At 42.0% G+C, this 56,853-nt stretch carries 46 protein-coding genes; 31 read left to right on the top strand and 15 right to left on the bottom strand.

Annotated features, from left to right (window positions below):
- Window positions 1-161: 161 nt before the first annotated feature.
- Window positions 162-1,208, bottom strand: coding sequence for a polysaccharide deacetylase family protein (locus AB4153_RS15525; protein WP_229370808.1), 1,047 nt, complete (start codon window positions 1,206-1,208; stop codon window positions 162-164).
- 9 nt (window positions 1,209-1,217) lie between these two features.
- On the opposite strand from AB4153_RS15525, the gene AB4153_RS15520 reads away from it, so the two are divergent.
- From AB4153_RS15520 to AB4153_RS15510, 3 genes are all read left to right on the top strand, one after another.
- Window positions 1,218-2,555, top strand: coding sequence for an MATE family efflux transporter (locus AB4153_RS15520; RefSeq protein WP_371998073.1), 1,338 nt, complete (start codon window positions 1,218-1,220; stop codon window positions 2,553-2,555).
- 96 nt (window positions 2,556-2,651) lie between these two features.
- Entirely contained in the window at window positions 2,652-4,586 is a 1,935-nt protein-coding gene (locus AB4153_RS15515) for an alpha/beta hydrolase family protein (protein WP_371998072.1), read from the top strand.
- Between the two features lie 140 nt (window positions 4,587-4,726).
- Complete coding sequence (locus tag AB4153_RS15510; RefSeq protein ID WP_371998071.1) at window positions 4,727-6,667, top strand: alpha/beta hydrolase family protein; 1,941 nt, start codon at window positions 4,727-4,729, stop codon at window positions 6,665-6,667.
- A gap of 113 nt (window positions 6,668-6,780) precedes the next feature.
- Here AB4153_RS15510 and AB4153_RS15505 read toward each other — a convergent pair whose 3' ends face one another.
- Window positions 6,781-8,919, bottom strand: a complete 2,139-nt coding sequence (locus tag AB4153_RS15505) for a TonB-dependent siderophore receptor (protein ID WP_371998070.1) — start codon at window positions 8,917-8,919, stop codon at window positions 6,781-6,783.
- Window positions 8,920-9,499: 580 nt separating this feature from the next.
- Here AB4153_RS15505 and AB4153_RS15500 point away from each other — a divergent pair.
- Window positions 9,500-10,573 carry a PepSY-associated TM helix domain-containing protein gene (locus AB4153_RS15500; protein WP_371998069.1) on the top strand — a complete coding sequence of 358 codons (1,074 nt, stop codon included), beginning with the start codon at window positions 9,500-9,502 and terminating at the stop codon, window positions 10,571-10,573.
- Window positions 10,574-10,712: 139 nt separating this feature from the next.
- Here the strand turns inward: AB4153_RS15500 and AB4153_RS15495 are convergent, their stop codons facing one another.
- A complete protein-coding gene (locus AB4153_RS15495) occupies window positions 10,713-11,306 on the bottom strand; it encodes a prepilin-type N-terminal cleavage/methylation domain-containing protein (RefSeq protein ID WP_248956595.1) in 594 nt (197 codons plus the stop codon).
- Between the two features lie 207 nt (window positions 11,307-11,513).
- Window positions 11,514-12,092: a Fe-S biogenesis protein NfuA gene (nfuA, locus tag AB4153_RS15490; RefSeq protein ID WP_102526169.1), complete on the bottom strand. Its 579-nt coding sequence runs from the start codon at window positions 12,090-12,092 to the stop codon at window positions 11,514-11,516.
- Between the two features lie 294 nt (window positions 12,093-12,386).
- Here nfuA and AB4153_RS15485 point away from each other — a divergent pair, with 294 nt between their 5' ends.
- Window positions 12,387-14,966, top strand: a complete 2,580-nt coding sequence (locus tag AB4153_RS15485) for a M14 family metallopeptidase (RefSeq protein ID WP_371998068.1) — start codon at window positions 12,387-12,389, stop codon at window positions 14,964-14,966.
- An 8-nt stretch (window positions 14,967-14,974) separates the two neighbouring features.
- On the opposite strand, the gene AB4153_RS15480 is transcribed toward AB4153_RS15485, so the two are convergent.
- Window positions 14,975-15,832 (bottom strand): ComF family protein, encoded by an 858-nt coding sequence (locus tag AB4153_RS15480; protein WP_371998067.1) that lies wholly within the window; start codon window positions 15,830-15,832, stop codon window positions 14,975-14,977.
- Window positions 15,833-15,887: 55 nt separating this feature from the next.
- Between AB4153_RS15480 and AB4153_RS15475 the strand changes: the two genes are divergently transcribed.
- Together AB4153_RS15475 and AB4153_RS15470 are read left to right on the top strand one after the other, a co-directional pair.
- A complete protein-coding gene (locus AB4153_RS15475) occupies window positions 15,888-16,754 on the top strand; it encodes an alpha/beta fold hydrolase (RefSeq protein WP_303516450.1) in 867 nt (288 codons plus the stop codon).
- Between the two features lie 66 nt (window positions 16,755-16,820).
- Window positions 16,821-17,354, top strand: coding sequence for a hypothetical protein (locus AB4153_RS15470; RefSeq protein ID WP_371998066.1), 534 nt, complete (start codon window positions 16,821-16,823; stop codon window positions 17,352-17,354).
- 317 nt (window positions 17,355-17,671) lie between these two features.
- Here the strand turns inward: AB4153_RS15470 and AB4153_RS15465 are convergent, their stop codons facing one another.
- The gene (locus AB4153_RS15465) at window positions 17,672-18,622 is read right to left on the bottom strand and encodes a LysR family transcriptional regulator (protein ID WP_102526174.1); all 951 of its coding nucleotides are present in this window, start codon (window positions 18,620-18,622) and stop codon (window positions 17,672-17,674) included.
- Between the two features lie 140 nt (window positions 18,623-18,762).
- Here AB4153_RS15465 and AB4153_RS15460 point away from each other — a divergent pair, with 140 nt between their 5' ends.
- Both AB4153_RS15460 and AB4153_RS15455 read left to right on the top strand, forming a co-directional pair.
- Entirely contained in the window at window positions 18,763-19,053 is a 291-nt protein-coding gene (locus tag AB4153_RS15460) for a putative quinol monooxygenase (protein ID WP_371998065.1), read from the top strand.
- 266 nt (window positions 19,054-19,319) lie between these two features.
- The gene (locus AB4153_RS15455) at window positions 19,320-20,264 is read left to right on the top strand and encodes a hypothetical protein (protein ID WP_371998064.1); all 945 of its coding nucleotides are present in this window, start codon (window positions 19,320-19,322) and stop codon (window positions 20,262-20,264) included.
- 122 nt (window positions 20,265-20,386) lie between these two features.
- On the opposite strand, the gene AB4153_RS15450 is transcribed toward AB4153_RS15455, so the two are convergent.
- Window positions 20,387-22,744, bottom strand: a complete 2,358-nt coding sequence (locus AB4153_RS15450) for a Tex family protein (RefSeq protein ID WP_102526177.1) — start codon at window positions 22,742-22,744, stop codon at window positions 20,387-20,389.
- Window positions 22,745-23,066: 322 nt separating this feature from the next.
- On the bottom strand, window positions 23,067-23,999 hold the full coding sequence (locus AB4153_RS15445; protein WP_371998063.1) for a helix-turn-helix domain-containing protein: 933 nt from the start codon (window positions 23,997-23,999) through the stop codon (window positions 23,067-23,069).
- Between the two features lie 195 nt (window positions 24,000-24,194).
- Between AB4153_RS15445 and AB4153_RS15440 the strand changes: the two genes are divergently transcribed.
- From AB4153_RS15440 to envZ, 10 genes are all read left to right on the top strand, one after another.
- Window positions 24,195-25,145: a DmsE family decaheme c-type cytochrome gene (locus AB4153_RS15440; RefSeq protein ID WP_371998062.1), complete on the top strand. Its 951-nt coding sequence runs from the start codon at window positions 24,195-24,197 to the stop codon at window positions 25,143-25,145.
- Between the two features lie 14 nt (window positions 25,146-25,159).
- The gene (locus AB4153_RS15435) at window positions 25,160-27,148 is read left to right on the top strand and encodes an MtrB/PioB family decaheme-associated outer membrane protein (RefSeq protein ID WP_371998061.1); all 1,989 of its coding nucleotides are present in this window, start codon (window positions 25,160-25,162) and stop codon (window positions 27,146-27,148) included.
- 46 nt (window positions 27,149-27,194) lie between these two features.
- A complete protein-coding gene (locus AB4153_RS15430; protein WP_102529583.1) occupies window positions 27,195-29,708 on the top strand; it encodes a DMSO/selenate family reductase complex A subunit in 2,514 nt (837 codons plus the stop codon).
- A gap of 12 nt (window positions 29,709-29,720) precedes the next feature.
- Window positions 29,721-30,401: a DMSO/selenate family reductase complex B subunit gene (locus AB4153_RS15425; protein WP_102529584.1), complete on the top strand. Its 681-nt coding sequence runs from the start codon at window positions 29,721-29,723 to the stop codon at window positions 30,399-30,401.
- A gap of 50 nt (window positions 30,402-30,451) precedes the next feature.
- Window positions 30,452-31,138: a molecular chaperone gene (locus AB4153_RS15420; RefSeq protein WP_248956586.1), complete on the top strand. Its 687-nt coding sequence runs from the start codon at window positions 30,452-30,454 to the stop codon at window positions 31,136-31,138.
- 52 nt (window positions 31,139-31,190) lie between these two features.
- Window positions 31,191-31,673 (top strand): hypothetical protein, encoded by a 483-nt coding sequence (locus tag AB4153_RS15415; RefSeq protein ID WP_371998060.1) that lies wholly within the window; start codon window positions 31,191-31,193, stop codon window positions 31,671-31,673.
- A 94-nt stretch (window positions 31,674-31,767) separates the two neighbouring features.
- Entirely contained in the window at window positions 31,768-32,253 is a 486-nt protein-coding gene (greB, locus tag AB4153_RS15410; protein WP_102529587.1) for a transcription elongation factor GreB, read from the top strand.
- Between the two features lie 161 nt (window positions 32,254-32,414).
- Window positions 32,415-33,200 (top strand): hypothetical protein, encoded by a 786-nt coding sequence (locus AB4153_RS15405; RefSeq protein WP_248956583.1) that lies wholly within the window; start codon window positions 32,415-32,417, stop codon window positions 33,198-33,200.
- A 196-nt stretch (window positions 33,201-33,396) separates the two neighbouring features.
- Window positions 33,397-34,122, top strand: coding sequence for a two-component system response regulator OmpR (gene ompR / locus AB4153_RS15400; protein WP_102529589.1), 726 nt, complete (start codon window positions 33,397-33,399; stop codon window positions 34,120-34,122).
- A gap of 41 nt (window positions 34,123-34,163) precedes the next feature.
- Window positions 34,164-35,486 (top strand): two-component system sensor histidine kinase EnvZ, encoded by a 1,323-nt coding sequence (envZ, locus tag AB4153_RS15395; RefSeq protein WP_102529590.1) that lies wholly within the window; start codon window positions 34,164-34,166, stop codon window positions 35,484-35,486.
- A 97-nt stretch (window positions 35,487-35,583) separates the two neighbouring features.
- Here envZ and hmpA read toward each other — a convergent pair whose 3' ends face one another.
- On the bottom strand, window positions 35,584-36,777 hold the full coding sequence (gene hmpA, locus AB4153_RS15390; protein WP_371998059.1) for an NO-inducible flavohemoprotein: 1,194 nt from the start codon (window positions 36,775-36,777) through the stop codon (window positions 35,584-35,586).
- A gap of 365 nt (window positions 36,778-37,142) precedes the next feature.
- Here hmpA and AB4153_RS15385 point away from each other — a divergent pair, with 365 nt between their 5' ends.
- Window positions 37,143-39,131 carry a methyl-accepting chemotaxis protein gene (locus AB4153_RS15385; RefSeq protein WP_371998058.1) on the top strand — a complete coding sequence of 663 codons (1,989 nt, stop codon included), beginning with the start codon at window positions 37,143-37,145 and terminating at the stop codon, window positions 39,129-39,131.
- 481 nt (window positions 39,132-39,612) lie between these two features.
- On the opposite strand, the gene AB4153_RS15380 is transcribed toward AB4153_RS15385, so the two are convergent.
- Together AB4153_RS15380 and AB4153_RS15375 are read right to left on the bottom strand one after the other, a co-directional pair.
- Window positions 39,613-40,086 carry a peroxiredoxin gene (locus AB4153_RS15380; protein ID WP_371998057.1) on the bottom strand — a complete coding sequence of 158 codons (474 nt, stop codon included), beginning with the start codon at window positions 40,084-40,086 and terminating at the stop codon, window positions 39,613-39,615.
- A 187-nt stretch (window positions 40,087-40,273) separates the two neighbouring features.
- Window positions 40,274-40,822: a DUF2937 family protein gene (locus AB4153_RS15375; RefSeq protein WP_371998056.1), complete on the bottom strand. Its 549-nt coding sequence runs from the start codon at window positions 40,820-40,822 to the stop codon at window positions 40,274-40,276.
- A 216-nt stretch (window positions 40,823-41,038) separates the two neighbouring features.
- On the opposite strand from AB4153_RS15375, the gene AB4153_RS15370 reads away from it, so the two are divergent.
- Window positions 41,039-41,377, top strand: coding sequence for a hypothetical protein (locus AB4153_RS15370; RefSeq protein ID WP_102528635.1), 339 nt, complete (start codon window positions 41,039-41,041; stop codon window positions 41,375-41,377).
- 73 nt (window positions 41,378-41,450) lie between these two features.
- On the opposite strand, the gene AB4153_RS15365 is transcribed toward AB4153_RS15370, so the two are convergent.
- Window positions 41,451-42,377 carry a permease gene (locus AB4153_RS15365; protein WP_229372691.1) on the bottom strand — a complete coding sequence of 309 codons (927 nt, stop codon included), beginning with the start codon at window positions 42,375-42,377 and terminating at the stop codon, window positions 41,451-41,453.
- A gap of 112 nt (window positions 42,378-42,489) precedes the next feature.
- Between AB4153_RS15365 and AB4153_RS15360 the strand changes: the two genes are divergently transcribed.
- Entirely contained in the window at window positions 42,490-42,801 is a 312-nt protein-coding gene (locus tag AB4153_RS15360) for a helix-turn-helix transcriptional regulator (protein ID WP_102528633.1), read from the top strand.
- Window positions 42,759-43,640 (top strand): helix-turn-helix domain-containing protein, encoded by an 882-nt coding sequence (locus AB4153_RS15355; RefSeq protein ID WP_371998055.1) that lies wholly within the window; start codon window positions 42,759-42,761, stop codon window positions 43,638-43,640. The genes AB4153_RS15360 and AB4153_RS15355 overlap by 43 nt, the downstream gene beginning before the upstream one ends.
- A 118-nt stretch (window positions 43,641-43,758) precedes the next feature.
- Here the strand turns inward: AB4153_RS15355 and hutZ are convergent, their stop codons facing one another.
- The 3 genes from hutZ to AB4153_RS15340 all read right to left on the bottom strand — a co-directional run bounded on the left by hutZ (window position 43,759) and on the right by AB4153_RS15340 (window position 47,035).
- A complete protein-coding gene (gene hutZ, locus AB4153_RS15350; RefSeq protein WP_102528631.1) occupies window positions 43,759-44,301 on the bottom strand; it encodes a heme utilization protein HutZ in 543 nt (180 codons plus the stop codon).
- A 30-nt stretch (window positions 44,302-44,331) separates the two neighbouring features.
- Window positions 44,332-44,841, bottom strand: coding sequence for a heme utilization cystosolic carrier protein HutX (hutX, locus tag AB4153_RS15345; protein ID WP_371998054.1), 510 nt, complete (start codon window positions 44,839-44,841; stop codon window positions 44,332-44,334).
- Between the two features lie 157 nt (window positions 44,842-44,998).
- Window positions 44,999-47,035 (bottom strand): TonB-dependent hemoglobin/transferrin/lactoferrin family receptor, encoded by a 2,037-nt coding sequence (locus AB4153_RS15340; protein ID WP_371998053.1) that lies wholly within the window; start codon window positions 47,033-47,035, stop codon window positions 44,999-45,001.
- 364 nt (window positions 47,036-47,399) lie between these two features.
- On the opposite strand from AB4153_RS15340, the gene AB4153_RS15335 reads away from it, so the two are divergent.
- The 8 genes from AB4153_RS15335 (at window position 47,400) to AB4153_RS15300 (ending at window position 56,660) form a co-directional block, all read left to right on the top strand.
- The gene (locus AB4153_RS15335; RefSeq protein ID WP_371998052.1) at window positions 47,400-48,164 is read left to right on the top strand and encodes a TonB family protein; all 765 of its coding nucleotides are present in this window, start codon (window positions 47,400-47,402) and stop codon (window positions 48,162-48,164) included.
- A gap of 21 nt (window positions 48,165-48,185) precedes the next feature.
- Window positions 48,186-48,983, top strand: a complete 798-nt coding sequence (locus tag AB4153_RS15330) for a MotA/TolQ/ExbB proton channel family protein (protein ID WP_371998051.1) — start codon at window positions 48,186-48,188, stop codon at window positions 48,981-48,983.
- A complete protein-coding gene (locus AB4153_RS15325) occupies window positions 48,980-49,402 on the top strand; it encodes an ExbD/TolR family protein (RefSeq protein WP_371998050.1) in 423 nt (140 codons plus the stop codon). Before AB4153_RS15330 ends, AB4153_RS15325 begins: the two co-directional genes overlap by 4 nt.
- A gap of 60 nt (window positions 49,403-49,462) precedes the next feature.
- Window positions 49,463-50,365, top strand: a complete 903-nt coding sequence (locus AB4153_RS15320) for a hemin ABC transporter substrate-binding protein (RefSeq protein WP_371998049.1) — start codon at window positions 49,463-49,465, stop codon at window positions 50,363-50,365.
- Between the two features lie 65 nt (window positions 50,366-50,430).
- Window positions 50,431-51,447 carry an iron ABC transporter permease gene (locus tag AB4153_RS15315; RefSeq protein ID WP_102528624.1) on the top strand — a complete coding sequence of 339 codons (1,017 nt, stop codon included), beginning with the start codon at window positions 50,431-50,433 and terminating at the stop codon, window positions 51,445-51,447.
- A 130-nt stretch (window positions 51,448-51,577) separates the two neighbouring features.
- On the top strand, window positions 51,578-52,405 hold the full coding sequence (locus AB4153_RS15310) for a heme ABC transporter ATP-binding protein (protein ID WP_371998074.1): 828 nt from the start codon (window positions 51,578-51,580) through the stop codon (window positions 52,403-52,405).
- Window positions 52,406-52,498: 93 nt separating this feature from the next.
- Complete coding sequence (locus AB4153_RS15305; protein ID WP_371998048.1) at window positions 52,499-54,367, top strand: ABC transporter ATP-binding protein; 1,869 nt, start codon at window positions 52,499-52,501, stop codon at window positions 54,365-54,367.
- Between the two features lie 421 nt (window positions 54,368-54,788).
- On the top strand, window positions 54,789-56,660 hold the full coding sequence (locus tag AB4153_RS15300) for a methyl-accepting chemotaxis protein (RefSeq protein ID WP_371998047.1): 1,872 nt from the start codon (window positions 54,789-54,791) through the stop codon (window positions 56,658-56,660).
- Window positions 56,661-56,853 lie beyond the last annotated feature (193 nt).

Here is a 56,853-nt window from a genome sequence, read left to right as displayed (position 1 = left end):
CTGTTGTTTCCCTTTCGTCGGGTGTGGGCGAAGCGCCACGATCTTGATTAGCTTTTGATTTCAATGTAGGAAAATACGTAGTCGGGTGTCGGTAGAAAACCCACGTTTTTTTATCTACACCAAACGAAGTTTGGAAATCAACAAAACATCAAACCAAAAGATTATTCTTTTGGCCAACTTCCATCATTATTGGGTCTCACCCAAGCCTGCGAAAACCAATAATAGCCTTTCTGAGTTTTACTCGGTGCGGTGCAATTATAACGGCTACGCCCTGCGGGTAAATTCGCTGGCGCTTGAATGCTAAACTCTGTTTCAGTCAACCACGTTGGCTTTTTCGCGCCTTGTCCCTGAACAAAACACATCACTTGATGTGGGTAAATATCAGTGATATCTAACTCGACTTTTAACTCAGGTCGCCAATCCCCAGAAGTTAATAATGGATCAGTGATATTTTGCTTAACCACTGGCATGTTCAGGCTGGTAAATTTAACTTTTAAACTATCCAAATCCGCATAAGCCCCTGCAACAGGAAAACGGGGTAATGCCGTCAGTATCGAGTACTTACCCGCAGCGCCAGACTGTTGCCCTAAACCAATAAAGTCATGCTGTTTAAGAATATCTTCAACATCCGCATTATATTCACCATAAGGGTAAGCCAGCATGCGTACGCTTTGCCCCGTATGCTTTTTAATTTCAGCTTCGGTATCCAGTAAATTCTTTTCGATGCGAGTTAACCATTGCTGGCGGGTTTCACCGTCTAATTTACGGTTGAGGTGTTCGTGGGCCCAGCTATGGTTGGCAATCGTCGCACCATTTTGAGCAAGTTGATTAATGTCATCCCAACTCATCATCCCAGCATAACCTTTTTCAATGGGTTCAACCGAGACAAACAAGGTATATGAAAAGTTATGCTTGGCTAAAATGGGCGCGGCTGCAGCTGCAATACTGTCGTATCCATCGTCAAAGGTAATCACGATACTTTTGTCAGCCATGGGTTTATCTTCTTTTATGGCATCCACCGCCTCTTGCAAGCTAATGATGGTAAACTCATTATCAGCAAGATATTGCATTTGCTCTTCAAATTGCGCCGGTGTCACACTCGTGCTGGCAGGCGTTGTTTCTGATACATGATGATATTGCAAAATCACCACTGCACTGGCATTAAACGAGAATAAGCAGATTAATCCCAAAAGACTTTGTTTTAACATAAGATTCCTATGTCCATAAAAGCATTACTATTTAACAGCCAAAAAAACCGTCAGCTATTTGCGTTAGCATTGCCGATGATTTTATCCAATATCACTATCCCACTATTAGGTTTAGTCGATACCGCTGTCATTGGTCATTTAAGTGAAGCCTATTACTTAGGCGGTGTGGCATTAGGCAGCACAATTATTACCTTAATTGTGTGGCTATTGGGCTTTTTGAGAATGTCGACTACAGGTCTTGTCGCCCAAGCATATGGCGCTAATGATACCGTAACTCAGCAAAAATTGCTGGTGCAAGGTTGTAGCCTAGCATTGATATTTGGATTTAGCGCAATCATCTTACAGCAGCCATTGCTTGAATTCGCCATGTCTCTTAGCCAAGCCAGTGAAGAGGTAAAGCACTTTTGCAGCGAATACGTCAACATCCGTATTTGGTCGATTCCATTCGCATTAGTGAACTTAGTCTTGTTGGGTTGGTTGCTCGGCAGGCAAGCGCCTAAAGCTGCTATGTGGCAACTTATCATTGCCAACATCGTTAATATTGTTTTGGATGTAGTGTTTGTCATCGGTTTTGAATGGAACGTAAAAGGTGCCGCTTTAGCCTCGGTCATCGCAGATATTTGTGCGTTCACTGTCGCAGCGGTGATTGTTAAACGTGCCCTTTATCAGCAAAGTGATTTTAATCTCGGTAAGCTATTCATCCACCTAAGCTATAAAGGCTACTCGCAACTGCTTAAACTTAACCGTGACATTTTTATCCGCAGTTTATGCCTGCAAGCGAGCTTTACCTTTATGACCTTTTACGGCGCAGGCTTAGGCGATGACATCATTGCTGCTAATGCGGTGTTGTTAAACTTACTCATGCTCATCTCTTACGCCCTAGATGGCATAGCCTATTATGCTGAGGCTGAAGTCGGCCGCGCAGTCGGTCAGAAAAACCTCCCCTTACTGCATGAGTCGGTGCTCTTAGCTGGCTATTGGTCTGCATTATTCTCAGTGGGATTTTGCTTGTTATTCTATTTTGGTGGAAGTGGCATTATTAGCTTACTTACCAGTATCGAAATCGTGCAACAGCAAGCTAATATGTACCTTATTTGGTTAGTGTTTATGCCTTTATTGGCATTCGGATCTTATTTGTTTGATGGTGTCTATATTGGCGCCGCTCAAGGTAGAGCAATGCGAAACAGCATGATTATTGCCACTTTCGTGGTGTTTTTTCCTTGCTGGTATCTATTACAAGGTTACGGTAATCACGGTTTATGGGCGGCAATGAGCGCCTTTATGCTGTGCCGCAGCGCCTCACTTGGACTCCATTACAAGTACAGTCAGGCTTTTAAGCAAATATAACCATTACATAGGTTTAGCATTAGTAAAATTGGCTTTATCCATCTTTTTACTGATAACATGTGTGCAACATGTTTATGTTCAACACGGAAAGTTTGGATGAAAAGGATTTTACTTATACTAACAGCATCAATCTTGCTGTTATCTTCACTGACATCATTTGCAAAAAATCAGCAACTACCTGTTGAAGCGTTTGCCAGTATTCCTGATGTCAGTCATGTCACTATGTCTCCTAATGGTACTAAAATTGCTTCTTTAGTTCGTTCTGAAGCTAAAGGAATGGAAGGCACATTAGTCAATATTCTAGATATTGATACTCGTGAATCTTCTTACCCCATTCAAACGGACAATGAAAAATTTGTCATTTTATCCATGAGCTGGGCAAATGATGATTTACTACTCATAAAAGCTAAGTTTCCCGCTGTTCGTTTCGGTACCCCAACCACAGAAACTCGCATTATTAAGTATTCTCTGAGTAAGAAAAACACCTCTAATTTACTAAGTCGTTTTGGACTTAAAAAGTTTAAATGGATGCCACAAATCCAATCAAATATTATCGACTACCTTCCCGATGACGACAAATACTTGTTACTGGGTACTAATGGTATTGGTAATAAAACTCAATTTGAGTCGGTCATCAAAGTTAACTTAAATAACGGCAATATTCGTTTTGAGCAACCTGCTGAAGCAAACGTTACAGACTGGATAACGGATAGGCAAAATAGAATTCGAATCGGCATATACCGTAAAGAAACCAAATACCGCATTTATGAACAAGAAGATGCCCATAAAGATAGAAGAATTCTATGGGAGTTTGAAGCTTTCGAGGAAGATCAAGTTTGGCCAATGGGCTTTGCTCAGGATAAAAATATCCTCTATGTTCAGGCTTATCATGAAGGTTTTGAAGCCATCTTCAAGGTTGATTTACGCGACCCTGAGCTTGCTAAAGAATTAGTATTCAGTAAAGAGTTTAACGACGTCGAAGGCTCACTCATTTATTCAAAACTCAAGCAGAAGGTTATTGGTATTGATGATGGCGATGAGTCTGAATATACCTTTTGGGATAAAGAATATATCGGCCTCGTTAATGGTCTAAACAAAGCACTGCCTGAATACCGTAATTATATAACCCAGTTTAGTGATAATGAGCGTCGTTACATTGTGTATTCAACCAACTCAAAAGAAGCTGGCACTTATCTATTTGGTGACCGCGATGCAGGAAAGCTATTCCCGATTGCTTATCGATATAAAAAACTATCACCTGATTTATTGGCTAACACCCAAACCTTATCGTACAAAGCTAGAGATGGTTTAGAAATCCAAGCTTTCTTAACCACACCGTTAGATAAAGAAGCTAAACAGCTACCAACCATTATCTTCCCCCATGGCGGTCCAATTAGCTATGACTCCAATAGCTTTGACTACTGGACTCAGTTTTTAGCCAACAGAGGCTATGCAGTCCTTAGAATGAACTTTCGAGGCTCTGCAGGATATGGTTACGACTTCATGAAAGCTGGCTTACAAAATTGGGGGCTTGATATGCAAAATGATGTTGAAGATGGCACTCGCTGGTTAATCGATGAAGGCATCGCCGATCCCAATAAAGTGTGTATTGTTGGCGCCAGTTATGGCGGCTATGCAGCCCTAATGGGAGTGGCCACGACTAAAGATTTATATCAATGTGCGGTGAGTTTTGCAGGCGTTACTGACATTGAGTACTTAGTAAAATCATCCAGACGGTATAGCAACTTTGATATCGTTAAAAAACAAATTGGTGATGACTATGATGCCCTTTATGAGCGTTCACCAATGAGTAAAGCCAAAGACATCAATGTGCCAGTGTTACTTATTCATGGTGATAAAGACCGAGTGGTTAGAGTCCAGCACAGTGAAGATATGTTTGATGAACTAGAAGACTTAAACAAACCAGTTGAATACATTGAACTTGAAAATGGCGACCATTATTTAAGTAACAATGAGCATCGAATAAAAACCTTTGTCGCCATCGAAGCTTTTTTGCAAAAGCATTTATAGCACTAGCTTGTGTAACACTTGCTCGTAAAGCACTTGCTCGTTTAACTCTTGCTCGTACAGCAATAGCTCGGCTTGAATAGCCATAAATTAATTGCTCTTCGGATGAGAGCTACACTTTTACCCAAACCACTAGGATTATTATGAAACGGATTTTAGCGCTGATTATTTTGTTGTTTATCAGCCAAACGCCCACCGCCAGTGCAACAACACCTCAGCGGCTCCCTGTCGAAGCATTTGCGAGTATTCCAGATGTCAGTACGGTACGATTATCACCTGATGGCAAACAAATTGCCTCATTGATTTTAGATGATAGTGCAGCAGTGCCGCATAAAATTGTGGCTTTGTTTAATATCGAAACCGGCCAATCTCATATTCCAATCAAAAACGATCATGAACGCTATACCATATTCAATTTAGCCTGGGCCAATAATCAAACCATACTCATATCTGCTTTTATCCCCTCAAAACGCTTCGGTAAAGATGCTAATGAGAGTATCTTAATTAAATACAATACCTTAACTGGTGATGTGGGTAGTGTGCTAACTAAAAAAGCGTTAAAACGCTTTGAATCTATCCCTCAATACCAACATGACATTGTCGATCTATTGCCAAAAGATCCTGAGCATATTTTACTGTCTGTATCAGGTTTCAGTAAAAGAGTTAACGAACCTACTGTTATCAAAGTTAACTTAATAACAGGCAAAACCACCACTGAACAATATTACCGTGAGCATGTAATTGATTGGATGACCGATCAACAACACAAAGTAAGAATAGCCACTTACCGAGATCCGGATAATACTGAATATAGAACTTATGAACAAAATGAAGCCAATGGAAAATTGCGCTTATTGTGGAAAAATGAAGCCTACTCTGAGGATACCGTTATCCCTATTGGCTTTGATGTTAACCCCAATATTCTATTTGTAAAAGCTTACCATGAAGGCTACTTTGCAGTTTTCAAAGTGGACTTAACTGACCCTAAACTCACAAAAAAGTTAGTCTACAAAGAGGCAAATCATGATGTCGATGGCCGATTAATTCACTCTAAAATTACTCGCCAAGCCATTGGGATTTCAACGGGTATCGATAATGAATACCATTTTTGGGACAAAGATTATCAAAAGCTGGTCAGTGGTATCAAAATGGCGTTACCAGATACTCAGAATTACTTAACTCAATTTAGCCAAAATGAACGTCGTTATATTGTATTTGCCACCAGCCCTACTCAACCAGGGTTATTTCTTTATGGTGACCGCGACGCGCGCCGTTTAGAGGTTATTGCCAGCAAATATTCTCAACTCAACCCGCAAGTACTAACTGAACCAAAAGCTATCAGCTACCAAGCTCGCGATGGCTTAACCATCCCTAGCTACCTTTCACTACCAAAAGGCATTGAAGCTAAAAAACTCCCCACCATCATCTTTCCTCACGGTGGACCACAATCTTATACTGGCGACTCATTTGATTATTGGGCGCAATTCTTTGCTAACCGTGGCTATGCCGTGCTGCAAATGAACTTTCGAGGCTCTGCTGGCTATGGTCATCAATTTACCACTGCAGGTTTACAAGGCTGGGGCAAAGAAATGCAAACTGATGTTGAAGATGGCACTCGCTATTTAATCAATGAAGGCATTGCCGATCCAAAGCGAATTTGTATTGCAGGTGCCAGTTACGGCGGTTATGCCGCAATGATGGGCGCGGCAATGACACCTGATTTATATCAATGTGTTATCAGTTTTGCTGGCGTAGCTGACGTGGAGGATTTGGTTAAGTTATCGCGTTTTTACACCAACCACGAAATGACCAAAAAAATCATTGGTGATGACTATAATGCGCTTTATGAACGTTCGCCGATTTATCACGCCGACAAAATCAATGTGCCTATTTTATTAATCCATGGTGACAATGACAAAGTGGTGCAAGTGAGCCAAAGCCGCGATATGTACCGCAAGTTAGATGGGCTGGACAAAAAAGTAAAATACCTTGAAATTGATAACGGCAATCACTTCCTCAGCAACAATCAGCATCGTCTAATGACGTTTAAAGCGATTGACGAGTTTTTATCTAAAAACCTTTAGCTGTAACGCTGAAAAGTAAACATAAAAAAGGCCCTAACATCATTGCTGACGTTAGGGCCTTTCACTAAAACACGGTATTGCTTAGATTCAAAACCTTAGTCCAAAACATTAATTTAGAACTTTGCTTCGAATGCTAAGCTGAAGTTTCTGCCTTCACCAACAGTAACGTCTGTATTAGTACCACCACCTAAGTAGTCAGTATCAAATAAGTTTTTAACGTTAAAACGCACGCTCATGTCGGTATTTTGTACAGCGAAAGTATATGCTGCACCAAAGTCAAAGCGAACATAGTCATCTTTTACAATGGTGTTTTGGGTATTAGCAAAACGCTCGCCAACGTAGATAGCACCTATGTTCAATGCTAAATCGTCAGTGACTTCGTAACGGGTCCAGATGTTGGCAGACCATTCAGGCGCATCAACAGGCGTTTTACCATCTAGCTGCTCTGTATCTTCGGCACTGGTGATGTATTCTGCATCCAAGTACATCATTGAACTGGTAATAAATACATTATCACTTACTTGACCTTGAGCGCCCACTTCAAAACCACGGTGATGCTGCTTACCGCTTTGTGTGGTGATGTAATCTTTGTCGCCAATCGGTGTGTCAAGTTGCTCTTGAACGGTCACATTAGTCACTGTGGTATCAAATACCGCACCGGTTAGTAATAAGCCGCCATCATAGAGTTCCCACTTAGTACCAATCTCGAATTGCTCACCATATTCAGGTTCAAGATCCATACCGTCATTAACATCATTATCGCTACTTACGATTGACTGAGGGTTAAAACTTTTTGAATAGTTAGCGTAAATACTGCCATTAGCACTTGGTGAATAAATTACACCAAACTTAGGCGATACAGCGTAGCTATTTTCACCTTCGCCATCTTTTTTCTGTTCGTCATAACGTACGCCAGCAAGTACTTGCCACTCATCGTTAATGGTCATTAAATCTTGAACATAAAAACCATAATGCTTGTAGCTTGACTCACTTTTGGTGGTGTCATTGTTGTAATCTAAATCTGGTCTAGGAACACTTTCACCTGGTTTAACCATCTGTGCATCGCCACTGTCTCTCAACTGACCATAGTAGTAATCTAAGATGTTAGCGCCAACAAGTAACTGATGTTCCATGCCAAAAGCATTCACGATGCCAGTAAAGTCCATGTAGGCTGTTTTATGCTGCCAGTCATCATAACGATCAAAGGCTTTGATTTGATAACCATCAGTGGTTGGATCCATGCCAGAAATCATCGTAGGTGATGAATCTAAACGCTGACGAGTAAAGGTTTGATGGTTATAACCTGTGGTCATTTTCCAGTCATCAGAAATATACCAAGTTAAGTCTGCACCTAAGTTTTCAACGTTGTTATCGGTAAATGCCCATGACATATCCCAAATATCTTCACGGTCACCAACTAAGTCGCCGTTATCATCTAACCAACCGCCTCTGTCGATGCCTGTTTTGTCGTCAGTGTAATCGTACTTAACCGATAACATCACATCTTCATGTAGGTCGAATTCAAGGTTTAAGTAACCTAAAAAGCGATCACGCTCTTGCTCTTGTTCACCATTGCCATCTTGGTATTCGCGCCAGTATTTGGTGTCTTGCTTCACTAACACTGTACGGTAACGAATTGATTCAGCATCATTTAACGCGCCACCCGCATCTAACTGAAAACGTGTAGAACCATTTGCATCTGTATCAAATGCAACGTCAAATAAGTTTTCATAGGTTGGCTTTTTAGTCACCATATTGATTAAGCCGCCAGGACCTGACTGACCATAAAGCATGCTTGATGGGCCTTTAAGCACTTCAACCTGTTGTAGTGTTTCAATCGGTTGCACGTAGTGAGACCACTGCTGCTGACCGTTGATTAAGAAGCCGCTGCCAGAATCAAGTTCAAAACCACGGATGTTGAACACTTGGCGGTTCCACTTTTCACTACCACCGGTAACACTTGAATCATTTACCAATACTTCTGACAGATTTCTTGCTAACTGCTCATCAGTGACAAAATCAGGAATAACGTTAACTGATTGCGGCGTGTCCATTAAATCAATGTCACCACGCATTGCGCCTGAAGAGGTGCCCACTTTGTAGTTATTGAAGTTCATTCCAGTAATTTGAATACGTTCGATGTTAGCAACAAAATCTTGGCTTGATGCTGTTTCATTTGCAGCTTCTTCAGCCGCTAATGATGCTGAGGCTAAACCTACAACAACCGCAAACGCAATAGGTGAAATTTTCATACAAAGTAGACCTTAAATTGGCAATAACCGTTAATGAGACGGATTATCATTTGCGTTTCACTGTTTGTGAAGAGTTTTTGTCAGTTAATGTAAAGAAGTGTGAAGGACTGCACTAATGAGAGTAAATCTCATTACCATCGATGAATAGTTATTGCATATTAACTAAGATTAATGTTAATAAAACTTTTCACTTGTAATAAGCATTCAATTTCAGCCTCTATAACCTCCCCCATCCAAAAAAGATAAAAGCACTACGCAACAAATACTTAACGAAAAGAGCGTTGCTTTAAAACCCATTTAAAACTGAGATTTCAATCTGTACACTGTGAGTTAACGGTCAAGAAACAACCTGAATAGTTATTCAAATGTTAAAACACTAAAAAGTGACTAAATAAGCTAATTTGTGATCTGAATAGCAATAATTTCGAATAAGGCCAGTCTTTACATTTCTTTAATTGTGTAAATAAATGAGATTAATTATCATTCACGAAATTTTTGTTGTCAGCACGAGTTTGTTCAATATCAGCAAACATAATCGTCATGATTTGGTTACGGCCAACTTACACTTAAGAGTTTCAATATGAATGTAGTCCCTGCTTTAAAATGGTTTCATAACTGGGTTGGCTTTGTCATCAGCATTTCAATGCTGATTGTATTAGTCACAGGTGTTTATCTTGGCGGTATGGACATGCTGAAAAGAATGGATGATAAAGGGCAGCAATATGCGCCGCTATCCATTGAACAAAAAGCCTATGTCACTGAGACCTTATTTGAGCGATACCCTGATATGGGGACGGTTCGCTTTCCAACTGAATACTCGCCATATATTGAAGTCGCAACTCGTGGTCAATCGATTGCTTTTGATCAAGACTTGAACGAGCTCTCAACTTATAAAATGAGAGATATTCCGCTTTATAGCACTATGTTTTGGTTACACAGAAATTTCCTGTTAGGTGATTTTGGTAAATACCTGAACGCTTGGGCTTCGATGATTGGTGGGTTAGTCACTTTAGTGGGTATTTACCTTTGGTGGCGAGTACGTAAAACCTTTAGGCTGAAACACTCAATACCAAGTAACACTAAATCAAGCAGCCTGGTAAAAAGTCATATTCAGTTAGGATTGTTTATCTCTGTACCATTATTCTTATTATGTATCACAGGCTTTTTAATCACTTATAAAGGTTTGTGGATGGATGCATTAAAGCAACCAGCAGCTGAAATACAATATCCTGTTAGCCAAAAAAGTGATTGGCAAAGTCAGCTACAAACCGCACAAGATATGTGGCCAGATTCCAATATGGTTTCGGTGAACAAGCCGCGTAAGCGTAAACCTGAACCTGGTGTAGAAAAACCTAAAGGACCACAAGAGCTGAATTACAGCATCCGTTTTGATACCCACAGCGATGTTTGGTTACGTCAAGCTGACAGCATCACCATGAATTATGAGCAAGGCAAAATACAATCAGCTCTGTTGCACAGTGATCGCCCACTTTCAGGCAAAGTCGCGACATTTGTCAGACCCTTACATGATGCGTTAAATATGCCATTCAAATATGTGGCCTTTATTACTGTTATCGCATTTATCGGTACTGCGATCTTACTATTCAGCGCAGTGACTTTTTACCGCCGCATTTTCAAGAAACGGTCTAAATAAGTCATTTCGCATCAATGCTTTAAGATAAAACTAAAAACGGCTTGCTGAAATCAGCAAGCCGTTTTTATTGAATATCGTATCAAAGTGATTTAGTCATCAATGCCCTATCAAGCCATCAAAAAATGACTCAAGCCTAAGTTTAAGAGTCCTCGATAAAGGCATTCACGGTGCCTTCGATAGAGTCGTAAACAATCTTAATTTCAGCTCTATTTCTTCCCGCTGTATCGCCTAATGTCCTTAATACATAAGTACACTGGGTCGCACCGCTGCCACCGTCTGCAGCATGGCGATATGACTCAAATTCAACATCGTCCGTTGTATTTCTAATAGCAACTGATGGCGGGCTTTCTATCAAAGCATTCCACAAATCGACACAACCGCCTTGCCCTGGCCCTATGTTCACAGGGTTGCCCATAGGGTTACCTTTTCCTGTGCCTAATGGGTAGCCAAAAGTATTCATATCAAGGTCATTATTAGCAAAGTCAGGCAAATCATTCATCGGATCACTGCCACCAATCAATTGCCAACGAGTGTGAGAAAAAGTCACAGACTGTTCAAATGATGCTGCTATGGCCTGAACTCGACTTATCTCTGCGTCACGCTTAACATCAATAAACTTACTGACTGCAATAACGGCTAAAATTGCCAATACGATAATCACAACCACAAGCTCAATTAAGGTAAAACCTGTGTTTCGAGTTGGCAGTTTAGAAGGGTAAATATCATTAATCACACCATACTCCTCGGCGTTAGCTTACTTAAGGTATAACACAAGCTTGTTAATAGTACGTTAAACACTAAGCCTAAAGTACTCATTTATTCATCAATACAGGATAAATGTTGGCTATATAGCTCAGATCAATGAGTCAATAACGGATCTATAGACATAAAAAAACGCAGCTTAACGCTGCGTTTATTATCAGTCATCACACCTTAGTGTTTACTGATAAGAATGTGAACCATGTTGATGATCTGTCACGTCTTTCACGCCAGCTAACTCACCAGGGAACATATCTAATAGCTGCTTCTCGATACCATCTTTTAATGTGATATCAACTTGAGAACAACCATTACAACCACCGCCAAACTGAAGTACAGCAACGCCTTCTTCAGTAATTTCTACTAACATGATGTTACCACCATGGCTTGCTAACTGAGGGTTGATTTCTGATTGAATCACATACTCAATACGCTCTTTTAGTGGTGCGTCAGAAGCCACTTTACGCATTTTAGCATTTGGTGCTTTAAGCGTTAATTGTGAACCAAGTTGGTCAGTCACAAAGTCGATGCTCGCTTCTTCTAAAAATGGTGCACTCTTTTCGTCAACCATGGCACTAAAACCTGTAAACGGTAATTCAGTATCATCAGCTTCAACAGCATCTGGTGGACAGTAAGATACACCGCACTCTGCTTGAGCGGTACCTGGACTGATGACAAACACACGGATATGAGTGCCTTCAGGTTGATCGGCCAGTAATTTTACAAAATGAGCCTGAGCCGTATCAGTAATGTTGATCATAAAAACTGCTCCGTTGGGTAGTACTTGAGTAAGCATTAACTTAATTAAGAACTGACTTAAATAAGGTAGTACTTGAGTAATTTAGTAGGTTTAGCGACATGATACTCTTAGTTGCCTCTGCTTTATAGTCCTGCATCAAGCAAGTGTGACAAAAAATAGTCTCTTTGTGTCGGTTTTTAATGGAGATTTAAGACTAATCACTTTATTGTTACCCTACGGTTTTCTTTTTATGATCTTGTTTCTCATATGATTAGCTTACATGCCTTGCTCGCTCGTTTTTCAGTTAGAACGCTGATGACATTTTTTATCTGCATGCCTTTTATGGCATCTGCTAGTGATATTTCTGCTGCCAATACCCGTATTGAACAAGCTTTACTCACTGAGGATATCAATACTAATTTAACTCAACCTGCAGAGTATTTAGGTTACCCATTGGGTGAATGGCATTTACGCCATGATCAGATTAATCACTACCTGCAACTACTGGCAAGTGAAAGCGACCGAGTATCTTTAGATTCAGCAGGTTATAGTGAAGAACGCCGCGAGCAAATCACAGCGGTGATCACCTCTGAAAAAAACCAGAAAAACCTTGCCGACATCATCGAATATCGCAGTAATATTAAATACGGCACCATGCAAACCAACCGCACTAATCAAAATCCATTGGTCGTGTGGCTGGCGTACTCTATTCATGGTGATGAAGCCAGTGGCGCTCATGCCGCATTGGCATTAAGTCACTACCTAGCTGCGGCTAATACGCCTTGGGTAAAAGAGCTACTCGACGATACCGTCATTTTACTTACTCCAACCCAAAACCCTGATGGTTTTGACCGCTTTTCAAATTGGGCCAACAATAATAAAGGCCAAGTCATTGTTACTGATAATAATCACCGTGAACATAATCAAGACTGGCCAGGTGGACGTTTTAATCACTATTTAGCTGATTTAAACCGCGATTGGCTTTTCTTGCGCCACCCTGCATCTCAAGGTCGCGTGGCTTTTTTCCATAAATGGCAGCCCCACTATGTAGGTGACTTCCATGAAATGTGGCATCAACAGTCGTACTTTTTCCAACCTGGTGTACCTGACCGCGTTAACCCATTAACCAAACCTGCCAATCAAGCATTATCAAATGAGCTGGCAGCGTTTCATCGCCAAGCTTTAGATGAAGTCAAACAAGTGTATTTTAGCGGTCAAATGTTTGATGACTTCTTTTACGGTAAAGGCTCAACCTACCCTGATATCAATGGCGCTGTCGGTATCCTATTTGAACAAGCCAGCTCACGCGGCCAAGCCCAAGACTCACCCAATGGTGTGGTGACTTTAGCTGAGAGTATTGATAACCAATTTGCGACCTCTATTTCTAGCCTAAAAGGTGCGCACGCATTACGTAAAAAGTTGATGAAGTATCAAACTGACTTCTTCTCAAGCAACATCAAGCGTTATCGAGAAGGTAAACAGTCTGGCAGATTAGTCAAAGCCCATGGCGGCGCAACGCATATTAATGAGTTGGTGAGCATATTAGCCCAGCACAAAATTAGCGTTAAATACCTCAACACTGTCATTGAAGATGATGATATTAACTTCACACCTCAAGACAGTGTGTTTATTCCAGATAGTCAGCCGCAACACGACTTATTAGAGGCGTTATTTGATAAAAGAACCGAGTTTAAAGATGAAACCTTTTACGATATTTCGACGTGGAATTTTGAATCAGCCTTAAGCTTAAGTTTGATCAAAAAAGCCAAACCCAGTGCCAAGTACTTATCAGACAAACCAAACGGCAAGGTAGCCAAAGCAACCTACCCTAAAGACAGCGTGGCTTTGGTGATTGATTGGCAACAAGCTGCGGCGGCTCCATTGCTGCAGCAATTGCTCCAACAAGGCGTAATAGTTAAGTATGCCCAAAAACCATTCAGCCTTAATGTCAATATTGGCAATCGCACAGCTGAAAAACCTCAAACCAGCAAACAAGCCATAAAATTTGTTGCTGGTAGTTTGCAAATCCCACTGAAACAGCAAAATTTCACTGCCATTGAGTTAGCAGAAATCGTGGCAACGCTCGCGCAACAACACCAAGTCGATGTTGTCGCATCTGCCAGTTCACATGCTGCTACAGGAATGGACTTAGGCAGCGATGATTTCATCAAAGTAAAACCCGTAACCCCTTTGATCATCACAGGCGCAGACACCAATGCTTCAGAAACCGGTCAAATGTGGCATTACCTTGATAAGACTCTAGGTATAGCCACAACCATGGTGAATACAGAACGTTTGGTATCACTAGATTTATCGGCATACAGCCATATTTTTATGGCTGATGGGCCTTATCATTTGATCAGCGATGCGACCTCAAGAAAGTTAGGTCAATACGTAACAGAAGGCGGCACCATTGTGGCGCAAAAGCGGGCATTAGTTTGGCTTAATAAGCGTAATATCTTAAATTCTGAACCCAAAACCAGTCGTGAACTGAATAATCTATTCATCACATCGGGCATGGATTATGGCGATCAATCTAAATTAAAAGCACGTCAATCTATCGGCGGAGCGATCGTAGCGTTAAAGCTTGATGCGACTCACCCTGTCGCCTTTGGTTTACCTAATCCACTGCCTGTGATGAAAAACCGCGAAATCAGTTTCAACCTCACTTCAACGCCATTTATTGTCGCAGCGAAATATGAGAATGACTTATTGATTAGTGGCTACCTTGCTAATGAATATCAACGCGCATTTGCCAATACCCCTGCGATGATAGTTGAAACCAAAGGTAAAGGTAAAATTGTCGCCCTGGCGGATAATTTATTATTCCGAAACATCTGGCTAGGCTCAGAAAAAGTCTATGCCAATGCACTGTATTTTGTGCCATCACAATAGCCCAAACATTATTTAAGTAACCCTGGTGCTTCAGCTCTAGCTAAGCACCAGCATTGTACATGGACATATTCGGCTGCAAACAATTGGCTAATTTCATTCACTGTGGTGCCAGTAGTGACGACATCATCAATCAATGCGATTCTTTGATAAGGTACTCTTTTAGCAACAGTGTTTGAACTTAAAGTGTTTAAACTTGAAGTGTTTGAGCTTGAAGTTTTTGAGCTTGAAGTGTTTGAGCTTGAAGCATTTAAGTTTAAGCTAAATGCCCCCGCGCAATTTAATCGCCTTGCTTTGCCATCTAATCCGGCTTGTGCTTGGGTATCAACATCTCTGACTAACAAGGCATCATCCATGACAATGCCTAATTGTTGGCTTAATGCCTTAGCAATTAACCATGCTTGATTAAATCCGCGCGACTTTAAGCGATTGGGGTGCAGCGGCACAGGAATGAGCACTTGTGGTAATTGAATCATATCCCTCGAAACCAAATCCATCACTCGAATAGCCAGCACCTGCACTAACGCCGCTAATGAGGCACATTGTTGTTGATATTTTATCGCTGCAATCAATTCACCTAGCCCTTGATGATAACTGCATGGCGCAATAACCATTATTGGCTCAGTTGACTGACATTGGCCACAATAGCGCTGTAATAGCATCATAGCCTTACCGCATCCTAAGCAGACTTCATGCTGATAAAGTCCAGCCACTAAACAGTGCTGACACACGCCAGAATGCGGTTTCTGCAGATCATACGGCTCAATATCCTGACTGCATAACATGCAGCGATTAGGGAGATTACGCAAAATTGCGTGCTTAACAATGCGAAAGCCTGCATAGCAGGCTTGTCGGAGTTGCCAATCCATATAATATCCTTATCCTGTATGGCAATTAACCCAAACTCAATCTTGAGGAAACCCCGTGCAGTCCAACTTACCTCAGTTACACGTTCACACTGTGGGCGAAGGCCAAGATCTTGTTTTGCTACATGGTTGGGGAGTTAACTCTGCCGTTTTTCATCCATTACAAACCGCGCTTAGTCATTATAGAGTGCATTATGTCGACTTGCCGGGATTTGGTGATAGTGCTGAAAATACTGGAGATATCAATGCGTGGGCAGCACAACTAGCACAGCAATTACCAAAAAATGCTGTGTGGCTTGGTTGGTCATTGGGCGGCTTAGTCGCCACTCAAATCGCCATAACTTACCCTGAGTCAGTTAAAGCCTTAATCACTGTGGCTTCATCACCATGTTTCATGGCTCAAGAAGCTATTGTTCAAGAATTTAGTGAACAAGACGTTTTTGCTCAAACGTATAGTGACCAAGATAGGGTTAATCAAGCACCTAAAAACAAAGCGTCATGGCCGGGTATCGCACCTAAGGTGTTAGCGCAGTTTTCTGAGCAACTGCAAATTAACTTAGCCAAAACCGTTGAACGTTTTTTAGCGATTCAAGCCATGGGCAGTGACACTGCTAAAAATGATATTGCCGCGATTAAGAAACTGGTATTAGCCAAACCTTTACCTAGCCAAGTCGTGCTTGATCAAGGTTTAGGGATGCTGCGTACGGTGGATTTACGTTCACAGCTGAGTACTATCCAACAACCATGGTTAAGGATTTGGGGCAGATGTGACAGTTTAGTTCCGAAAAAGATCATCAAACTTTTACCCCAAGCAACAAGTATAGAAGACGTTGTTCACAATAAAGCATCTCACGCACCGTTCATTTCACACCCACAAGCATTTTTAGCTGAATTACTGCCTTGGATCGAAAAACATACAGACTAAGCCTATAAAACCACTTGTAAATTGACTATAATTTAAACGTTATTCGATATTATCAAAGTGAGCTTTATGCTGGTAGTGACCAATTATCCCCAAGTACCGATTGCGACAAGTAATGTTGCAACCGATCTTGCGCGCGCGGATAACCAGCAAGCTAAACCGATATTGCCGCCGCAAGAATTGTCTAAAGCGCACCAAGAGCGCGCTTACAATCAGCAAAATGAGCGTTTAACCCGTCATGAGTTGATCGAGCAAAAGCAGCAGCAAAAACAGTCGACTGAACAGCAGTTAACGCAACAACAGTCTCAACAACAAGCGTTAGGGCCAAAAGGCATTTTTCCGCAATTACTGCGTGTTGCCGCTAACAGTAATCCGACAATCCAACGTCGTGACATTCAACAAAAAAATGCCAGTTCAGCTCCAGTTGAAGCAGATAAAAGCGCCAAACAAGATAACAACCGCACTATCCAAAGCTTATTGTTAAATGAGGCTAATAAAGAGCAGTCAGACGCTTTTTACCAGCAACTCGGCGAGCGTGTCGGCAAGTTTTATCAGCAACAAACCACCCCTTCAGATCACAACCAGCTATTTGCGTTAGTGTAAATAAACCACTGTCTATCCGCTAACTAGCCCAGCACTGTTTTATCCTTAAAGTACTTTTATTAACTGTCATTTCATAACTGTCGTTTCATAGCTATCACTTCATGACTATCACTTCATAACTGACCAATTCATAACTGACCAATTCATAACTGTCGTTTCATAACTATCACTTCATAACTGACCAATTCATAACTGTCACTTCATAACTGTCGTTTCATAACTATCACTTCATAACTGACCATTTCATAACTATCACTTCATAACTGGCCACGTCATAGATGACGATGTTTATTGCTGTGTGTTTTCTTATAGTTTGATTAAAAGCTGTTTTTATCAAGACTCCGCTGTTCAAGGATGCCTTCATCAACTAACTGCTTAAGAATATGCAGGGTTTTCTCTCTGAAGCTATCTCTCAATAGCCTTACAGCAGGCGTAATCGACTGTCGGCTTGGGCAAATCAGCCATAGTTCAGTTGGGCTAGGTGTAAAATCAGGCATTACACTCACAAGCTTACCGGACAAAAGATCTGCTGAAACATCAAGGAATGACTTTACCGCCAAGCCCTTGCCAGCCAAACACCACCGCCTTGCCAGTTCACCATCATTACCTGCACGGTTACTGTTCATTTTCACTTTATATTGGTGATTATGGCTATCAGTAAAACACCATTCATCATGCACAATATCGTACAGTTGATATAACAGACCATTATGTTCAGTAAGATCATCAGGGTGTTGAGGTTGACCAAACTTGGCGATGTACTCAGGGCTGGCACACAAAAGTTTCGGCACATTACAGATTTTAAACCCGTATACGTTGGCCTCTGTTGGCGAGCCATAACGCAGTGCCATATCCACAGCATCACGATAGAAGTCAATATTACTGTCACTGATACTGGTGCGAAGATTCACCTGTGGATGACTATCCATAAATTCATCTAGCCAAGGTATCACCAAGTTACGCCCAAAATCAGACGAGAGTGCTATACGTAAATTGCCGTCAATGATATCGAGATCATCTTTAATATTTTGCTTAGCTTGCGCCAGCATAGAGAGGGCTTTCTCACATTGAGGAATATAACGCTCGCCTGCAGTAGAGAGCCTTAAATGCCGTGTAGTACGTACAAACAACTCAACACCTATGGCATTTTCTACCCGTTTAACTGCCGCACTGGCTGTTGCCGTTCGCATATCAAGGTTTTCGGCAGCCGCGGTAATACTGCGAAATTCAGCTACCTTTGAAATCACAATCAAGTCTTCTAATAACATAATTATCAATTTTAATTTGAGAATATATCAAACATTACGCTGTTTAAGATGTTCATGACAAGGACTAATATAGATTCATCAAACGAGCACAGCGCAAATAGCGCCATTTAAATTTCAATATAAGAATAGGATTATTCAACATGACTAGACTCACTATTGTGGCAAACATCATTGCTAAAGCAGACAAAATTGAATTAGTAAAAGCAGAGCTATTAAAACTGATTGAGATCACTCGCGCAGAAGCAGGTTGCATCAATTACGACTTGCATCAAGATAACGAAAATCCAGCTCATTTCATGTTTTATGAAAACTGGGAAACTCGTGAGTTATGGCAAACACATATGGGTAACACGCATTTAGCTGAATATATGAGTGCAACCGAAGGCGCTGTTGAGCAGTTTATTTTAAATGAAATGACTCACATCGCTTAAACTCAGGGCTTTATCTTCTGTTTAAATACGCAGAGCGATCTCCTCATCCACTATAAAGCGCTAAGTCGATACCGAATTAGCGTTTTTATTGCATTAGCCCCACTAAATGATATCTTCCGCCATGACCGTTATTTACTGCAAATATGATGACTTATGGCCTGCACAAGCTAGGTTTTGATTCACAACCCTATAATTATTGAGTATTGATAAGTAATTAATTATATTGGATTAGCTAATCATTCCATTCCCAAACAAAAGAGGCAAAGATGACATCATCAAGATATACCTTTGCTGTGAATATTTGTTTGTTTTTCAGCATCCTGCTCCTAGCAACATCTGCACTAGTCATGCCAGTACTAGCAAAAGATATGGTTATATTAAATCAACCTGACTCTGTCCATGATACCCGCTACGAATATAGCTATAAGCTTATGCAGCTCTCTTTAATTCATACAGAAGATGATTTTGGAGACTGGGAGATAACCACCTCAGATTATCCAATGACATCAGGTAGAGTCTTACCTGAATTAATGACTGGCGAGTTAATCAATGTCATCGCCGAAGCGCCTAAAACACAATGGAGTGAAAAACTTATTGCCATTGATGTGCCATTACGAAAAGGTGTTCAAGGATTTCGCATCTTCATCATCAAACAGCAAAACCAATCACTATTTTCTGACATCAACACATTCGAGCAATTCAAATTGATACCGACAGGATCAGGGATGTTTTGGTCAACACGCTTTGCAATGGAAAAAGCAGGGATGGATGTGGTTATTGGTTCGAGTTACGATGGGCTTTTTCATATGCTTGATAAAGAACGCTTTATCAGTTTCGGTCGCGGAATTAATGAAGCCTATGATGAAGTTGAAACCTATGGCAAAATTTATCCCGATTTAATCGTCGAGCAAAACACCTTATTACATATTCCATTAGTCACACTATTTCATGTATCGCCCGCACACCCTCAATTAGCCAACCGAATAAAAGTAGGTCTACAGCGTATCAAAGATAATGGATTATTTGACGAGGCATTTCACCAAGAGCATTGCCAGTTTTTAGTGAAAAGTCAGCTTAGTCAACGCCAAGTATTTACTATCGATAATGAGTTAATCAGTAAGCAAGACCATAAAGAAATGCTCAAAAATAAAGAAGTCATATCACCAAAAACAAACTTTGATGAAATTTGTCTGACTTACATAGAAGAATAACCATCAAAGCCGTTTCTCATCATACCAACAAGCAATAAAAAAGCCTTAACACAACGAATTATCTCGATGTCATTAAGGCTTTAATGTCACTGTTTAGCTATTTAATAATAGCGAGAACAATATTACTTTTTGAGTTTTGCAAACGCATTAGCAAATGCATCGCCCATTGCCGCATTGGCAGGGGCTTTGTTTTGCTTACCTTGGCCGCCTTTAGCTGACTGACCTTTAGAAGCTGCTTGTTTGCCTTTGCCAGCACTTCCTTTACCTGAAGTCTGTGGCTTATTCGATGATGCTTTAGCTTGTACTGGCTCATCTAAGCGCATACTTAATGCAATGCGGCGACGTTCAGTATCAACTTCCATCACTTTGACTTTAACCACGTCACCCGCTTTAACGATAGTATGCGGATCGCTAACAAACTTATCTGTTAATGATGAAATATGCACTAAACCATCTTGATGCACACCCACATCTACAAAGGCGCCAAAGTTAGTCACGTTAGTGACAACCCCTTCGAGGATCATTTCAAGTTTGAGATCTTTTAACTCTTCAACACCATCTTTAAAGCTGGCAGTTTTAAACTCACCACGAGGATCTCGCCCAGGTTTATCAAGCTCGGCCAAAATATCAGTAATAGTCGGTAAACCAAACTCTTCAGTGACAAACTCTGCTGCATTAAGCTCTGATAGTAATGCCGTATTGCCCATTAACTGCGTAACCGTTTGCTGTTTCGCTTTAGCAATCGATTCCACTAATTTATAGGCTTCTGGGTGAACAGAAGAGCCATCTAATGGATTTTTTGCCTGAGGAATACGTAAGAAACCGGCAGCCTGCTCATAAGCTTTAGGGCCTAAACGCGCGACTTTCAATAATTGCTTACGGGTCTCAAACTGTCCGTTTTCATCACGATAAGTAACGACATTCTTAGCCAAGGTTTTATTTAAACCGGCAACCTGAGCCAGTAATGGCGCTGAAGCCATATTTAAATCGACACCAACACCGTTCACACAGTCTTCGACAACGGCTTCAAGTGAACTAGATAACTGGCTTTGACTCACATCATGCTGATATTGGCCGACACCAATGGATTTTGGTTCAATTTTAACTAATTCCGCTAACGGATCTTGCAAACGACGTGCAATCGATACCGCGCCACGAATCGATACATCCAGATTCGGGAACTCATCGGATGCTAGCTCAGAAGCAGAGTAAACAGAGGCGCCGGCTTCGCTGACCATAATCTTAGTCAGGCTCGGGTGGGTCTCTTTCATAAAGCTAATCACTTCAGCCGCTAATTTGTCAGTTTCACGTGATGCTGTGCCGTTACCAATCGCAATCAACTCAACTTTATGCATTTTAACAAGGTTAGATAAAGTACGGATCGACTTGTCCCAAACGTTTTGCGGCGCATGTGGGAAAATAGTGGTGTGAGTAACAAATTTACCTGTGTTATCCACAATCGCGACTTTAACACCAGTACGTAACCCAGGATCTAAGCCCATTGTGGCTTTAGCACCCGCTGGCGCCGCCATTAATAAATCACCTAGATTACGAGCAAAAACATTAATCGCTTCAGCTTCTGCACGTTCGCGCATCGCACTGATGAACTCAGTTTCCATTTGTAGGGCAATTTTTACCCGCCAAGTTGCAGTGACCACTGTTTTTAGCCATTGATCAACGTCAGAGTCAGACAGTTTTAAATTGAAATGCTCAGCAATAATCACCACGCAATAGCTGCTTTGCGCCACTTCTGCTTTGGGATCTGCATTCATCGACAGGCTCAACACGCCTTCGTTGCGACCACGAAGCATGGCTAAAGCGCGGTGAGATGGGACTTTAGTGATGGTTTCAGTATGCTCAAAGTAATCACGAAACTTCGCACCTTCCTTTTCTTTACCCTTAACCATTCGGCTTTCAAGCACAGCTTGCTGACGCAAATGCTGACGTACTTTCTGTAATAAATCCGCATCTTCAGCAAAACGTTCCATTAGAATAAAGCGCGCACCATCGAGCACTGCTTTGTTATCAGCAAAGCCGGCTTCTGGATTGATAAATTCAGCTGCTTTCGCATCAAGGTTAGTTTGGCGATGAGCTAATAAAAAATCAGCAAGTGGCAATAAGCCTGCTTCAATAGCAATCTGACCTTTAGTGCGACGCTTAGGCTTATAAGGAAGGTATAAATCTTCAAGACGAGTTTTGCTATCAGCAGTATTTATCGCCTGCTTTAATTCTGGCGTTAATTTTCCTTGGGTATCAATGCTTGAAAGGATAACTTGCCTTCTTTCTGCTAGTTCACGTAAATAACCTAAACGGCTATCTAAGGTACGTAACTGGGCATCATCTAAACCACCCGTTGCCTCTTTACGGTAACGAGCAACAAAAGGAACGGTAGAACCATCATCAAGTAACGCGATAGTCGCTGAGACTTGTTGCTCACGAACATTCAGTTCTTGAGCGATAATTTGAGCAATACTAAGCATAAAGGGTCTTATTCGGCGTTGAATAACAAATATCGCCCAAAGATAGCATAATCAGCTAAAAACGTTTATTGAGATTACGATTTTTTCACGGTTTTAGTGCTTCACAAAACACAATTTGCTTTTCAAATAACGAGGTTTGGATTCAGAAATGAATCTAGATACTGTGACAAGGCTCAGCAAAACACCTCTAAAGTGATAGAGGAAGCAACTTAATTAATGGCTAATGTGACTTACTTCTAATTAACAATAAATCCAATTAATAATCATTCGCAAACGTAACAATTGATACATTTATTTAATCTTACCTTTTCATAGTTTAAGTTTAAATAATATTTTGACGTTTGACATATTCTGTAGGACAACAACCAACAGTGTTAGAAAATTGACGACTAAATACTGAAAGATTATTAAAACCACACTCATAAGCGGTCACTTTTATATTGCCATTATTTTTATTTAAAATATAAATAATAGCATTCGCTTTGGTTTTTTTAATTATGTCTTTTACGCAAAAACCTTCAATTTTAACTTCTCGCTGTAAACTCCTAGACGACATACCAAGCATATTTGCTAATGCTACCAAGCTTAAATCTGCAGGTGAAATACTATTAGCTGCCGCATTAACACGTTCTAAATTAGAGATTTTTCGCGGTATTAATGCGTTGACAAGCACCTTATCTCGTTCATCTTTTTTAACGAAAACAGAAAAGGACTGGCAGTTAAACTTGACGTTTTCCAGTAGATCGACATTATAGCCATAGAAAGAACGACCGAAAGGTAACTCTATGATTACATCGGATTTATTTGATTCACTAAATTTTAAAACATACATCATAGATGCATATATAAAGAGATCGTCGTACTTCGAAGCTAATGATTGCTGTGAACGTTTTGCAATCAAACCAACAGAATCGGCTGTCTCTGTGTTGGTCCAATTAAGATCTGACACTTGATTGTAGAACTGGGTAAACGCAATCAGTTTACTGGCATTGCTCACATTACTAGACAGGTCGATTCGAGTGAATTCTTCGATGCGTTGATTGAAAAACTGGACGAAGTCGACAAAGAAAAAAGGATTATTAGTATTCTTTTCAATAAAATTTAATAAGTTAGTTATGGTATTAAAACTTATTAATTCTTCATCAGACAAATATTTAAAATGTGCATATTCAGCCGGTAACGGAAAGTTAATTCTTTCACAATACTCACATACTATTTTTGTATGAATTGCCGGTCTGCATTTATATTTAATCATAAGGGGAACTTTTTATTTATACCAATGTCATTGCAGAAAGTATTTTAATTTTTTTTGTTACCCCTGATATAGATCCTGATCACAAATGTCGCTTTATGATAAACGCAATTCTTAGATTTGAAATTTACAATTCTTTAAAATACCCCTTATTGATTAGTCCATTTTTATAAATTCGATTTAATAAGGTCAGGTGACATGATGAACTGGTGTCGAAACATCCTAGCTTCTATCAGTGTAATCCTTTATTTGTGCTCATTTAATGCCGCAGCAGCGCCATGGGATGACATGACAGGTGAACAAGTTTCTCAAAAATTAGTGGAGAAGTTTGCTGAAGGTAAGTATTCCCCTAAAGGAGCAGACAGCTGCTTAATGTGTCACCAACGCACTGAAGGCGTTACTGACATTTTCAAAGGCGCACATGGCGACTTAACCAGCAAGGACTCTCCAATGGCGGGTCTTCAATGTGAGGCCTGTCATGGTCCACAAGGCAACCACAACCGTGGTGGTAAAGAGCCAATGATCCAGTTTGGTAAAGACAGCAAACTTGATGCACCGACCCAAAACACCGTTTGCCAAGGTTGCCATAACGACCCAGAACAAATGGCTTGGCATAGCAGCACTCATAATCTCGAAGAGATTGCTTGTGCAGATTGCCACGTAGTGCATGCCGCTAAAGATCCTGCATTAGACGAACTTACCGTTAATGATACTTGTACTAGCTGTCACACCCGTGAAAAAGCCGACATGAACAAACGCTCAGCTCACCCAATGAAATGGGATCAAATGACCTGTATCGATTGTCACTCGCCACATGGCTCAATGTCAGAAAGTGCACTCAATAAACCGACTGTTAATGACACCTGTTACAGCTGTCACGCTGAAAAACGCGGCCCAATGTTATGGGAGCACGCACCGGTCACTGAAAACTGTGTCACTTGTCATAACCCACATGGCAGCGTTAACGAAGGCATGCTCAACAACCGTGCACCGCAACTATGTCAACAATGTCACGCTGATGACGGTCACGCGAGTCGCGTTGTTTTACAACCTGGAATGGATGCCTTTGGCGGCGGAAAAAGCTGTTTGAACTGCCACAGCCAAATCCATGGTTCTAACCACCCAGCTGGCAGCTTGCTGCAGCGTTAATTAGGAGCCATATCATGAATTTTAAATTGAATGTAATTACCGCTTCTTTATTGTTAGCTTCTGCGCCAACCATGGCCGCTAACTTTGCAGTTGGTAATGCCAATACTGAAAACCTAAACCAAGAAAAGTATGAGTGTAAGCGTTGTACTAATACTTCAGGTTACAGCGGCAACATCGATATTTCAGCTGGATACATCGATAGCGATGATGTCCATGCTGCTAATGCATTAGGTACCGATCAAGATGGCTTTGTCACTGCCCTTAGTGGCGATGTTGAATACCAAGATGAAAATGGCTACCAAGCCAGTATTCAAGCCCATCAATTAGGTTTTGAAAACAGCACAGCGAACATCAGTGTGGGTCAAAAAGGCTTATTTAATGTCGATGCCGATTATTCACTGATTACCACTTACAAATCAGGTGATGCGCAAAGTAATCTTTATTACGATGACGGCATGATGTTGCCTGGCGACACTTACGTATTTGAGTTATCTCAACAACGTGAAAAAGTCGGTATTGGTGCGGATTTTAATCAAGACTTTTATCAAGGGTATGTGCGTTTCGACCGTGAAGATAAAACCGGTTACAAGAGCAGCAGCTTAGTCAGCCCAAGCCCAGTTAACTTTGGTCAGCGTGTTGATTCCACCACGGACTCGTTTACTGCTGGCGCAGCGTTAACCGGGCAAAACTGGTTAACGGAATTAAGCTACTTTGGCAGTCAGTACAAAAATAATACTGAAAACCTCAGCTTACCTACTGACTACGATGTCTACTCAGCCACACCGGATAATGAAGCACACCAAGTGTCGTTATCAGGCCAGTACCAACTAGACCGCACTATTATGTCTGGTCGCTTTATTGTTGGTCGTATGATCCAAGATGACGATTTAATTCAAGTTGCAGGTAACCCAATTCAAAACTGGGACGGTGAAGTCGATACGACTGATGCCAATATCCGTATTACTTCAATGCTAAGCAACCGTTTACGCGTTGGCGGTAGTTACGACTACAGCAACCGTGAAAACAACAGCTCGGTATTTGAATTCCAGCAATACAACTTCGATAGCGTCAGCGGCACCTTTAAAGAAAATGTCGCCACAGATGTTGAGCGTTCAACGTTCAAGGTCAATGCCAGTTACCGCATCGCCAGTGGCTACCGCCTACAAGCCGGTTACGACCGCAAAGATATCGAACGCACCTACAGCGACCGTGAAGAAACTAATGAAGATAGCTTATGGGCAAAATTGTCTATCCGCGCCATTGATAACTTCACCATTGATATGAAAGCAGGTCACAGCAATCGTGGCGGCTCTGAATATCAAGCCACTGAATTAACCTCGAGTGAAGACAATTCACTGATGCGCAAATACTACCTTGCGGACAGAGAGCGTAACGAAGTTGAACTGCGCGTGAGTCACACGCCGCTTGATTGGTTAAGCATCGATTTTACTGGTCGTTATGCAAAAGATAACTATGACGACACAGTGATCGGATTAACTGAATCAGAAGATTACAGCTACGACATTAACGTCAATATGCAACTGACTAAGCAGTTCTCTGCTTACGGTTTTGCAGGCCAACAATGGATTAATTCAGCCCAGGCAGGGAGTCAAAACTACAGCGACCCTGACTGGTACGCCGACATTGAAGATGAGTTTATCAACTTAGGTGCAGGCGTAAGTTACGGCGGCTTAATGGAAGATAAGCTGACTTTAGGCGCTGATTACCTGTTCAGTAATTCAAGCAGTGACACTTATGTTACCGCTGATGGTACTAACCCATACGGCGATTACTACTCCTATAACCATAGCGCGAGTCTTTACGCTAACTATGCCTTGAGTGATGACATGGCATTGAAACTGACTTATCGCTACGAACGTTATTACGACACTGATGACGCTCAAATGACCACTGATCAAGTGCCAGGCATGGTTACCCTGGGCGAGCTTAATCACAATTATAACGCCCATCAGATCATGCTGAATTTCAGCTATGTGCTGTAGTCGTTGAACGAACGCACTGAATAAATTTTAGTAAGAGGATTTAATAATGGAACGCAGAAGTTTCTTAAAAATGAGTGCTGCTTTAGGTTGTGCTGCCACCGTTACTGGTTGTAATTCCAGCTCAAAAGATGCTGAGCCAGTACCACCGCAACCACCAGTTGATGAAGCATTAACTTGGTCGGCATGTCTAGTAAACTGTGGCTCAAACTGCCCAGTTAAAGTTTACAGCCGCGACGGGATGATTACCCGCGTTGAAACTCACCATGATGTACAAGATGAGTACGGTATGCACCAAGTTCGTGCTTGTGCACGTGGTCGTTCATTACGTCAACGCACTTATGCATTTGACCGTTTAAAATCACCAATGAAACGTGTTGGTGAGCGCGGCGAAGGTAAGTTTGTGCCAATTACATGGGAAGAAGCAGCGAGCACTATCGGTGGCAAACTGACTTCTGTTATTGCTGAACACGGTAATAAGGCGATTTTCAGAAGCTACGGCTCTGGCGCATATTATGGTTTCGCATCAAATGGTTGTTTCAACCGTTTATTCAACTTAGTTGGCGGTTGCTTACAATACTTCGGTAACTACTCTTGGGCGCAACAAACTGAAGCGGCTAAACACACCTTTGGTACTGGTAGCACATCAGGCTCTGCCACTGTAACGCTTGAAAGCAGTGACTTTTTATTAGGTTTTGCTTACAACCCAAGTGAAATCCGTCAATCAGGCTCAGGTGAAGGTTACGATTACTTACAGGCTCTGCAACGTGCAAACGGCCTTAAAGTCACGATGATCGACCCACGTTACACTGACTCAATGACAGGTAAAGAATCATCTTGGTTACCAATCCGTCCAGGTACTGATGCTGCATTAGCAGAAGCTATTGCTTACTTGATGATCAGTTCAGGTTGGGTTGACGCAAACTCTATCGACTTCATCAATAAGAACAGTGTCGGTTATGACGCGGCTTCAATCGAAGCACAAAAAGCAGAATTTGCAGCCAGTGGCGATGCGAAAAAAGTTGAATACGCTGCAGCAATGGACAGTGCAGAGAACTACTACGACTACATCATGGCGCAAGGCAAGTTTGCTGACCGTGAAGCGCGTACGCCTGAATGGGCTGCGAAAATCACTGGTATTTCTGAAGCCAACATCAAGCAAGTTGCAGACGATTTAATGGCTTCTCAAAAGCCTTACATCATTGCTGGCGCGGGTGTTAACCGTCAAGCAAACGGTGAACAAACCGTTCGTGCTATCTACATGCTAGGTGTATTAGCAGGTAAATTAGGTCGTGAAGGTTCATCAAACGGTGAACTACCAAACATGACTAACATGTACCGTGCTTCTATCCCTACAGGCACTAACCCAGTGAAAGAAAAAATCTCTTTCTTCACTTGGTCAGAAGCGATTCACAATGGTGAAACCATGACTGCCCGTACTCACGGTATTACGGGTACTGACGACTTAGATACGCCACTTGGCACTAATATCAAAGTGATCATCTCAGCTTCTGATAGCTCGCTATTGAACCAACACGCTGACATTAACGGTACTGCAGAAATCTTAAAAGATGAAAGCGGCGTTGAGCTTATCGTTTCTTGTGATTGCTGGATGACCCCAGGCGCTAAATTTGCCGACATCATCATTCCAGATACTTCTTGGTTAGAATCAAATGACTTAGTTGATGACTCTTATGCTTCTGGCGCAATGGGTTACATCACAGCAATGAAAGCCGCTGTAGACCCAATTTGGGACTGTAAGTCAATGTACCAAGTATCAGCAATGATCGCTGATGCAATGGGTGTTGGTGCTGAGTTTACTGAAGGTAAAACAGAAGATGAGTGGTTAGAAGAGCTTTACCAACAAACTCGTTCAAACAGCAAAAACTTAGGTGTGACTCCTGCGTTCCCATCAACTTACAAAGAAGCACAAGAAATTGGTTTCTTCCGCAAGAACATGGAAAACCGCAACGTGGCGCTACAAGGTTTTGTGAATGGCGGTGAAGCACTAGCAACACCTTCAGGAAAAATTGAAATCCACTCTGCAGAGCTTGCATGGCGCTCAGCAAACTGGGAACAAAACAAAGTTAAAGGCGACACCATTACTGCAATCCCACAATACACAGTAACGTGGGACAGCTATGAAGATGAAGACACCAAAGATGATTACCCACTGCAATTAGCGGGTTACCACACTAAGGGCCGTACTCACTCTAGCTACCACAACGTACCTTGGTTACGTGAAGCGGTTGAAGATGCAGTATGGATGAACGCGATTGATGCTCAACAGTACGGCGTAGCCTCTGGTGACACTGTCGAAATGTATAACGAACGTGGTTCTATTGAAGTGGTTGTACGCATCACACCTCGCGTACTTCCTGGTGTCGTTGCTTTAGGTCAAGGCGCTTGGTTCAAACCTGATCCAAATGGTCGCACTGGCTCTTCTGGCAAAGTCGTGGACATTGGCGGCGCGATTAACTCGCTAACCCGTTACATGCCTAGCCCAGTGGCTAAAGGTAATCCACAACACACTAACCGTGTTCAACTTCGTAAAGTTTTATAAGGGAGCGCTACCATGAGCGATGCTATCCAATATTGTTTCTATGTCGATACGACAAAATGTACTGGCTGTAAAGCCTGCCATATCTCTTGTAAAGACAGACAAGGCGAAGAGATTCGCAATGCAACTAAGCCAGTTGAAAACGGCGTACCTAGTTTAAATGGTGTTAACTGGCGCCGCGTATATGAATACGGTGGCGGATCTTGGAATGTCGATCCAGCAACTGGTACTTTTGAGCAAGACGTATTTGCTTACTACATGTCTATTGGCTGTAACCACTGTAGCGAGCCAGTTTGTGTTAAGGCTTGTCCAACAGGTGCAATGCACAAACGTCGTGAAGACGGTTTAGTGCATGTGGCTGAAGACTTATGTATTGCCTGTGAAAGCTGTTCACGTGCATGTCCATATGACGCGCCGCAATTAGATCAAGAACGTAAAGTGATGACCAAGTGTGACGGTTGTTATGACAGACTAGCTGAAGGGCGTAAGCCTATCTGTGTTGAATCTTGCCCAATGCGTGCAATGGATTTTGATACAGTAGAAAACATTCAAGCTAAATATGGCGCTGGTGATGGGCATATTGCACCATTACCAGATCCATCAATCACTACACCTAACTTGATCATTAAAGCAAACCGCAATGGTCAACCAGCAGGTGCTGGTGCAGGTAAAATCTTGAACCCTAACGAAGTATAATCAGATCTGGCGGTGGTGCTTCATCACTGCCCTTTTTGAGGAAAAGTTAAATGAGTATTGAACAGTCAGTTGAACAGTTAAGTGAATACCAAGCAATCGCACGTATTTTACATAACCTATTTTGTCATTATCCAGATGCTGAATTAATTCACAGCATGGTAGAAAATGACGTCGCTGCAACTTGGCCTACATTTGCCAACCGTAGCGATAATCAACAAGGACGTGACGCTCTAACAACCTATCTGAATCATTGGAATGAAGCCGAACAGTTACTTGATTTAAAAGTCGACTACGGCCAGCTTTTCTTTGGTCCTGGTGAACCTAAAGCTATTCCACAGGGTTCTGCGTATTTAGGTGAAGATCAAGTGCATTTCGATGCATCAACCATTGCACTCATTGATTTTTATAAGCAATACGGGGTTAACTTCGACCTAACAATGCCACAGCCAGTGGATCATATCGGTTTGTTCTTTAGTGTACTGGATTCAAGCTTTGCTACCTTGCAAGAGGCGGCGACTAACCCAGATTCTGACACTGATGCACAGCAGCTAACACAGTTTATCCAAGTGCTATTGCAACAACATATGTTGCCATGGGCAGGACGCTGTTTAGAGCTGGCCAAAATCAATGCTGAGACCGACTTTTATGTAGGTATCTCGCTATTGGCTAATGACTATTTAGCGGAACTAGCCGAAGCATTTAAAATATTACCTATGCCAAGAAAGTTATTTAGGTAGCTGTTTAACCTGGTTTTATACTCGATATATGTTGTTTTCGTAGGAGCTTGTTATGTCAGTCATTCACGCAATGGGCGAGCAATGGGATAAGGCCGAATGGTCGCATCAATTGGTCGCGTTTTGGCAACAAGACACCTACGTAAACAGCCTTTTAGTCGGGGCAACCAACGCTACTACAATTGCCAACTTAGTCGCCGCTTTAATTGATGAGTCCCGCAGGCAAGTCTGTATTGAGTCAGAGTTTGCTAATGCTGATGTTTTTAGCGCCCTATTCGATTGCTTTTTACTCCTCTTCGTCAAAGAAATAAACAGCAATGATCTCAGCCAAGCCGAAGCGTTAATTGTGCAAATCACTGAGCATTATGCCAAACAGTGTTTGAAGCAAGCCGATACTCAGGCTAACGCAAGTAATCAAAGCATTGATGCCAGACACGCTGTTATCTGTAATCAGAGCCAAAAGGTTATCACTGCGATGAGTCAGTTATCGCAATTACGTCATCAACGTCGCAGTCAAAGCCGAAATATGGGTAACTAGCCCCATACTTATCAAAAAGCGCTATCGACAACCGCACTCCTTTTAGGTAATTTCACTCAATCAGATATATCAGCATCATTGAGTAGCAAACCAAGTGAAGACCAATCTCATCACCCCGGAAGGGATGACCAAACTAAAAACTGAATTGAACTATCTATGGCGAGAATACCGTCCTGAGATCACCAAAAAAGTGGCTTGGGCAGCTAGCCTTGGTGACCGTAGCGAAAATGCTGACTACAAAGAAAACAAACGTTTATTGCGCCAAATCGATGGTCGAGTCCGTTTTTTGCGCAAACGTATCGAAAGTTTAAAAGTCGTTGAGTATGCCCCAGAACAAGAAGGAAAAATCTTCTTTGGCGCTTGGGTCGAAATTGAAAATGATGCCGGTGATATTTTACAATTTCGCATTGTTGGTCCTGATGAGATTTACGGCGATGCTAAAGGCTATATTTCTATTGATTCACCCATGGCCCGTGCATTACTCAAAAAAGAAGTCGATGACGATGCCGTTGTCCCTACCCCCAATGGCCCCCAAGATTGGTATATCAACAAGATTTCTTATACTAACTTAGAGGTATAATAAACCTGACACCTGCCCAAAAACAGTGCATTACTCATACATACGTCAACTTTATGGCGAATTATTCTACAATTTCTTGCCCTATGATGTTTCTTTACTAAACTTGAGATCCGGTTTTTATTTACCCTGTATCGAGTAAATAACATAAAAAAGGAACTTTTATGTGTAGTAGGGTTTTCTGGATGATGTTAGTTGGTGTGACGCTTCTGATGCTGATAAGTTTCAAGGCACAACCGAGTAACCACCTACCTGAATACATCATAGGCAACTGGCTTAGCCAGCAAGCTGGGCATATTGAACTACTGCAAATAAATGAAGATCAAAGTTACCTGCAAATTGGGCTGGACTTAAATGAGCCGAGTAATAGTTTCGCTGAATGGGGCAGTTTTGCGTTATCTAATACCACCGCTTTCGTGGATATGCCAATATCCATTTCCTTCAACCCCACCTTTAGCAATAACCCATCCAAAGGGTTTATCACCTTACTTACTAAGCACAATCACAGTCATGTTTACCTCAATAATGACGCATCAAGATTGCAGTTGAATATGGATAAACAAGCCGACAATTCCATCGACAATATTGTTGAATACGAACAACTGCGCTCGCGAGACATTGAAGGTTACTGGTATAACCAAGAATATGATGACTTGTATGCCGTATTGATGCTCGATAATGGCTTATATGTACAGTTACAAATTAACTTTGACCATGATGACGAACTCACGGGAATGGAATGGGGTCAATATCAGCATCAATCAGATTCTGAAGAAGTTTATTTTCAGGCTCAATATGATGACAACAACCAAACAGGCTTTAGTCGCTACGGTGAAATTGCATCGGCAGCTTTTAATGTCAAACTTCATGATGATCAGCTCATCTTCCTCCTCGATAACAACGAAGATGGCGTGATTGATACTTTTTCGCGATTAATGCGAAAAAACTGATTTAGTTACAATTTCTAATATTCCAATCAATATCATTAAATTCAATTAATTTCATAGACTTAATCTAATAACTTCGTCATATTATCCCTGCACAATCATAAACTACTATTACACCTCTTGTTTGCACTCTAATAAAGTCGCTATATTTAGCTTACTAACTGTATTTAGCGCCGAAATTTAGACAAAAGGATATTTCATGGGCCAGGAAACATCTAAAATTCTCGTTGTCGATGATGACATGCGACTCAGATCATTATTAGAACGCTATTTACTTGAACAAGGTTATCAAGTGCGCAGCGCAGCTAATGCTGAACAAATGGATCGCTTATTAGAGCGCGAAAACTTTCATTTATTGGTTTTAGACTTAATGCTGCCGGGTGAGGATGGTTTATCAATCTGCCGTCGCTTACGTCAACAAGAAAACCCAATCCCAATTGTCATGCTCACCGCCAAAGGCGACGAAGTTGACCGTATTATTGGCTTAGAACTTGGCGCCGATGATTATTTGCCAAAACCGTTTAATCCACGTGAATTACTCGCGCGCATTAAAGCTGTGATGCGTCGTCAAACAGCAGAAGTGCCTGGAGCACCAGCGCAACAAGAAGAAGTGATTAGTTTTGGTGACTTTTCATTGAACCTTGCAACCCGCGAAATGTTCCATGAAGAAAAAAGTATCGCTCTCACCTCGGGTGAATTTGCCGTGCTTAAAGTATTGGTATCTCACCCAAGAGAGCCATTATCGCGCGATAAGCTCATGAACCTTGCCCGTGGTCGTGACTACTCAGCACTAGAGCGTTCTATTGACGTACAAGTGTCTCGCTTACGCCGATTAATCGAAGTTGATGCCGCTAACCCACGCTATATCCAAACGGTTTGGGGTTTAGGTTATGTGTTCGTGCCTGACGGCACTGCTCGGGGTTAATTTCTATCAGCCAGTCACAAACCATTAGCCAGCCAAAAGCAATCAAACTGAAATGGTGGCAGCGTTTTCTGCCACGTAATTCTTTCAGCCAAACCGTATTGCTTATTGGTAGTTTGCTACTGATTAATCAACTGGTTTCTTACCTCTCTGTAACGGTTTATTTTATTAAACCCAGTTATGAACAAATCAACCAACTCATCGCACGACAAATAAACTTATTGTTTATTGATGGTGTTGTCATCACCCGTGAAAACCTCACCGTTGTTGATGCCCTCAATGCAAAAGTGCGCGATGATGAGATGAAAGTTTACAATCAGCAAAACGCCATTGCAGCGGGGCTCGAATCGGCCACCTATTATGGTTTTTTATCCGAACAAATGTCTGAGTACCTTGGCGGCGAAGCGGAAGTGCGCTTTTCTCAAGGTAAACAACTGCAAGTGTGGATCAGACCGCCACAAGCACCGACTCTGTGGATAAAAGTACCGCTGACAGGGTTAAACGAAAATGATTTATCACCACTAACATTGTATTTATTGGTAATTGGTGCGCTCAGTGTCGCTGGTGGATGGTGGTTTGCACGCAGGCTCAATAGGCCGCTTAAGCGTTTACAACGCGCTGCTTTCTCTGTATCTAAAGGCGAATTCCCAGAGCCATTACCCTTAAGTGGATCATCTGAAATCGTCGAGGTAACTCACGCTTTTAATCAAATGTCTCACAGTATGAAGCAACTTGAGCAAGATCGAGCGTTACTGATGGCTGGCATATCCCACGACCTACGTACGCCACTGACACGTATTCGCTTAGCCTCTGAAATGATGGTGGATGAAGATCAATACCTTAAAGATGGCATAGTCACCGATATTGAAGATATGGATGACATCATTAACCAGTTTATTGCTTATGTGCGTCACGACCAAGAAAGTGCCAGAGAGCTTAATGATATCAACCGCTTGATCCAGGAAATCAACCAACAGGAAATGCACCGAGAAGGCAACATTGAACTCAATTTACAAGATTGTCCATTGGTGCCTTTTCAAAGCGTGGCGATTAAACGAGTATTAAGTAATTTAGTAGAAAATGGCTTTCGCTACGGTAACGGCTTGATAAAAATCAGTTCGTATCAAACCGCTAAAGGTGTCAGTTTTATTATCGAAGATAACGGCCCTGGCATTAATGAAGCAGAGATTGAAAAGCTGTTTCAACCATTCACCCAAGGTGACAGTGCCCGAGGTTCAGTAGGTTCAGGTCTTGGCTTAGCCATTGTGAAACGAATTATCGACCGTCACCACGGCAAGATTGAACTTAAAAACCGACCTGAAGGCGGCCTTAGAGCGCAAGTATGGTTGCCAATAGAAAACCAGTAAGTGGCTCTTAGCTAACCCTGTTTTAAGTCAATTTCATTCAACAAAAAAGCGACTCGATGAGTCGCTTTTTGCTATATAAAAATCGGTTTAATACAGATTATAAATCTGCGTGAGGGCCAAAGACTTCGTAATGTAATTGCGACTCTGGCACATTTAACCCAAGTAATTGCTGCTTGATGGCTTTCATAAAACCGATAGGGCCACAGAAGTAATACTCTGCATTTGGCACAATACTTTCGGCGATGTTATTAAGCTCTACAGTCCCTTCAAAATCAAAATCTTCGGCAGGTAAATCTGTCGCTAAAGGCTGGCGATACCAAACGTAGCTTTCTAAGTTGGTATTCACATCTCGTTTGGCTTTAATTGCTTGTTTAAAGCTGTGCTGTGCGCCATCTTCACAGGCATGAACCCAAGTGATATTCGCTGTATGTGATTGCGATAATAGCTGGTTCAACATGCTCTTCATTGGCGTAAGGCCGACACCAGCCGACAACAACACTACAGGCGTTTCAGCAGCGGTATTCAGCACAAAATCACCCGCAGGTGCAACCACATCGATGATATCTCCGACTTGGTAATGCTCATGCAGTAAGTTAGAAACTTTACCGCCCTGTTCACGCTTAACACTAATGCGGTACGTACTGCCATTAGGTGCATCTGATAATGAATACTGACGAATTTCAGTAAACTCAAGCTGTTCATGCTCAAGCGACACACTTAAGTATTGCCCTGGAGTGAATTCGACGACTGGCTGACCGTCTTCAGGTGCTAACAGGAATGAAGTGATAACTGAAGACTCTGCTGTTTTTGCTTTAACCACAAAGCGGCGTGTGCCTTCCCAGCCGCCAGTTTTAGCCGCTGTTTGTTGATAAAGCTGTGCTTCGCGGTTGATAAAGATGTCCGCTAAAAAGCCATATGCATTACCCCAAGCGGTCAGCACTTCTTCAGTCACGGCATCGCCGCCGAGTTCTTTAAGTGTCGCTAAAAGGTGACCACCAACAATGGCGTACTGCTCTGGCTTGATTAAGAAACCTGTGTGTTTATGGGCAATGCGCTCAACTGCGGCGCCCAGTGCTTCTAGGTTATCAATATTTTTTGCGTAAGCGGCAACGGCATTAAACAAGGCAACAGGTTGGCCACCAGTATGTTGATGGGCCAAGTTAAATACATCTTTTAACTCAGGATTATGTTCAAACATACGTTGATAAAAATGCGTAGTCAGTGCAGGACCTGCCGCTTCTAATAATGGAATAGTGCTCTTAACAACGTCTTTAGTATGCTGATCTAACATAAACAACCTCTAATATGTATTTAAAATGCATGTTTTAACAAGATAATAAACATGCATTTGATTTAGATCAATATATTTTAGATTAATTTCATTTTATCTAGCGCTCATTTAACAATTGTTCTCATACATTCGGTCGTTCATAAGCAAGTAACACCTTATATCCACTAAGAGATAGAGCAATGACTCTATTTAGGTGTTAACCCCTATTTCATTGCAATCATCTTAGTCTTTTTTACATTTAACCATATAAAAAACAAGGATTTAATTACGCACCAAGATACAAGTTGATACACAAAATGTAATCTTACTGTCATATTTAATTCATAAAATCCTCAATACTTAATCTCCAAAAAGCTAACATTTCAATGAAGATTTCCACTCTTTCCTTAACAGCTTCGGCAATATTGTTGCTACTGGCAGGACTTTTAGCGGCCACAGTCCTTTGGAGTACAGACAAACGTCAGCAAGTCGAATTACAAGCAAATACTCTGCAACAGATACAACACACTTTTTTGCTCAAGGTTCGCCCCAATATCAATGCTTATTTGCAATCGGGAGACAGTGAAATTCTTAGCCAAGCAAGGCAAGAACTCACCGAAATCTCCCATCAGATCGGCCAAATTGACTTAGCTTCAGCAACAGCAGCCACCACCTCTATACAGCAATTTTTAGCTGAATTTGTCGCAAATTTGAATAACCGCTACCTTGCGGCAGGAAAACTAGCAGGTAACCCAAGGCAGTTACTGGCTTATTCAGAGTCTGAAATGCTTGATAATAATATGCGCCTCGCCGCTTACGCCGAAAAAGGCTTGGCAGTGGATGCTGATTTAGCCCAATCATATTTACAATTAACCCGTGAGCTACCACCATTGGTGTTTCAGTTATCACAACTCACTGAAGGCTATTTAATAGGTAAAGACAGTCGCTTAGAAGCTAGCCTACAACGTAATATACAAGCGCTAAATCAATGGCATGAGCAATTAACAAAACTCTCTCTAATTGGAATTTTTGAACAAGAAGAAGTCGATGAATTTGCCTTAGGTGCAGATGAGCCTGAGCAGTTTGAAATAGGTGAATCTTATCGCGATGAATTACTCAGTTTAAGCCTGCGCTATGACAAAGAAGTGGCCAATACCCATAACTTACTCGCCGATAATCTTTTGGTGCAATCACAATTGTCTGCCGACACTGATCAAGTGGAGCAACAGTTGCTGCGTCTAGGAAAAGTGCACGCTGAATATGATCATGATTTAAAAAAGCAGCTACAAACCATTTTATATTCAATGGTGATTATCATTGGTTTATTTGCCTTTGGTTATTTATGGCTGCAGCAACGCCGAGTTGTACAACCGCTAAAACGCTTAAATGCGGCCTTTATGAAACTAAGTGAGTCCAATCAGCGTGAGCAACTTCAAATTAATAGCCGTTGTGAAACAGGCCAAATAGCAAGTCACTTCAACCAACTATTAAACCGATTTGAGCAAGAAGACGAAAGTCAGCGTCAACAAGTGTCTAAAGTATCGCACTCATTAAGCTCATTAATTGACAGGATCAAGCAAATCTCGACCACCACAGAACAAACTCAAGAAGTGGTCAATGTCGCGCAAACACAAACCAGCCATTTACGAGAACTAGCCAGTGAAGTAGAACAAAACTCATCCATTGTTGAGCAAAAAGCCACTGCCACCATGGAACATATGCAGGCAAGCCAAACCCAAGCAGAAGCCGTATTAGAAGCGACTGAAACATCGCAACACGCAGTGACCAATTGTTATGAATCACTGACCAACTTATCGACTTCTGTCACGGATGTATCAAAAATTATTGATGTGATTGGCAACATCGCCGAGCAAACGAATCTACTGGCCTTGAATGCAGCTATTGAAGCTGCCCGCGCAGGCGAACAAGGCCGCGGCTTTGCCGTTGTTGCTGATGAAGTGCGTAACTTATCTCACCGCACTCAAATATCCCTTAAAGATATTATGAATATTTTAGAACAACTTACGGTATCTAATAAGGCATTAACCCAAAGCGTACAAGGCATTGGTGATGCGACCGAAAGCCAACAATTACGCGCAACTCACTTGTTAGATGTTGCCAAAACGGTACAAGCCCAAGCCAGCGAAATGGTCGGCACCGCAAAACAAGGCTCTGACTTTGCTAACCAACAAGTCAATTATTTAGATGAATTTGTCACCGCAATGGAAAGCCTCAATACCCATGCACAAAGTGCATCAGATCAAAGCCAAGCTATCGCCACTGAAGTCGCAGAGAGTGTCAGTACCATTGAGCAAAGCTTAGGAATTGAAACAGAAGTCGTTGTGGCTGCAACGGCAAGAAGAAGTGTGTTTTAGTGATGTGAATTATTCATTATTTAATGCATTTTAAATAAGACATAAAGTCGTGGCGCTTCCCTTCACCTCGAAAGCTAGCCGAATCTTAATTGCAGGATGCACTAAATGCCTCGAAGCACATGGATGTGCGAGAAAGGCCATGTTTGGACTTACGTATTCTGTTCATAAAGAGTCTGCAACTTCATATGAACTGTCGGGCTCAATGGTCTCCGTGAGAAGTGCCCGAGACGATTAAGTGAATTAGCGTGAGGTTGGCATGGATGCCAACATAGCCTCAGTTAAGCCATGGATGGCGCATCTGAAGCGTTAGCTAATTCACTTTTATCGTCGAGGAAACAGCACTTATTCGGAGCGGATGGGAGATCCAAGAGGGAGTAGCCGTTCACTCCCTTTTGGCCAGTGCAGGGTGGAACCCTGCGATTGTATCTTTAAATAATCGACATGAAATCAACAGTATAAAAGTGAGTCAAACTAGCACCATTTATAACGTTGCTAATATCGCTTCTGCTGTACTCACTTCAAACGACTTTGGTGCTTCTACATTCAAAGTGGTCACCACACCGTTATCTACAACCATGGCATAGCGTTGTGAACGTACGCCGCCAAATCCTGCGGTATCCATGTCTAAGCCTAATGCTTTGGTAAAGCTTGCATCGCCATCAGCTAGCATGGTGAGTTCAGATGCATTTTGTGCTGCGCCCCATGCTTTCATGACAAAAGCATCATTAACTGAAACACAGGCAATTAAATCCACGCCTTTGGCTTTAAGTTGGTCAGCGAATACTACAAAGCCCGGTAAATGCGCTTCTGAACAAGTTGGTGTAAACGCGCCAGGTACAGCAAATAGCACGACTTTTTTAGCGGCGAAAAACTCACTTACGTCATGGTTTAGCATGCCATCATCTGTCAGTTCGCTTAATGTACCAGCGGGTAAAGCTTGTCCTTGTTCTATCATGGGGAATCCTTATCTTTCGATTTACGTTTAAAAGTAATATTAAAATGAACTGCTAATTAGTTAAGCGCTAGCATAAAGCGAAATGGCCATCACAAACACCGAGGGTTTGTATGGTTAATGACAGTCACAATGAAAATAACAGTTAATATAACAATCATAATGACCAGATTAAAAGTCATTGAATGGGTTAGTCGTGCTCAGATTTAAGGGCTGGTTGCCCTTTCGGTTTTAGGGCTCGATAAGCATGTTTACAACCTTTGCCACAACCCACTAAACATAGTTCACAGATTAACGACAGTAGAAAACCCAATACTAATCCGATAGCAATTGCCCGCGTATCTAGCATGATTGTATGGCTAAAGTTATTCCATACTTCTTGCCTAATATCTTCCATTGGCTCAAAAGCCACTTGTTCAAAGCCACTGTAAGCCGTTTGATTAAACTGATTCAGTGCGCCATTGAGCAATTGATAGCGTTGATAAATCGCTTCAATACTGTCGCCGCCGGCATTAATCACTTGATCTGGGTTTTGCTGATAGTGGCTAATTAACTTTTGGATATCGCCCGCAAAAAATCGGTCGGCATCGCGCTGAAATTCATCCAGGCTGAGCTTGGCTTCTTGGGTATGGGCTTGAAGTCGCTGACCATATTGATCGACAAATGCAGGCACTTGCACTCCAAGCAGTACACCACTGACAAATAATATCAGCCGTAAATACTCCATGATTGATTTCATCAATGTTTCCCGTTATTCAAGACAAAGTGTTAATTGGTTATTTACTCTCACTTAATCGATAGTTCAATCGCTGGTTCAATCGCTGGTTCAATCACCCAATCAATGCTGCTATCTTTAAATGATGATGCAAGTTCTACTAAGATGAATCAGTGACTGACTTTATCTTAGGTTTCATTTCTTACCATCAATATGGACATTACATTAAAGGATTAATACATGAAAGCCGCGATTATTTTACCCCTATTACTATTGTCGTTATCAATAGCGCCCTCGAGCAATGCTGCCACTATCAGCCCTGAACAAATGAATCTCATGATTGATATGTCGGTCAATCAAATGAAAGCAGAAGGTGAATTTGCCAATATGGCCAGTTGCACCAATCAGTCAGAAGCCAAGGTTGAATCGGTGTTTCGCTCAGTGATGCGAACTTGCGTAGAAAAACATATGCAAGATGAAGATGATGAGAAAACCACAGCCTGTTTAGTCGAAAACTTTTCCGGAGAATTGGGCGTTTCAGCCGAGACGTTTACCGCTTGCTCAGAGCAAAGCGAATAAAAAATGAGCAAAAAAGAGTAAAGCACTCAACACGGCGATTAACCTGTGTTGAGTGCTTTATCATAAAATGAGCTTAAAAAATAAACTGATACAACAAGCCTGCACCAATCGCCATCGCTATAATGACCACTAAAAACGCCGCAATCATTTGATTTTTAAATATTGATTTAAGCAAGATGACTTCAGTTAAGCTGGCTCCTGCACTGCCAATAATCAGCGCCATTACCGCACCTAGTCCCATCCCTTTTGCTGCTAATGCAGCGCTTAATGGAATTACCGCTTCAGCTCGGATGTATAAAGGAATACCAATGACCGCAGCTACAGGAATGGCAAATGGGTTATCTTCGCTAGCAAAACTGGCCACAAACTCGGTTGGCATAAAACCATAGATTAATGAGCCAATCGCAATACCGCCTAATAAGTACGGTAAAACGGTTTTAAAATCTGCCCATGTGCTGTTCCATACTTTGCGCCATTTACTGACTTCTTTAGCTTTACCACCACATCCACTGCCACAACCTTTTGACTCAGGGGCTATATAGGCTTCAGGTTTCACATATTTCTCAAAGCCAAGTTTTTCAAGGGTGTAGCCAGCAATAACTGATACGCCCATTGCCATCACAAAGTAAAACAGAGTCACTTTAAGACCAAATGTCACCGCAAATAAACCAATGATAATTGGGTTTAGCAAAGGACTTGCAAACAAGAACACCATCATGGTGCCAAACCCTGCTTTTGCTCTTAATAGCCCTTTTAAAAAAGGGATGGTCGAGCAAGAGCAGAACGGGGTTATTGCGCCCAGAAAACCAGCGACAATGTAACCACGGCCGCCTTTACTACTCAAGATACGTTGTATTTTTGTCGGTGGAATGTATAGCTGCAATACGCCGACAAAATAGCTGATCGCCAAAAATAAAATGGTTAGCTCAACGGCTAAGAACATAAACATGTCGAGGGTTTCCATGAGCATATCCATATTGATGAAGTTAGAATCAAACATCATTTACACCTAATTAACTATATTTCTAGAATAATCGAAATATATTCCTTTAAACTGGATAGATCAATATATTTCTAGTATTATCGAAATATAATTTACAAAAGGTATGGTTATGGAAATTGAGACTATCGCTAAAGCATTGAAAGAACTGGGTCATCCAACACGGCTTACCATTTATAATAAAGTGGTTCGCGCGGGTTATCAGGGCATTGCTGTCGGTGGATTACAGGAGTCTTTAGCTATTCCTGGTTCGACGTTATCTCACCACATCTCTAGTTTGGCCTCTGCAGGCTTGATTTCGCAGCGACGTGAAGGCCGTACTTTATTTTGCGTTGCCGAATTTGAGCAACTCGAATCTGTGATTGGCTTTTTACAAAACGAATGTTGCGCAGACGAGGCTTGTACGCCAAAGGTTACCGCATGAAAGGCTGGGTGATCCCGCCGAATAATGACATTGTCTCGCATTTTGTTGAATGCTATTGGTTTATTAAAACCCATAAAGATGATGACGGCATCGATCTCCCAAAGCTTAACCCCGATACCTGTGGCCACTTAATTATCACGCCTAAATCGCAAGCGTATGACTATCGTTCAGAAGCCACGACCACTCAGGGCAAAGGCAGTCATTGGTTATTTCCCTATAACAAAACCTACACGATGGATCATAGTGAACCTATGACCTTACTAGGCGTAAAGTTTCATGCTGGCGCCTTATACGGCTTAAACCTTGCGCCAACTGCGCTGCAAATTAATGATATTGCTCAAGTCGATGTCTCAGACATATTTAAGCCACTTTCTCAAAACAAAATCTGTAATATCGAAGGGCTATTATCAGCGGCTGAGTTTCAGCAAACTGAATGTACAGCCCAATTAGATGAGCTGTTACTGCCATGGCTACAAACAGCGAAAGAAGATAAGCACAGCGCATTAGTCAAAAAAGCCTTAGCTTTACCGCAAGCGGTTGCAATTTCAAACATGGGTGACCAACTGCATTGTTCACAGCGCACATTAGAGCGTAGTTTTTTACGGGTTATTGGCATGACATTAAAGCAATGCCAGTCGATTAATAAACTCGATAATCTACTGACTTACTTATCAAAATATCAACAAGATGAGATTGATTGGAGTGATGTTGCGCTGCAATTTGGTTTTAGCGATCAGCCACACTTAATCCGTTATTTAAAAAACGCCATTGGCAATACACCTGGAGAGTACGCTAAACAGCGAGAATTTGTGATTGATATATATGGCAATTTTCAGTAGTCAGCGATAAAACTTCATCGTTAACTCTACATATTAAATTCATTTGAGCATAAAAAAATCCCGCTAATATTGCGGGATTTTGTGCCTTAAGACTCAATGGCCATAAACAAGGTAACCCTTAAGCTTGTTCTGCCACCTGTTTTGGCGTGCCATGGTGACCATCGCGTTTCCAGTCAACATCTAATAGTTCTGCACCAGATAAACTAAATGCCTGACCAAAACCTTTTACGTATAAGCCATGATGCGGGTTTAGCTTGAATAAGTTGAAGTCTTTTAGCGCAGCTAAGTTATCAATCATTTCACCAAAACGAGCCGATAACGCAGCCACGCCTTTAGTAAATGTTTCGCTGTCTCGTGCAACAACTTCAGCCGTTGCATCAAACGTTAATCGTTTACGGGCGAACACACTTTTCGATTCTGATTCATCTTCAACCAACATGACTGAAAGCTTGTCAGAGGCTTGTAGATTAGTGCCATGACGGGCTAATTCACTGACTAAAATGTAAAAGCCATCATCAGCTAAAGCAAAAGGGGCATAACTGGCATTGGGTACACCGTCTGCATCTTGTGTGGCAAGCTGTAAAGTTGAGCGTTGAGCTTTAAATTCTTCAATTTCAGGTAGTAGTTTTTCGCGTAAGCGTTGTTCTTTTTCAGTCGACATCACACATTCCTTTTATTTAATTATTATCAGTTAAGCTGCTGCGGTGATGCTGCCTTTGAGTGCTTGAAAACGCTCAACTTGGCTGCTTAGCAGCACACGCTTTTTATCGCGACCTAAATACACTTTAAATACCACTTCGCCCTGTGCACCAAAGAAGTTGATAGAGTGGCTTTCTGTGCCTCTGAACGGTTTGCTGATTAAAGCAATGGCGCTGATGTCATCTAATTTCAAGTGACCGTGTAGCCCCTCACCTTTAGTGATTAAATTGTAGTAACCGTGGGCATATTTCCCCTTTGGAAAACTACCTTTAAATTCAAAAATACTGCCTGATACTGAGATAATCGTGGTCATGTTGCCCCACTCAGGTAGTGATGTCAGCAGGTTATCTTTTTCTGTTAATGGCAAAAAAGCCAGTTGTTCTGTCGGTAATGCCGTGACCACTTCAAGCTCTGTGATGGATAGCGTTTGTGCCACTTGACCTGGCATCGCTGCTGGGTTTTCGCTTAAGTATTGCTGAATTTGTGCTACTGATACTGTCATGGAATATCTCCAATAATTGATAACCCTAATATGCGACTGGCTAACACTGCAAAAGCCGCTCAAGCACTAATGCTTGAGAGGCTTTTTGAAATAAGGTTGCAGCCATTAAGCCTGCACCCTTTTCTTCAGCGTTATTCACCCGCAAACGGGTAAGGGATTAAAATGAATAGCGCGCTGACAATTTGAAATTCCTGCCTTGTTCATACAAGGTTTGCCACGCTTGGCGATATTCCTCATCACCGATGTTTTCTACTGCAAAGTCGACACGTAAACCTTCAAATGTGCCCATTGCTGGTTCCCAAGCCACATAAACGTCCCACAATTTGTAAGAGTCATATTGCTCAAGGTTGTCTACAGGCAAGTCATCTTGCTCAGCCACATAAGTGAAACGAGTACCAAATTTCATATCGCCTTCCATGATGGATTGCGATAAATCTATGCCCATTTTCTTAGCTGGAATATTTGATAAATACTCATCAGTATTCTTGTCTTTGCCTTCGGTTTGGCCATAGTTAAATGTCACCCGAGTTTGCTTGTAACGGTAACGGGTATTGAATTCAAAACCTGTTAGTTTAGCTTCATCCACATTGTCCCAAGAGGTGGTTTGTTCCAAGCCAGGAATGCCGTATAGCGGGTTAGAAACGCTTTGTTCGATAAAGTCATCAACATCATTTCTGAACACACTTAAGGTAATTGCTAACTCATCATCACCGGCTAAGTCAGCAAAACGCATATCGGCTTTAAGCTCTTTGTTTTGCGCTTTTTCAGCTTGCAAATCTGGGTTGATTTCAAAGGTGTTACACAGACCGTCAGGTAAGAAGCCAGGAATTGAAGGAATACAGTAATGCGTACCTGTTGAGTACATTTCTTCCATGCTTGGTGCGCGGAATGCTTCATCATATCGAGCACTTAAGGTTAACCAGTCTGTGGTGTTCCACACTAGGCCAACAGAAGGCGTAAAGGCATTATCATCTGATGACAGACCTAAGTTATTGCTTTCATTTTCAAAGGTGTCGTAACGAACAGCTACATCTAAGGCAACGGTGTCTGTGAGCTTGATATCTGCTTTCGTAAATGCGCCCCAAACTGTGGTTTCACCATCTATATCATCTGGTCGTTCACCGGCTTGGCCATTGTCGTCACGCACTGTGTTAATCGTATCTTTGTAACCATCAATACCGTAAGTCAGTACAGTGTTGCCAAATGCAGAGCTGTTATTGACACTAAAACCAATGGTTTCAAATTCAGTACTATCAAATTGATCTTTAGTGACACGATCTTCATCGTAATTAGTGCTATTCCAATACACAGTCGCATTTAAATCTAATAACGGATTGTCTGTTGGGTTTAGGCTGTAATCTAAGGTCACGTTTTGATCTTCAGTATTACGCTGCACTAATGGTACTGAGCTGCCAACATGAGTCGATGGGTTACTTGGAACTAATTCATCTGTATCAGAAAAACGTGCAGATAGTTGCAGGCGTTGATCGTCTGTTGGCTCCCAGCCGATTTTAGCTAAACCACTGGTCGCTTCAGATGAGCTGTTTTCAAGGCTTTGATCATTACCAATTTTGATATTGTTGCTGTCGTGGTAGCTACCACTTAACAACCAATCAATGTTGTCAGCTAAACCGTAAAGCGTACCGCTGGTTTTGATTTTATCGCCATTGGTTTCAAAACCTTGCTTGATGTAGCCACCAAACGTATCACCTTCATCTAAAAAATCATGGGCAGACTTGGTGTTTTGTGCGACCACGCCACCAATTGCACCACTGCCCCATAAACTACTGGCAGGGCCACGTACCACTTCGATTGAGCTGAGTAACTCTGGATCCATGAAGTAAGTACCGCGGTGACCAGAATTGGTATTTTGACGTGCGCCATCAATAGTTTGTAATACACGTTGACCACTTAAACCACGAATTTCGACGCCTTGAGATGATGCTCGAGGACCATTCGTCACACTAATATTGGCTTCATTCTTTAGCGCATCAGCGACAGATGAAGGCTGAGACTCTTGCATCTTCTCTTCACTGATCACCGTCACGCTGCGGCTGGAATCTGATACTTTTTCGCTAATACGGGTAGCGGTAACAAGCACTTCATCAAATTCTGTAACGGTTTGGTTTTCTTGTGCGAATACGGTGGTACTAAAAACCATTGCCATTGCTACAACGAGTGGCTTCTTGGTCATTGTTATATCCTCAATAATAAATGCGACTTTTCTGTCGTTCATAGAGAATTAGGTGTGCTACTCACTGTGGTGTTAAAACGCGTAAATCACCAATCAGTAGGAAAAAACATCAGCACAAAGTGTTATCTCTGACGAACTATTTGCCGCACTTTACCTGAGAATAAAACTTAGATCAAATGAAAATCATTATCATTTGCGATCTCATTCAGATTGTTGTACATTCAAATCAATAAAGATAAAGGTAGAACCTAACTATTTGTTATTAATAGCTTTGTAAAGAATGTAAAGATTCAAAGCTAACTAATTGCTTAATTTAGATATGTTCAACATTTGACCACATTGATGTTGTAGAAGACTATTTCAGATGACACCTAAACGATATTTTGCTTTCGGATGTTTAACCATTTTAATCCAAGGAGGGGTGCTCGCCTCTCAAAATAGTGAGCCATCGATTCAGTTATCTGAAGGTGCGGCAATGGGCTCAAATAAAGCTGTCAGTGTCATGATTGCTATGCAAGCAAGTACACAGGCAACAAGTATCGAAAACACTGTAGAAGAAGTGAAAAAACCAGAGCACCTTGCTAAACCTAAATCTGTGGCTAAACCTAAACCTGTGGTTAAACCTAAGCCTGAACCTGAACAAGTGGTTAAAGCTGCTCCTAAAAAGCCTGCAGCAGAGAAAGTCATTACCAAAATTGAACAAGCTAAAACCTCAGTTTCTAAACCTGAAACTTCTAAGCCAGAAACAACTGAGCAGCCACCTGCCGAAGTAACAGAGGTTGCCAGCACTGATGCCAGTGCAACTCACAATCAACAGCAAGTCGACGCTAAACAAGGAGTCACCCAAGAAACAGTTGCCTTACAACAACCGACATTTTCAGCACCACCAGCACAACCTAATTACCCTAAAAAGGCACGTAAACGTGGCTTTGAAGGCACCGCGACAGTGGAAGTCATGTTTAATCAAATTGGTGAGCAACTCTCGCTTACCCTCGTCGATAGTTCAGGTTACAGCCTACTCGATGCAGCAGCTATTAATGCAGTTGAGCAGTGGCAATTTGCCGCGCCATCTCCACAAACAGCTTTTGCTTATACCGTCAGAGTACCTGTGAAGTTCGCTTTAAATTAAGCCTGAATATAGGAAATCAACATGTCTCAACCATTATATCTACAACTGTCAGAGCAGTTAGGTTACTTAACTTGGCCGCTATTTATCTGTGCTTTTTTAGCCTTATTGATCATCCTTGAGCGACTAGCTTTATTAGTGAATGAGCTATTAAAACGGGATGTTTGGCTAACTGAGTTAAGACAACAAACTCGCAGTGCCACTCCCGAACAAAGGCAGCAGCTGATTACCTTATTAAGCAAAGGTCGTAGCATGCTGGCTAAGGGCACGGCACTCTTGCTATCCCACGGTGACCAACCTCGTGCAATGCGCGAAGAAATCTTAAATTTATGGTTACTTAAGCAAAAAGAAAAGCTGCAATCTGGGCTAAAGGTACTGCAGATTATTGGTGTGATCACTCCCCTGCTTGGCCTTTTAGGTACTGTGCTTGGCCTGATTGAAATGTTTAGTCAACTTGGGCTATCTGATGGTCCTGTGACCCCATCGCAACTGGCAACAGGCTTGGGGCTCGCGATGAATACTACGGCGGCAGGTTTAATCATTGCCGTGCCTGCAATCACAATGGCGCACTTACTGACACTTTGGGCCGAGAAACGCTGCAACAGAATTGCCCACGCCCTAAACCAAATGAACCTATGGTTAGACGGCTTTGATCAAGCATTAAACATTGGTTGTGATGCCCCATGTGGCGCCAATGCACCTTGTCTTAAAGGCAATGCTTTAAATCAAAACACCGTTAACACCACTACCGAAGCAACAGCCTCTATTGCTGCGACTGCGGCTGCGACTGCGGCTGCGACTTTAGCGGAGTCAAACAGATGATCAGCGCAGACGGTCAGGCTGGGGCTTCAGCTCAGGTCAATGTAGGAATTGATCTCACCCCGCTCATCGACATCATTTTTATAGTATTAGTATTCCTGTTACTTACAGCCAATACCCAACTGCTGACATTGCCTGTGGATGTACCTACAGAAACAGACTCAAGCTTAACGGCCTTGTCTCAAGAAGAGCATATTTCAATCAATATTTTAACTGATGCGCCCCATTGGGCGTTAGATGCTAAGCAATTCGACAATTTCGACCAATTCGAAGCCGCTTTCATTCAAGTCTTGGATTCGTCACCAAATATCAATGTGGTTGTCGCTGCTGATAAAAATGCCCCTGTTCAGCCATTAATGACGGTATTGGCATTACTTCAGCGACAACAAATCACTAATACCCAAATTTTAATGGAACCCTAAATCATCTTTTATCCATCCATTTAGGAATGTTCCAACGATTTTATTTATTCGGAGTTAATTATGCTTAAGCAATCAATGTTCAATACTAAACACTCATTACTGACTCGCTTGATGACAGCAAGCATGCTGCTTTCAAGTGCCCTACTAAGCCAAAGTGCTATGGCTGAAAATCGCGTTGTAAGTGCGGGCGCAGGCATCACAGAGTTAGTGCTCGCGTTGGATGCCAGTGACGAACTAGTCGGTGTAGATTCAACGAGTCAAATCCCAGACGAGTTAGATTCTGTAGCGAAGTTGGGTTATCACCGCATGTTATCTGCTGAGGGGATTTTAGCTTTATCGCCTACGATCCTATTGGGCTCAGAAGCCATGGGACCTAAAAACACCCTTGAAGTATTAAGCAGTGCCAACGTTGAAGTGGTTTCTTTACCCAGCGCCAATACCAGAACAGAGCTCGTCAGTAACATTGAGCAAATGGGCAAGTTACTTAATCGTGAATCTCAGGCGACTGAGCTAAAACAAAAAATTGATTTGTCCTTTAATCAATTAGATTCAAAACAGCAAAAACTCAATGAACTAGGCGATGCACCAAAGGTGTTATTTTTGCTATTACAACCTGATAGACCTGCACGTGTAGGCGGCAACAATACCGCTGCAGATATCATTATTAACCTGGCTGGCGGACAAAACATTGCGGGTTTTGACGGTTATAAAAGTGTCTCTCAGGAAGGTATTTTAGCGCTACAACCCGATGTGATTCTGATTTCAAACCGCAGCGAGAGTGAATCAAGCGATCCTGTTACTGAATTATTGAAAGCCATGCCATTGCTTGCGCACACCCCAGCAGGTGAACATCAACACATTAAAAACCTGCCATCTCAAGCGTTAATTGGTGGTTTAGGATTAAGTGCCATCACTGCTGCTGATGACCTCGCTAGCGACTTTATTAGCATTAAAAAGCTGTAGCGACATCATGACCATCAAAGTGGTGATGACTTGCGAAATATCAACCCGTTTTATTAGGATTTAACATGGAAAATCAACGTTGGCTTTGGCCCTGTTTACTCACCGCTTTGGTGATAACAAGCCTGTTGTCTGTCAGCATCGGACCATTACAAATTAGCCCGTCCACCAGCTTTAATGCCATGGTGAACTGGGCAACAGGTCAAGAGTTAGCATCAGTGGCTCCCCATGAGCAATTGGTGATTAATAATGTCCGTTTACCGCGGACAATTTTAGCCTTAGCAGTGGGTGCCACACTGGCTCAATGTGGCGCGGTGATGCAGGGATTATTTCGAAACCCACTTGCTGATCCTGGCATTATTGGTGTCTCTTCTGGCGCGGCATTGGGCGCAGCAATTTGTATCGTGCTATTTCCTAATGGCGGTGAATACTTAGTTGCTTTTAGTGCCTTTGTTGCTGGCCTTGCGACGACCTTAATTGTTTATCGTTTAGCCGCAAGTCCAAGTGGCACTTCCGTCGTGCTACTACTCCTATCTGGAGTTGCTGTGGCTGCGCTTGCTGGAGCAGGTATTGGCGTATTGACCTATATGGCCAATGACATGGCGTTAAGAGACTTAACCTTATGGCAAATGGGCTCAGTGGCTGGCGCTCAGTGGCATTACGTCATTTTAAGCTTGGTCGCATTAGCGGTGATAAGTTGGCAATTCAACCAAAGCGCCAAAGCCTTAAATGCTTTATTACTCGGTGAGGCCGAAGCTCGTCATCTTGGTTTGGATGTCGATAAACTCAAACTTAAACTGATTGTACTGTGTGCTATCGGCGTGGGTATTGCAGTGGCTGCAACAGGTATTATTGGCTTTATTGGGTTAGTCGTACCTCATTTAGTCAGAATGATGATTGGCCCAGATCACCGTTTATTGCTGCCATTAAGCGCCATGTTAGGTGCAGCAATGTTAGTGGTCGCCGATATTGGCGCTCGCTCTATTGTTGCCCCTTCTGAATTACCAGTTGGTTTAGTGACGGCACTTTTAGGTGCACCATTCTTTATCATTTTATTACTCAAACAACGTAATAAGTTGGTGTAACATGCTGAGAAATCTCGAATTTAAATCTATGTTTAAAACACCTAAGTCGGCGCCTCAAGTAACAGGTTTAGCACTTGCTGGAGTAAAGCCTGTTGAATTAGCACCTTCAGATAGAAATAGTGCGACTTTTATGCCTAAACAAAAGTCTGCTGGGACTGAAAGTTCAACCTCACGTTCCGCAACTGAAAACTCTGTCGTCAGTATTAATAACCTCTCGGTGCATATTGGCAAAAAACCAGTATTAAATGATATCAATCTTGAGATTATGCCAGGCCAAGTCACTGCATTATTGGGCCCCAATGGCGCGGGTAAATCCACGTTATTGAAAAGCTTGTGCCAAGAAACTGAACTGTCAGCAGGCAGCATCTCCATGCTAGGTAAATCACTCGTTAACTGGAACAGAGCCGAATTAGCCAAGTCATTAGCCGTGTTACCGCAACATGCGTCACTGACCTTTCCATTTAAAGTGCATGAAGTGGTACAAATGGGGTTGTATCCATTATCCATCAGCCAACAGCAAGGACAGGATTTAGTCGATAAGCAATTGCAACAGGTTGCGTTATCTGCACTTAAATACCGCAGTTATCCCACCCTTTCTGGGGGGGAAAAGCAACGAGTGCAATTAGCTCGCGTGCTAACACAATTGGCTCAAGCTGAAAGCACACCGATTTTACTACTCGATGAGCCTACTTCAGCGTTAGATTTAGCCCAACAACACAGAGTACTTGAACTAGCACATACATTAGCCCATGAGCATAACTACTGTGTAGTCGTGGTACTGCACGATTTAAACCAAGCTTGCCGTTATGCAGATAGGTTAGTGGTATTAGAACAAGGCGAAGTCGTCAGTGACGGTAAACCTGCCGAGGCATTAACTGCTGACATCATCGAAAAAGTCTGGCACTACAAACCCACCTTAGTGATCGACCCTAACAGTAAACTGCCTCTGATTTTTTAGCTTTTATTTAAATCATGTTCATCTATATCGACTTCAGCCGTACAAACGGTCTGAGTCGATATTTGGGTGCACGTGTCATTAAGGACATTCGTTTTGGCTCAACAGCATTCGCAAACTTCTTCTAAAACAGAAGCAAAAACACAGCAAGACGCTCAGGATACAGTACAGTCCAGGCTCAATTGGTCTTGGTTAAAGCACAAAATCGTCACGCATAAACGGCAGTTAATTCAAGCCAATTTGATTGCTGTTTTAGCCACACTATTGAGTTTGCCTATCCCTATGTTAATGCCGCTATTAGTGGATGAAGTGCTATTAGGACAAACCGGTTGGTTACTGAATAATTTACAGTCTGTGTTACCTGAAGCTTGGCACCTGCCTGGGGTGTATATCAGTATCGTATTAGTGGCGGTTATCGTACTACGCTTACTGACTATGCTGACGCAAGTGGTACAGGCTCGTGAGTTCACCAAGATTGCTAAACGGATCAGTTTAGCGATTCGTCAGCGAATGTTACTGCAATTACCGCAAATTAAGATGAGTGCATTCGATAAGTACGGCAGTGCAGGTTTAGCTTCACGCTGCATCACAGATGTGGATACCGTTGAACGCTTTGTCAGTGATACCTTATCCCGTTTAATCATCAGTGTGCTCACTATCGTGGCCATTGCCAGTGTCTTGTTATGGCTTAATTGGCAGCTAGGGCTAATGATTATTTTACTCAACCCTTTAGTGATTTACTTTTCATCTCGTTTTGCTGAGCACGTAAAAAGTTTGCGCCGTAAAGAAAATGCCGCCACTGAAGCTTTTCAACAAGCCTTGGTCGATACCGTAGATGCCACCCGTGAATTACGCTTAGCCCAGCAAGAAAAGCATTACTATCAAAAGGTATTTGGATTAGCCACAGATCTAAGCCAGCATGCTATTGCCAATCAATGGAAAACCGATGCGCTCAATAAGCTGAGCTTCACTACATTCTTACTCGGTTTTGAATGCTTTCGCGCCATGGCTATCTTCATGGTATTGATATCAGATCTTACTGTTGGCCAAATTTTCGCAGTTTTCAGTTATCTCTGGTATTTAATGGGGCCGATACAAGAGCTGCTCAATATTCAATATGCCCGTTTTGGGGCGCAGGCATCGATGGAGCGACTCAATCACTTATTGGAATTAGACGTAGAATTAGAAGTAGAACCACGCCAAGAAAAGCCTATTTTATCAAAGTCGGCACTTGAACAAACTTCAGCTATTAGCATTGATTTCAACGCTGTCAGCTTTGGATTTGAACAACAGCCAAACTTATTTCAACAGCTCAACCTTAATCTCAAAGCGAACGAGTCTATAGCTTTACTGGCAATGAGTGGCGGCGGTAAATCCACCTTAATCAATTTATTGTTGGGCTTCTATACGCCGCATTCAGGTCAGATTATGATTAATGGTGAAGACATTCATGACTATGGGATTAATCGTTTTCGCCAGCAAGTCGGCTATGTGCCGCAACATCCCAAATTAATTGCTGGCACCTTACGTGACAATTTAACCTTTGGTATTGAAATGACTGATGAGCAGTTATGGCAAGCACTTGCTCATGCTGAGCTCAGTGATACTGTGTCTCAGTGGCAAGACAAGCTTGATACTGATTTAGGCCGCTCGAATACCCGTTTATCAGGTGGTCAAATGCAGCGGTTAGCCATTGCAAGAATGTGGCTAAGTCAGCCCCAAGTGGTGATTTTAGATGAAGCGACTTCGGCACTCGATGCCGCCACAGAAGCAAAAATACTATCCAATCTGAAGGCGTTTTTACAGCAACGCACTGCGATTATTATCGCTCATAGGTTGAACAACTTGCGCCTAGCAGATCGCATATTCGTATTGGATGATGGCAAGATAACCCAATCAGGCACAGAGCAAAGTCTACAAGCTCAGCCCGGCCTATTTAAACAACTTTATGTGGATGCCAGCTAAACTCGTATGCCTCAGCGTTAATGAACAATATAACGTTGATGAACAATTTACCTGTTCATTAACGCTTTGTTTAACAGATCCACTTTTATCGGTTGGTAAATCTTAGGTTAAATAAATAGGTCTAAGGTTTAACGCTCCCCTCGTTAAAGTTTGACTCCAAGCAGGTCGCTCTACTTTCCAATAAGGTGTTTTCTCGTGCGGCAGTCGATTAGTGAACGATAGTTGATTGCTGATAAAAACAACTTGTTTCCAGTTCGTGTCGCTTTCGTTACCCACGTGTATCATTTGTTCGTTTTACCACCAATTTGCTATCAAATCGTACTGGGTTATGCCATTATCCGCCGCCACTCAGTTAGATGAATAAGTTACATGACCTCATCACTGTATTGGCTTTTACTCACTGAACATTACCTTGGTTAATATGATCTCTAATTCGTTAAAGCAGAAAATTCTCGCCCCTGTACTGATTGCCCTTTCGATGGTAATTGCATTGCTATCTTGGCTGAGTTATTCGAACCAAAAGGATCTCTTGCTTAAATCCAACCTTGAGCAAGTTCAGCGATTGAGTGCCCAACAAGCTGAGCGGATCAGTGAATGGCTAGCGGCTCGTGAGGATATTATTAATGCCCTTGGTGAAAAACTAGACAGCCAACCGTTAGATGCATTACAGCAAGCCCAAATATCAGGCCGATTTGAAGGTACTTATTTTGGTACGGATAGAGGTGAGATGTTTGAAGATGATCCAACAATAGAACATACCGATTTTGATCCACGCACGCGTCCTTGGTACCAAGAAGCTGTTAGCAAGCAACAAATGATCCTGACCAAACCCTATTTAGATGTCGCATATAACATCTTGGTTGTCACCTTAGCTAAACCTATATTAAATGGTGTTGTCGGTGGAGACTTGTCAATCGATAGCCTAGTTGACGATGTGAATCGTATGACACTGCCTTCTAATGGTTTTGCCATCATGATGCATAAAGACGGTACCGTCATCGCTTATAAAGATGCCAGTAAAGCCATGGGACACATTAGCGCTATTGATAGCGATCTCGACTACAAATTATTAAATCAACAACGTAAAACTGACCAACTGACCCCAATTCATTTTGCTCCTGAAGATCGTGATAAATTAGTTTGGTCAGAAGATATCCCTAATACAGATTGGGAATTGATTTTAGTCTTAGATAAAGACACCCTTGAAGCGCCTTTAAGCTCATTATTAATGACACAACTCGGCATTTCAGCACTGGTATTGTTAATCAGTATGGCATTGATTTCATGGTTAATTAGTCAACTCTTAGCACCACTATCACGGGTATCACAAGCATTGGCTCGCATTGCTGATGGTAACGGTGACTTAACTCAACGCATTGAAATAGAGTCGAAAGATGAAGTAGGCACCCTTGCAGATAGCTTTAACCGATTTGTAAGCAGTCAGCACCAATTGATTTCTCAAATCCGTGGACTAGCACAGAAACTTGATAAAGAGGCCGATGAAAGCCTTGCTAACACCCATTTAACTGAGAAAGAACTGCAAGTGCAACAGCAAGAAGTCACTATGGTTGCCACTGCAGTGACTGAAATGGCCAGTGCCACTCAAGAAATTGCCGGTAATGCAGAAAGCACAGCAACGGCCGCCCAGCAATCGAGTAACAGTAGCCAGCAAGGTCAAAGTTTGGTTGATAATACCCGACAATCAATCAACTTACTGGCGAACGAAGTCACTCAAGCAACTGATGTGATTGGCGAGCTGAGCCGTCATGCCAATGCTATTACAAGTATCCTTTCTACCATTCAGGGTATTGCAGAACAAACTAACTTACTGGCACTGAATGCAGCAATTGAAGCAGCGCGAGCCGGCGATCAAGGTCGTGGCTTTGCAGTAGTGGCTGATGAAGTGCGCGTATTGTCTCGCCGCACCCAAGATTCAGCGCAAGAAATTTATGAAACCATTGAAACCTTGCAGCAAACGACATCGAGTGCAGTAACATTAATGCAGAGCAGCCAAGCATTAGCTGGCAATAGTGTTAATGACGCAACTGAAGCCGCTATCGCCATTGAAGAAATCACTCAAGCAGTAGTGCTAATTTCAGATATGGCTAGCCAAATTGCAACCGCTGCAGAAGAGCAAACTCAGGTGACTAACGAAATTACCCAAAATACGGTTGCGATTAAAGACGTCACTGATGATATAACCCAAGCGGCAGAAATCAGTGTTCAAAAAGCAAAAGACTTAAAAGTGCAGGCAAAATCATTAAATGATTTAGTAGCGACATTCATTCTGTAGCTCTCGCAAAGCAAACTTGTATAGAAAGCTTGTAAAGAAAGCCGTATAGAGAGTCAGTATCGATAGCTAGAATTAAAGTCCATAAAAAGCCCTATAACATTTAAAGATGCTATGGGGCTTATTTGTGCTGAATCTTGGTCACTTTTGGTCAAGATTCAGGTGAAGCTAATAGCATTTCACTATTTCACTATTT

It is taken from the genome of Shewanella sp. 10N.286.52.E4, assembly GCF_041468785.1.
Taxonomy (GTDB): Bacteria; Pseudomonadota; Gammaproteobacteria; order Enterobacterales; family Shewanellaceae; genus Shewanella; species Shewanella electrodiphila.
This window is presented reverse-complemented; position numbering and strand designations above follow the sequence as displayed.

Excerpts from the sequence above, each read along its gene's own strand:
- AB4153_RS15310 (WP_371998074.1), top strand. The coding sequence starts at position 51,578 with ATGCCTAAACAAAAGTCTGCTGGGACTGAAAGTTCAACCTCACGTTCC.
- AB4153_RS15300 (WP_371998047.1), top strand. The coding sequence starts at position 54,789 with ATGATCTCTAATTCGTTAAAGCAGAAAATTCTCGCCCCTGTACTGATT.
- AB4153_RS15510 (WP_371998071.1), top strand. The coding sequence starts at position 4,727 with ATGAAACGGATTTTAGCGCTGATTATTTTGTTGTTTATCAGCCAAACG.
- AB4153_RS15360 (WP_102528633.1), top strand. The coding sequence starts at position 42,490 with ATGGAAATTGAGACTATCGCTAAAGCATTGAAAGAACTGGGTCATCCA.
- AB4153_RS15440 (WP_371998062.1), top strand. The coding sequence starts at position 24,195 with ATGATGAACTGGTGTCGAAACATCCTAGCTTCTATCAGTGTAATCCTT.
- AB4153_RS15480 (WP_371998067.1), bottom strand. The coding sequence starts at position 15,832 with ATGGATTGGCAACTCCGACAAGCCTGCTATGCAGGCTTTCGCATTGTT.
- AB4153_RS15505 (WP_371998070.1), bottom strand. The coding sequence starts at position 8,919 with ATGAAAATTTCACCTATTGCGTTTGCGGTTGTTGTAGGTTTAGCCTCA.
- AB4153_RS15450 (WP_102526177.1), bottom strand. The coding sequence starts at position 22,744 with ATGCTTAGTATTGCTCAAATTATCGCTCAAGAACTGAATGTTCGTGAG.
- AB4153_RS15335 (WP_371998052.1), top strand. The coding sequence starts at position 47,400 with ATGACACCTAAACGATATTTTGCTTTCGGATGTTTAACCATTTTAATC.
- AB4153_RS15355 (WP_371998055.1), top strand. The coding sequence starts at position 42,759 with ATGTTGCGCAGACGAGGCTTGTACGCCAAAGGTTACCGCATGAAAGGC.
- AB4153_RS15520 (WP_371998073.1), top strand. The coding sequence starts at position 1,218 with ATGTCCATAAAAGCATTACTATTTAACAGCCAAAAAAACCGTCAGCTA.
- AB4153_RS15315 (WP_102528624.1), top strand. The coding sequence starts at position 50,431 with ATGGAAAATCAACGTTGGCTTTGGCCCTGTTTACTCACCGCTTTGGTG.
- hutX (WP_371998054.1), bottom strand. The coding sequence starts at position 44,841 with ATGACAGTATCAGTAGCACAAATTCAGCAATACTTAAGCGAAAACCCA.
- AB4153_RS15465 (WP_102526174.1), bottom strand. The coding sequence starts at position 18,622 with ATGTTATTAGAAGACTTGATTGTGATTTCAAAGGTAGCTGAATTTCGC.
- AB4153_RS15470 (WP_371998066.1), top strand. The coding sequence starts at position 16,821 with ATGCTGGTAGTGACCAATTATCCCCAAGTACCGATTGCGACAAGTAAT.
- AB4153_RS15340 (WP_371998053.1), bottom strand. The coding sequence starts at position 47,035 with ATGACCAAGAAGCCACTCGTTGTAGCAATGGCAATGGTTTTTAGTACC.
- AB4153_RS15515 (WP_371998072.1), top strand. The coding sequence starts at position 2,652 with ATGAAAAGGATTTTACTTATACTAACAGCATCAATCTTGCTGTTATCT.
- AB4153_RS15385 (WP_371998058.1), top strand. The coding sequence starts at position 37,143 with ATGAAGATTTCCACTCTTTCCTTAACAGCTTCGGCAATATTGTTGCTA.
- AB4153_RS15420 (WP_248956586.1), top strand. The coding sequence starts at position 30,452 with ATGAGTATTGAACAGTCAGTTGAACAGTTAAGTGAATACCAAGCAATC.
- hmpA (WP_371998059.1), bottom strand. The coding sequence starts at position 36,777 with ATGTTAGATCAGCATACTAAAGACGTTGTTAAGAGCACTATTCCATTA.
- AB4153_RS15380 (WP_371998057.1), bottom strand. The coding sequence starts at position 40,086 with ATGATAGAACAAGGACAAGCTTTACCCGCTGGTACATTAAGCGAACTG.
- AB4153_RS15430 (WP_102529583.1), top strand. The coding sequence starts at position 27,195 with ATGGAACGCAGAAGTTTCTTAAAAATGAGTGCTGCTTTAGGTTGTGCT.
- AB4153_RS15415 (WP_371998060.1), top strand. The coding sequence starts at position 31,191 with ATGTCAGTCATTCACGCAATGGGCGAGCAATGGGATAAGGCCGAATGG.
- AB4153_RS15500 (WP_371998069.1), top strand. The coding sequence starts at position 9,500 with ATGAATGTAGTCCCTGCTTTAAAATGGTTTCATAACTGGGTTGGCTTT.
- AB4153_RS15370 (WP_102528635.1), top strand. The coding sequence starts at position 41,039 with ATGAAAGCCGCGATTATTTTACCCCTATTACTATTGTCGTTATCAATA.
- AB4153_RS15405 (WP_248956583.1), top strand. The coding sequence starts at position 32,415 with ATGTGTAGTAGGGTTTTCTGGATGATGTTAGTTGGTGTGACGCTTCTG.
- AB4153_RS15525 (WP_229370808.1), bottom strand. The coding sequence starts at position 1,208 with ATGTTAAAACAAAGTCTTTTGGGATTAATCTGCTTATTCTCGTTTAAT.
- AB4153_RS15325 (WP_371998050.1), top strand. The coding sequence starts at position 48,980 with ATGATCAGCGCAGACGGTCAGGCTGGGGCTTCAGCTCAGGTCAATGTA.
- AB4153_RS15425 (WP_102529584.1), top strand. The coding sequence starts at position 29,721 with ATGAGCGATGCTATCCAATATTGTTTCTATGTCGATACGACAAAATGT.
- AB4153_RS15375 (WP_371998056.1), bottom strand. The coding sequence starts at position 40,822 with ATGAAATCAATCATGGAGTATTTACGGCTGATATTATTTGTCAGTGGT.
- AB4153_RS15330 (WP_371998051.1), top strand. The coding sequence starts at position 48,186 with ATGTCTCAACCATTATATCTACAACTGTCAGAGCAGTTAGGTTACTTA.
- AB4153_RS15455 (WP_371998064.1), top strand. The coding sequence starts at position 19,320 with ATGACATCATCAAGATATACCTTTGCTGTGAATATTTGTTTGTTTTTC.
- AB4153_RS15485 (WP_371998068.1), top strand. The coding sequence starts at position 12,387 with ATGACATTTTTTATCTGCATGCCTTTTATGGCATCTGCTAGTGATATT.
- AB4153_RS15460 (WP_371998065.1), top strand. The coding sequence starts at position 18,763 with ATGACTAGACTCACTATTGTGGCAAACATCATTGCTAAAGCAGACAAA.
- AB4153_RS15365 (WP_229372691.1), bottom strand. The coding sequence starts at position 42,377 with ATGTTTGATTCTAACTTCATCAATATGGATATGCTCATGGAAACCCTC.
- AB4153_RS15435 (WP_371998061.1), top strand. The coding sequence starts at position 25,160 with ATGAATTTTAAATTGAATGTAATTACCGCTTCTTTATTGTTAGCTTCT.
- ompR (WP_102529589.1), top strand. The coding sequence starts at position 33,397 with ATGGGCCAGGAAACATCTAAAATTCTCGTTGTCGATGATGACATGCGA.
- hutZ (WP_102528631.1), bottom strand. The coding sequence starts at position 44,301 with ATGTCGACTGAAAAAGAACAACGCTTACGCGAAAAACTACTACCTGAA.
- AB4153_RS15320 (WP_371998049.1), top strand. The coding sequence starts at position 49,463 with ATGCTTAAGCAATCAATGTTCAATACTAAACACTCATTACTGACTCGC.
- nfuA (WP_102526169.1), bottom strand. The coding sequence starts at position 12,092 with ATGATCAACATTACTGATACGGCTCAGGCTCATTTTGTAAAATTACTG.
- AB4153_RS15445 (WP_371998063.1), bottom strand. The coding sequence starts at position 23,999 with ATGATTAAATATAAATGCAGACCGGCAATTCATACAAAAATAGTATGT.